Origin of the sequence: Streptomyces johnsoniae, from assembly GCF_031845565.1 — a bacterium.
In the GTDB taxonomy this organism is placed as follows: Bacteria; Actinomycetota; Actinomycetes; order Streptomycetales; family Streptomycetaceae; genus Streptomyces; species Streptomyces johnsoniae.
The window spans coordinates 1-55,634 of record NZ_JAVREV010000006.1; the positions used below are offsets into that span (position 1 = coordinate 1).

Sequence of the window (55,634 nt, forward strand, 5' to 3'; positions counted from 1 at the left end):
TAAGTGTTCCGGTGGTCATGGCGGAGGGGAAACGCCCGGTTACATTCCGAACCCGGAAGCTAAGCCCTCCAGCGCCGATGGTACTGCATGGGGGACCGTGTGGGAGAGTAGGACACCGCCGGACAATATTCTGAAATACGGGTGAGGCCCGTTGCACTCAGTGCGACGGGCCTTATTCGTATGCCATCTCATCGTCTGCGGATGGTAAAGAACATTGCGGCACGCGAGGCGGGGTGCGACTATCGGCGCATGGCGTACAGCATCCGGCAGACGCGCCGCGAGGACTGGCAGCGGCTGCGTGAGCTGCGACTTGCCGCCCTCCAGGACCCTGTCGCACCGGTGGCCTTCTTCGAACCGTACGAAGAGGCCGTGCAGTTGACCCGGGGGGAGTGGGAAAGGCGGGCCTCCGGGCGGGAAAGCGTCACGTTCATCGGGGAGTCCGAGACCGGTGCGTGGGGCGGTATGGTCGGCGCGTTCATCCGTTCCGGCCGCGTGTACGTCGTCGGGGTCTACATGCTGCCCGATCATCGCGGCACGGGACTCGCCCGCGAGCTGATGCGTGCCGCGATCGACTGGGCCGACGGCTACGAAGTCCGGCTGCGCGTCCACGAGAACAATCCGCGGGCCGCCAAGTTCTACGCCTCGCTCGGATTCGAGCCGACCGGCGACACCGACAGCGACCCGCGCGATCCCTCGCTCCAGGCGTACGAGCTGTCCCTGAAGACCGGGCAGGGAGTGCAGGAGCGATGACCGCTCCGCAACGGCCACCCGACCTGCGCGCGGACTGCTCGAACTGCTTCGGGCTGTGCTGCGTCGCGCTGCCCTTCGCCGCGTCCACCGACTTCCCCGTCGACAAGGCCGCCGGCCGTCCGTGCGGCAACCTCAGGGACGACTTCCGCTGCGGTATCCACGCCGAGCTGCGCGACCGCGGCTGGGTCGGGTGCACCGTCTTCGACTGCTTCGGGGCGGGCCAGCAGGTCTCCGCGGTCACGTTCGGCGGGCTGGACTGGCGGCGGGCGCCGGAGACCGCCGGGCGGATGTTCCAGGTGTTCCCAGTGATGCGCGCCCTCCACGAGCTGTTGTGGTACGTCACCGAAGCACTGGCGCTGCCCGCGGCCGCGCCCGTGCACCCGCGGCTGCGGCGCGCGGCACGCGATCTCCGGCAACGCGCCGACGGCGACCCCGAGTCGCTCCTGGCGTTCGACATCGCCGCGCTCCGCGCCGACGTCAACGCGCTGCTGCTGCGCGCCGGCGAACTGGTGCGCGCGGGCGTGCCGGGACGGAAGAAGAACCACCGCGGCGCCGACCTCATCGGCGCCCGGCTCCGCGGCGCCGACCTGCGCGGCGCGAGCCTGCGCGGCGCCCGGCTCATCGCGGCCGACCTGACGCGGGCCGACCTCAGAACGGCGGACGTCATCGGCGCCGACTTCAGGGACGCCGACCTGAGCGGCGCCGACCTCACCGGCAGCATCTTCCTGACACAGGCCCAACTCGACGCGGCCAGGGGCGACGCCACCACACGCCTGCCCGCGACCCTGTCACGCCCCGCGCACTGGACAACGCCCACGCACGGCGCCGCACGGCGGCCCCGCGGGTAGGCCGCTTCGAAGTCGCCCGTGCGTACGGCAGCGGTGAACGGTGCACGGGGGCGGGCGTCCGAGGGCGCGGCTGGTCGGCCGTATCCTTCGGGACGCGCCTGCCCGCGGGTGGGCCGCGGCGAGGCCGTCCGTGCCCACAGCAACGATGGCCGGCGCATCGGGGTGTGCGTCAGCGGGCGTGTATGTCCACGATCTCAAGTCCCGGCTGGTCGGCGGTCATCGCCGCGACCAGCGCCCCGCGCAGACCGGCCGTCTCCTTGTGGTCGCCCACCACGTACAGCGTTCCGCCCTCGCCCGCCACGTTGTCCAGGGCCAGGGCGTCGACGCGACCGGGGCTGCACGCCTGCCTGATGTGCAGCTGGTCGAGGCCGCTGAGCGCCCGGCCGATGAGGCCGAGGGCCGCGTCCCGGCGCCCCGGGTGCCCGGTGAGGGTGCTCTCCAGCTCCATGGCCGCGCCGCCCGCGGCGCGGGCGTGGGTGCGCAGGATCTTGCCCGGCTCGCCTCCCGACCTGCCGTGCGCCCACCGGTGGATCTGCGTGATCGGCTCCCCGGCGAGTGCGGCGGCGTGCAGGTAGCAGCGCAGCAGGGTTTCCGCGGTCTCGGCGTCCAGCTGGAAGATCGGCTCGGTGGGGCGGACGGGCGCCAGCAGGGCGTTCGCGCGGGCCCTGGCCACCGCCATGTCCTCGCAGCCGCGCTGCGGCGCCCAGCGCAGCCGCACGGGGGCGTCGGTCACGTGGCCGGGATCGTAGACGTGCACCGGGCCGTGCCGGCCGCGCTGGCGCGCCGTCTTCGCCCACAGGCGGCCGTCCGGGTCCAGGACCACGAGCCCCGGCGGGGCGGCCTGGACGGCCGCGACCGGGTCGCGGGGCTCCGGGAGCGGGCCGGGCGGCTCCGGCTCGGCCGCCCGCTCCACCGGGACCTCCGCGGCCGGTGCCTCCCGCGGGGGCAGCTCCTGGGCCGGTACATAGGTGTCCGGAACGTAGGTGTCCGGAACGTTCCACGGGCCGACGGGCTCCGGCGGCGCCTCGGCTGCCGGGCCGACCTGCCCGGCCGGGTGCCGCCCCGCCCGCCACCGCGCGACGCGGATCGACACCCACAGCACGGCGGTGAACAGGAGCACCACCTGCGCCAGGAACACCAGCCACAGCATCGCCGCACCGGGCAGCTCCGCCGGGTCCGCCTCGGGCCAGGCGGCGGCCACGTCGCCCGGCGCGGTCAGGAACGAGCGCATCGCGTGCGCCGTCTCCAGGAAGGTGACGCCCGGCGGCCACGCGCCGTGCCGCAGCCAGCCGGCCAGGCCGGTCGCCGTCCACGTCAGTGCCGTGATGCCGACCAGGAACGCCAGCGTGCCGACCAGGAGGGCATCCGGCACCCCGCCGCCGCGCCGGGCCGGCGGCGGCCCGGCCGGTGCGCGCCGTGCGCGCTCGTCATACGCCATCAGCTGTCCCCTGTCCTAGCCGACGCCCTGCCGCTTCTCGAAGGACATCACCCGCGCCTCCGTCTCCGCCTCGAACGGGTCCTCGGCGGTGGGCAGCTGCTCCTCCGCCAGAACCATCGAGGAGGACTCCGTCATGGCGCGGTCGGTGAAGACCAGAGGCCGCTCCGTCTCGGTCACCAGATGCTTGACGACCTGCACGTTCCCGTTGACGTCCCACACCGCCATGCCCGGGGTCAGCGTCGGAATGATCTCCACCGCCCACCGGGGCAGGCCGAGGACCTGGCCGGTGGATCTCGCCTCATCCGACTTCTGGGCGTAGATCGTGCGCGTGGAGGCCATCTTGAGGATCGCCGCCGCCTCCCGGGCCGCCGCGCCGTCCACGACGTCGGACAGGTGGTGGACCACCGCGACGAAGGACAGGCCGAGCCGGCGGCCGAACTTCAGCAGCCGCTGGAACAGCTGTGCCACCGAAGGCGAGTTGATGATGTGCCAGGCCTCCTCGACCAGGAAGATCCGCTTCTTCCGGTCGGGCCTGATCCAGGTGTGCTCCAGCCACACGCCGACGATCGCCATGAGAATCGGCATCGCGATCGAATTGCGGTCGATGTGTGAGAGGTCGAACACGATCAGCGGGGCGTCGAGGTCGATGCCGACCGTCGTCGGGCCGTCGAACATGCCGCGCAGGTCGCCGTCGACGAGGCGGTCGAGGACCAGCGCGACGTCAAGGCCCCAGGCGCGCACGTCCTCAAGCGCCACGTTCATCGCGTCGGCCGCCTCGGGCAGCGGGTGGCGCAGCCGTTCGACGATATCGGTGAGGATCGGCTGCCGGTCGGTGGTCGTCTGGTTGACGTAGGCGTGGGCGACCTTCAGCGCGAAACCGGACCGCTCGTCCAGCAGTCGGCCGAGCGCGACCTCGATGATGGTGCGCAGCAGGGCGAGCTGGCCCGTCGTCGTGATCGCCGGATCGAGCGGATTGAGGCGGACGTTGCCGTCGAGGGTCGCCATCGGGTCGAGCCGGATCGGCGTGATGCCCAGCTCTTGCGCGATCAGATTCCACTCGCCGACGCCGTCCTCGCCCTGCGCGTCCAGCACGACGATCTGCCGGTCGCGGAACCGGAGCTGACGCAGCACGTACGTCTTCTCCAGCGCGGACTTGCCGTTCCCCGACTCGCCGAGCACCAGCCAGTGCGGGGCGGGCAGTTGCTGGCCGTACAGCTGGAACGGGTCGTAGATGTAGCCCTTGCCCGAGTAGACCTCGCGGCCGATGATCACGCCCGAGTCGCCCAGGCCGGGCGCGGCGGTGGGCAGGTAGACGGCCTGGGCCTGCCCGGTGGAGGTGCGCACGGGCAGCCGGGTGGTCTCGGTCCTGCCGAACAGCAGGCTGGTGAACGCCTCGGTGATGGCGCTCAGCGGATCGCGGGGCGGCATGGCGGCACCTCCTTCCCCGGGGGGCTCGTGCGCGCGTGGGTCCTCATCGCCTGATGCCCGTGGCGAACGGAAGCGTGTTGACGAACGCGCGGTGGTGCTCGCGGTCGCACCACTCGAGCTTCAAATATGACTTACCCGCGGACGCACGGATAGTGCGCTTGTCCCGGGCAAGTGCTTCCGGGTGCGGCGAGGAGACGGTGATGTAGCCCACCAGGTTGACCCCGGCGGCGCCGGAGGCCAGGTCGTCGCCGCGCTGGTCGACACGGCCGTGCGCGGCCACGTCGCGCGGGTCGACCGTCCGGTTCATCTTGGCGGCGCGCGAAGCCTCGGCCTCGTCGTTGGTCTTCTCGGTCAGCATGCGCTCGATGGCGATTTCCGTCGGCTCCAGGTCCATGCAGACGGCGACCGTGCGGATCACGTCCGGGGTGTGCACGAGGAGAGGCGCCAGGAAGTTGACCCCGATGGGCGTCATCGGCCACTCCTTGACCCAGGCCGTGGCGTGGCACCAGGGCTCACGGGTGTCCGACTCGCGGGTCTTGGCCTGGAGGTACGTCGCCTCCCTGGCGTCCAGCTCGGCCGGCCAGGCGTTGCGCTTCGACATGGCCTGGATGTGGTCGATGGGGTGGTCCGGGTCGTACATCGAGTGGATGAGGGAGGCGAGCCGCGCCTCGCCGAGCGGCTGCCGCACCCGGATGTCGGCCTCCGTGAGGCGCGCACAGATGTCGGTCAGCTCGCGCGCCATGACGATGGCCAGCGCCTCGTCGCGGGACATGCGGCGGCTGCGGCTCTCGCGCCCGCCCGTCCTTGCGGCGCGGGCGATGGTCTGCGCCTCGTTGCTCAGCTCGCGCGAGTGGTGCATGCAGGCCACGAGGTAGGCGCGGTGCTGCTCGCTCGACGTCGACACCATGGACGCCAGCTGCTCGTACGAATCCTGAATCCAGGGCGGGGAGCCGTCGTTGCCGCGCTCGCGGACGTCATTGGCGTGCGCGTCGGGGTCGGCGGGCAGCGTGCGCGCCAGCATCTGAAGGCGCGTGACGTGGCCGTCCCCGTTCGCCACATGCTTCAGCAGCGTGCCGAACCGCTCGACCAGCGCCTCCTGGTCCTCACTGTCGCGCAGCCCGACGCCCGGGCCCTCGATCTCGATGGCGGCCGTGATCGTCTTGCGGTCGGTGTGGAGCAGGACGGCCAGCTCGTCCGGGCCGAACGCGGCGGCCAGCCACCGCACCCGGCCGACGCCGTGCGGCGCCCCTACCTCGGCCTCGCGGCCGTCGAGCGTGATGCCGGCCTCGGGAGCGCCGGACCGGTACGTGGCGCCGTGCCGCTGGGTGCGGCGGAAGCTGCGGGTGATCTCGAACCACCTGTAGAACGTGCGGCCCCGGTACGGCATGTACACCGCGGAGAGAGCGAGCAACGGGAAGCCCGCAAGACCGACGATGCGCAGGGTCAGGTTGGGGATGACGAGACCGCTGATCATGCCCAGGAACGCGCCCACGACGATGAGCGCGATCTCGCCCGTCTCGCGGTTTCTGCCGACGATGGCCTGCGGCCGGCCCCGGCCGATGAGGTAGGTCCGGCGGCGGGTGAGAGTGTTGGGCGGCGCGGTCACCGGCTGCCTCCTCGATTGCCCTGATTACCGGTGCGGCTGCTGCCGCCCGAGCTGGACGCCGAGGACGCCGAAGACGAGGACGAACCCGACTGGCCGGCCCGGGAGCCGTGCGCCGCGACGCCGCCCGCCAGCGGGTTGGCCGGGCGGGCCGCGCCCTGCCCGCCCCCGCCCGCGGCGCCGCCACCGGCGCCCCCGTCCCGGCCGCCGTGGGTGCTCATGCCCTGGCGCAGCATCGAAGCCGGGGTGGACACGGCGGCCTTGGCGGCGCGGCTGGAGGTGTCCTGGCGCATCGCGCGGTGGTTGACGATCTCGTCGCCGAAGCCGGGAACGAAGCGGTAGATCATGGCCGAGGCGAAGATGGCCAGCAGGATGATCGAGAGACCGGAGATGATCGAGGAGACCGCGGTGGGCCCGCCGTCGTCGCTGGTGGTCAGCGCCCCGGCGAGACCGAGGACGATGACGATGACCGGCTTGATGAGGATGACCGCGATCATGATGCCCGCCCAGTTGCGGACGTGCCCCCACAGATTCTTGTCGACCAGCCCCGCGTAGACGGCCGTGCCCAGGAGCGCGCCGACGTACAGCATCGCGGCGCGGATCACCAGCTCGAGCGCGAGCACGCCGGCGGCCAGGATGGAGATGAGCGACACCAGGATCAGCACGATCGGACCGCCGCCGATGTCGTCGCCGGCTTCCAGCGCGGCGGCGAAGCCACCGAAGAATGCCTCGGAGTTGTCCCCTGTGCCCGCGACGATGGCATCGGTGACGCCGTCGGTGGCGGATACCACGACGTAGAGGACGAGGGGCGTGAACGCGGAGGCCATGACGGTCAGCCACAGGAAGCCGACGGCCTCGGTCAGCGCGGTGGTCAGCGGCACGCCGCGGATGGCGCGCTTGACGATGGCGAGCAGCCAGAGGATGAGCGTCAGCACCGTGGAGGCGGCGAAGACGACGGCGTACTGGCGGAGGAAGGAGGTGTTGGTGAAGTCGACGGCGGTCGTCGAATCGACCAGCTCGGACAGCTCGTTGACGACCCAGGCGGCGGCATCGGCACAGCCCCGGGCGAGCGACCACAGCGGGTCGAGCGAGACATCGAGCGCATCCAGGTCGCTCTCCCCGCCACCACCACCCCCGGACTCCTCATCCCCCTCGCAGTAGTCCCGCGCGGTGCCGTGGATCAGCTCGCACTCCTCGTCGGCCCTGGCGCGGGGCGCCAGGGCGAGGGCGAATGCGAGGAGGCCCGTGGATGCCGACGCCAGGGTGGCCAGGCGGAGGCGGAGGCTAACGCGCATAGGTGAACCCTCCGTACTCTTCGACCGCTTCAGCGATCTCGTCCGCTCCGGAGACACGGTTGTCGCCGTTCACGGGGGTGGGACCCTCGGACTGCTCGGTGCCCGTCATCTTCCAGTCCCCGTCCTCCCAGATCAGTGAGAAGTGCATGGTGAACCAGCTGGTGCGCACCGGATTCTGCGAGTCGGTGCCCGCGATGCCGAAGAGGCCGGAGCACCAGACGGACACCTCGGCCGTGGTGTCCTCGTAAGAGGTCACCGAACTCCCCACGGGCATGGTCCGGTTGACGAAGGTAGAGCCCTCGGGTACGCCGCCCTCGGCGTCGAGTCCGATGCTCTCGTTGAGGCCGGTGGTGTAGTCGGCGTCGAACGCGGACCGCAGCTCGCTTCTGGCAGCGGACGCGCTGATGGTCTCCACGATGGTCCGCCGCTGCTGCGCGTTGAACATCTCCACGCCGCCCAGGGCCACCGCGTAGTTGGCGGCTGCGCTCTGGGCGCCCTGCTCGGTCTGGGCGTGGCCGGTCGGGATGCCGTTGAAGGCGTCGTCCACGGGCTGTTCGCCGGTGGGGGCCGTGGCCTGGGCGCCGCCGTCGGGGGCGGAGTCGTCGGTGCCGCCGCCGGAGTTGCCGTCCCCGTCCGTCGACCGGTTGGCGAAGGCGATGGCCGCGAGGAGGACGACCACCACGCCGAGGATCGTGGCCACATTGCGGCGCGGGGAGCTCGGCGGGCGGCGGGAGGCGGATTCCTCCTGCTCGGGGAGCCGGGTGCGGGTCCGCGCGGGGATGCGGCGGGCGCTCGTGTCCTCGTAGTCGTCGCCGTAACTCATGTTCGCGCCCCCTCAACCGCAGCGAGTCTATTACCTCCTCACACGACGTTAGCGCCCTCCACTGACGTTCCGCTCGTCCGCGGCCCAGTTGATCTCTGCCGTCCCGCCGCACCCGTGGGACGGGTGTGGTGCTGGTGGGGCGGGGGTGTGTGCTGGGATGCCGGAATGGATGACGCAGATGTGAACGTGGTGGTGCGGGCGGCGACGGCCGGGGACGCGGGGGCGGTGCTCGCGCTCTGGCGGAAGGCCGCGGAGGGGGTGAGCGTCACCGACGACCTCGACGGGGTGGGGCGGTTGATCGCCCGCGATCCGCAGGCGCTGCTGCTGGCGGAGCGTCAGGGCGAGTTGGTGGGCACGGTCATCGCCGGGTTCGACGGGTGGCGGTGCCACCTCTACCGGCTGGCGGTGCTGCCGGCGCGGCGGCGGCAGGGCGTGGCGGCGGCGCTGCTGGCCGCGGCCGAACGGCGGTTCGCGCAACTCGGCGGGCGGCGGGCCGATGCCATGGTGCTGACCGGGAACGCGCTCGCGCACCGGGCCTGGCGGGCCGGCGGATACCGGCCGCAGGAGGAGTGGCAGCGGTGGGTCAAGCCGCTGCCGCGTCAGCTGCCCCGTTAAGTGCGGGGCGGCTCCGATGAGTTCCCCCGGGTGGGGAGGTCTCCTCTCCGAGTGGGGAAGGAGACGCCGGTGCGTACTGAGGTGTTCGTCGTGTGGGGGCCCGTCCTGCGTGCCGATGTGCCGGGGCTCTGCGAGCGGCTGGCGGCATTCGTGCGCGACAGCGGGGCCCGGGAGGTGATCGTGGACGTCGGGGCCGTCCGCGAAGCCGATCCCGTCGCGCTCGAAGTGGTCGCGCGGGTGCGGCTCACCGCGTCGCGCCTCGGCTGCCGGGTGCGGCTGGTGAACGTGGGCGGCGGACTACAGGCCCTCCTCCGCTGGCTGGGACTCGGGGAGGCGGTCGGGCAGGCCGAAGAGGGGGAAGAGGCGCGCCGTGTCGAGGAAGGAGTTGATCCCGGTGATCCGGCCGTCTGAGAACTCGATGATCTGGAGGGCCCAGGGCTCGTGGCCGCCGTCGGGCGCCGGGCGGTACTGGCCGAAGGCGGGGCTGCCGTTGGCCCAGGTGGCTATGAGGCGGGAGCCGCGGCAGTCCTTGCCCTCGCCGAGCATCCAGTCCCTGATGTCGGAGGCGCCGCGCATCCACAGCGCGTAGGGCGGCATGGACAGGGTGGCGTCCTCGGCGAGCAGCGAGGTCAGCGCCTCCATGTCGTAGCTCTCGAACGCCGCCAGGTAGCGGGACAGCAGCGTCTTGTGCTCGTCGGACAGGGGCGCGGTGGGGTCGGACTCGGTGACGCCGGTGGCAGCCAGGGTGGCGCGGGCGCGCTGGAGCGCACTGTTCACCGAGGCGACGGTGGTGCCGAGCAACTCGGCGACCTCGCTGGCCCGCCAGCTCAGCACCTCCCGCAGGATCAGCACCGCGCGCTGCTTGGGCGCCAGGTGCTGGAGCGCGGCGACGAACGCGAGCCGCACGGACTCGCGGGCCTCGGCCCGCTCCGCCGGGTCCTCCGGCATGGTGCGGCTGTCGGGCATGGGCTCGACCCACGCGGACTCGGCGAGCGGCGGGCCGAGCACCGCCTCGGAGGTCCTGGAGGAGGCCGTCATGTCCATCGGTCTGGCCCGCTTGCCGCTGCCGCTCAGCATGGTCAGACACACGTTGGTTGCGATGCGGTACAGCCAGGAGCGGATCGAGGAGCGGCCCTCGAAACGGTCCAGGCTGCGCCAGGCGCGCACCATCGTCTCCTGCACCGCGTCCTCGGCCTCGAACGCGGAGCCGAGCATCCGGTAGCAGTAGCCGGTCAGCTCCTTCCGGTACTGCTCAAGCTGGTCGGTCCGCGCGCGGTCCTGCGTGGCGGTTTCGCTGCTCATCGAGGGCTCCCCTGGCCGGTCACGATCGGGTCTGTCCTGGTGTCCGGTCACCCTAGCCAGCCCCACTGACAACGGTCCCTCAACGCGCTGCGCGCCGCCGTTCCGCGTCAGCCGGCCGCGGGCGGTGTCCGGCGGGGACCGGCCTCCTCGCCGTGGCGGTGTCCCCCGGGACGGTGGCGTGCCTGCCCGTGCCCTTCCCTGTCTTTCCGCGCCGCTTAAAGTATCGGTACCGCGGTGAGTGCGCAGGGGGTGCGAGTGATGCAGGACCGGATTCTCGACGGCCGGTACCGGTTGGGGCGGCAGTTGGGGGCGGGCGGCAGCGGCACCGTGTGGGAGGCGCTGGATCTGCGTCTCGAACGGCAGGTTGCCGTCAAGCTGGTGAGCACCGTCACCTTTGGGCGTGACCCGCGGGCCAGGGAGCGGTTCGAGCGGGAGGCGAAGCTGCTGGCGGGCCTGTCGAGTCCGTTCATCGTCACCGTGCACGACGTGGGGGAGGCCCGGTTCGACGGGGAGTCGGACTCGGTGCTGTACCTGGTGATGGAGCGGCTGCACGGGCGTTCGCTCGACCAGATGCTCGCGGAGGACCGGGCGCTGCCGCCGCTGGCCGAGGTGGCGCGCTGGGGGGAGCACGTCTGCCGGGCGCTGGCCGTCGCGCACGGCTCGGGCGTGGTGCACCGGGACCTCAAGCCCGCGAACGTGATGGTCGGCCCGGACGGGCTGGCGCGGGTGCTGGACTTCGGGATCGCCGCGGTGCTCGCGGAGTCCACCGACCATGCGCGGCTGACGTCGACCGGCGTCGTGGTGGGCACGCCCGCCTACATGTCGCCCGAGCAGATCGAGGGCACGGCCGTCGGTCTGGGCAGCGACCTGTACTCGGCCGGGTGCGTGCTGTATGCGCTGGCCACCGGCCGGCCGCCGTTCCACGGCGGCTCGCTGTACCAGCTGCTGCGGCAGCAGATGGAGAACGCGCCCGAGGTGCCGAGCGTGCTGCGGCCCGGGCTGCCGCCGGGGTGGGACGAGCTGATCCTGTCGATGCTGGCGAAGCGGCCGGGGGACCGGCCGGGCAGCGCCGCCGAGGTCGCCGACCGGCTGCGGCTGCTCGCGGCCCCCGTGGCGGGCGCGGCGGGCGGGGCGGCGGCGCCCGCCGTGGCGGCGCTGACGTACCAGCCGACGCGGGTGGAGTCGCGGCTCGACCCGCGGGTGGTGCTGCTGGCGAGCTGCCCGCGGCCGGGCGGCGGGGCGCTGCCGGTGGCGACGGGGCAGCGGATGCGGCTGACGGATGTACTGCCGGGGGCGTCGGCGTTCGAGGTGGGCCTGGACTGGCGGGCCCCGGAGGGCACGGAGGCGGACGCGAGCGCCCTGGTGGTGGGGGCGGACGGGCGGGTGCCGACGGACGAGCACTTCGTGTTCTACAACAATCCGGAGCCGGCCGGCGTGGGGCTGCGGCTGACGGACGACGGTCCGGAGGCGCGGTTCCGGGTGGAGCTGCCGTCGCTCGGCGCGGCGGCGGAGCGCATCGTGTTCGTGCTGTCGGTCCACGACGCGGAGGTGCGCGGCCAGGACCTGTCGGAGGTGAGTCTGCTGCACGTGCGGCTGATCGATCCCGGCAGTGGCGAGGAGCTGTTGTGTTTCGGGTTCCCCGCGGGGCCGGCCGGGGCGGTGGGGGTGACGTTCGGCGAGCTGGTGCGGGAGGACGACGGCTGGTGGTTCTCCGCGGTCAGCGAGGCGTACGCGGGGGGTCTGGCGGAGATCGTGGAGGCGCACGGGGTGGCCGTGGAGGCGGACGCGACGTGAGGCGCGCGGGGGCGGGCTACTTCAGGAGCCGGGACATGCGGCGGTCGGCGAGCGGTTTGCCGCCGGTCTGGCAGGTCGGGCAGTACTGGAGCGCGGAGTCCCGGTAGGACACTTCGCGGATGGTGTCGCCGCACACGGGGCATGGCTCGCCGGTGCGGCCGTGGACGCGCAGGCCGGTCTTCTTCTCCGTCTTCAGCTGCCTGGCGGCCAGGCCGCGGGACCGTTCGACGGCGGCTCGCAGGGTGGCGGTCATCGCGGCGTGCAGGGCGGCGGTCTCCTCGCCGGTGAGGCGTGCGGCCTGTTTGAACGGGGACATGCGGGCGGCGTGCAGGATCTCGTCGGAGTAGGCGTTGCCGATTCCGGCGAGCACGCTCTGGTCCCGCAGCACGCCCTTGATCTGCCGGCTCTCGCCGCCCAGCAGCGTGGCGAACGCGGCCTCGTCGAGCGCGGGGTCGAGCGGGTCGGGGCCGAGGCGGGCGATGCCGGGCACTTCGGCGGCGGGGTCGCGCACGCAGTACACGGCGAGCCGTTTCTGGGTGCCCGCCTCGGTGAGGTCGAAGCCGGCGCCCTGCGGCCCGGCGAGGGCCACGCGCAGTGCGAGGGGGCCCTTGCCGGGGCGCGGCGGCGCGGCGGGGAGGCTGTCGTGCCACCGCAGCCACCCGGCGCGGGCGAGGTGGACGACGAGGTGGAGATCGCCGACGGCCAGGTCGAGGAACTTGCCGTGCCTGCCGACGGCGGTGACCTGGTGGCCCTCGACGGCGGACAGCGGCGGGTCGTAGGTCTTCAGGACGTGGAACGCGACCGGCAGCGCGCGGGCCACCTCGTGGCCCACGAGGTGGCCGGTGAGGAATTCGCGCAGTGCCTCGACTTCCGGCAGCTCGGGCATGTGTTCCAGCTTATGCCCGTATGGCGTGATTCCGGACGGCCCGCTCGGCGGCGGCTCAGCGTTTGCGGGCGACGGTGACGCCGTCCCTGAGCGGCAGCAGGACGGAGTCCACGCGCGGATCGGCGGTGACGGTGTCGTTGATCTCGCGGATCGCCTTGTCGGCCGGCTCCTGGGCGGCGGGGTCGATGACGCGGCCCTCGCGCAGCACGTTGTCCAGCACGATCACGCCGCCGGGGCGCAGCCGGGTGACCAGTTCCTCGTAGTAGACGGGGTAGCCGGCCTTGTCGGCGTCTATGAAGGCGAAGTCGACGGTCTCCTCCCGCGGCAGCGCGCGCAGCGTGTCGGCGGCGGGGGCGATGCGCAGGTCGATGCGGTCGGCGACCCCGGCGCGCGTCCAGTACCTGCGCGCCACCTGGGTCCACTCGTCGCTGACGTCGCAGGCGATGAGTCGGCCGTCGGCCGGCAGGGCGCGGGCGATGCACAGGGCCGAGTAGCCGGTGAACGTGCCGACCTCGACGGCGAGCCTGGCGCCGGTGAGGCGGACGAGGAGGGCGAGGAACGCGCCCTCGTCCTGGGTGATCTGCATGCTCAGGTGCCGCGGGAGGGACTGCCGGGTCTCGGCGGCGAGATCGCGCAGCACGTCGTCGGCGGCGGGGCTGGCGTGGGCGAGGAGGTAGTCGTTCAGGGCGGGGTTGACGATGTCCATGGGGGAAGTATGCCGCCGGGCCCGGCGGCGCCCCCCCGCCGCGGTCAGGGCTGCATCGGGCCCGGAACGTCGGCGCGGTCCTCGTCCTGCTCGCGGCGTTCCTGGAGGTCGGCCAGGAACAGGAGCGCGACGGACAGCTCCTCCGCGGTCAGCGGTCCGGCGGCGCCCTCCGGCGGGTTCAGGTTGAGTGCGGAGCCGCCGGCCAGGAACAGGTCGAGGGGCAGCGAGCCGCCGCCGGGACCCGCGAACTGGCCGAGGTCGAACGTCGCGTGCGTCAGCACGCCGTTGCGGATGGCCAGCTCGGCGGACACGGTGGCGTCCGGGTCGGCCGGCTCGGCGACCAGCGGCGGCAGGCCGAAGCGTTCGCCCTGCTCGGCGAGCAGGCCGAGCAGCGGCTCGACGGCGTGGTGGGCGTCGCCCGCGGGCAGCCGGACGCCGACCAGCTCGGCGCCGCGTTCCTCGCCCGCGGGCCGGACGGACGCGCCGGAGCGCAGCGTGCTCTCGAACCGGCCGACGGCGTCCCAGAGCGACTCAGGCCGCAGCAGCTGCCCGGCGTCGACGAGGGCGTCGGCGGTGTTGTGCGCGACGTCGGCGGGGACGTCCGCGTGCTCGGTGAGCGCGTCGGCGTAGGCGTCGTGCTCGAACGGCTCGATCTCGACCCAGTCGCCGCGGAGCGCGGAGGCGGCGCCGCTCAGCTCGTCGGGCAGGTCGGCCGCGTCCCGTTCGAAGCGTTCTGCGCGGGCGACGGCGGCCTCACCGGAGCCGTACACGTCCTCGATGACGGCCTCCGCGCCGACGCGGACGTAGGTGCGCCCTTCGAGCTGCTTGACGCCGGTGATGTCCCGGCCGCCGAAGTTGACCGTCATGCCGCCGTCGAGCGGGTCGCCCTCGGACAGGTCGGTGAGGCGGGTGTCCTGCTCCGGGTCACCGACCGCCACGGTCAGCTCCAGATCGGCGAGCAGCCGCGCCTGCGCCATGGTGGGCTCGTCGGCGCCGGAACGGACCAGGTAGTCGTGAACCTCTTCTGGGGTGGCGTCGACCGAGGCCACCAAGGTCAGGCCCTCCCAGGACAGCAGCTCGTCGACGGCGTCCGAGACCTCAAGGCCGGCCTCGGCGTTCTGCAACACCTGGCAGGCCCCGGTCGCGGTCGCGAGGAGCACGGCGCCGCCGAGGGCGCTCAGCCGCATGAGGATGGGGCGGGTACTGATGTCTTCACTCCTGTCCGTGGGGTGACGGGGAGACACGCGGCGTCCCGCGGTGGCTCTGCCGTCCAGTGTCCACGTGCGCGGGGTGGCGGATTCGCGCGGGGCGCCGTCTGTGGCCGAGGTGTCACCGTCCGGTAAGCGGCTTGTTAGCCTCGGGACATGCGCAGGCCGTGGATCGTGGGGGTGTCGGGGGCCTCGGGGACGCCGTACGCCGCGGCCGTGCTGCGGGCGCTGCTCGCCGCGGGCGAGGCGGTGGACCTGGTGGTGAGCCGGGCCGCGCGGCTGACGCTGCTCGACGAGACGGGCCTCGCGTTCCGGGACGGGCACTGGGCCGCCGACCTGCGCGGCTGGCTGGCGCTCGGCGCGGACGGCAAGCCGGGCACGTTCGAGGCGGACGTCTCGGGCGTGCGGTATTGGGCGGCGGGCGATCTGGCGGCCGGGCCCTCCTCCGGCTCCTACCCGGCGAAGGGCATGCTGATCGTGCCCGCGTCCACGGCGGCGGTGGCCGGGGTGGCGCTCGGCCTGTCGAAGGATCTGCTCCAGCGGGCGGCGGCGGTGACGCTGAAGGAGCGGCGCCCGCTGGTCGTCGCGGTGCGCGAGACGCCGCTGAACGGGCAGACGCTGCGGCACCTGGTGGCGCTCGACGACGCGGGGGCGGTGGTCCTGCCGGCCACGCCGGCGTTCTACGCGGGGGCCACGCACATCCAGGATCTGGTGGATTTCGTCGCCGGGCGGGTGCTCGACGCGGCCGGTGTGGAGCATGCGCTGTACCGCAGGTGGCGCGGGGAGCTGGGCGGTGGCGGCCGTTCGGCCCAGCAGTCTTAGGTCACCGGGTGCGTATGCCTTAGATTCTTTTGTGCACTTGACCACGGGGACGAGGAAGGCGCTGCGACCATGGACGCGGTGGACAGGCAGCTGATTCAGGCGCTGCGCGAGAACGGCCGGGCGTCGTACGCCGAGTTGGGCCGTCTCGTCGGCCTCTCGGGTCCCAGCGTCACCGACCGCATCAACCGCCTGGAGGCGGCCGGGGTGATCACCGGTTACCGGGCGACGGTCGACGCGCGTTCCCTCGGGCTCGGGGTGACGGCGCTGATCGGCGTGCAGTTGTCGGACGCGGTGGATCACGAGGACGTCGCGACGCGGCTGCGTGGCCTGCCGGAGATCGAGGACTGCTGGTTCATCGCCGGTGACGACTCGTACATGCTGAAGGTGCGGGCGAGCGATGTGGACGGCCTGGAGCGCACGATCCGCCGCCTGTCGGGCACCAAGGGCGTGTCCAGGACCCGCAGCACCATCGTGCTGTCGACCAAGTGGGAGAACCGGGTCGGCGAGCTGCCCGACGGCACGCAGGCGTAGTCTCGAAGGGCGAGCGGAGCGGGCGGGACGCTCGGCACGACACGAACGAGGAGGCGCGACCGATGGACGCGGGGCTCAAGCGGGAGCTGGAGGAGAAGGTCCGTGCCGGGGAGCGGCTGACCCGCGAGGACGGCATCGCGCTCTACGAGTCCGACGACCTGGCGTGGCTCGGCGGCCTCGCCCACGAGGTCAGGACCCGGAAGAACGGCGACGTCGTCTACTTCAACGTCAACCGCCACCTCAACATGACGAACGTGTGCACCGCGTCGTGCGCCTACTGCTCGTTCCAGCGCAAGCCGGGCGAGAAAGACGCGTACACCATGCGCATCGAGGAGGCCGTGCGGCTGGCCAAGGCGATGGAGGGCGACCAGCTCACCGAGCTGCACATCGTCAACGGACTGCACCCGACGCTGCCGTGGCGGTACTACCCGCGGTCGCTGCGCGCGCTGAAGGAAGCGCTGCCCGCGTCGGTGTCCTTGAAGGCGTTCACGGCGACGGAGATTCACCACTTCGAGTCCATCTCGGGGCTGCCGGCCACCGAAATCCTGGACGAGCTGATCGACGCCGGGCTCGAATCGCTGACCGGCGGCGGCGCCGAGATCTTCGACTGGGAGGTCAGGCAGCACATCGTCGACCACAGGACGCACTGGGAGGACTGGTCGCGCATTCACCGGCTGGCGCACTCCAAGGGCCTGAAGACGCCGTGCACCATGCTGTACGGGCACATCGAGGAGCCGCGCCACCGGGTCGACCACGTGCTGCGGCTGCGGGAGTTGCAGGACGAGACCGGCGGGTTCCAGGTGTTCATCCCGCTGCGGTACCAGCACGACTTCGTGGACATGAAGGACGGCAAGATCCGCAACCGCCTCCAGGCGCGCACCACGATGGCGACCGGCGCCGAGGCGCTGCGCACGTTCGCGGTGTCCCGGCTGCTGTTCGACAACGTGCCGCATGTGAAGGTCTTCTGGGTGATGCACGGCGTGCAGACGGCGCAGCTCGCGCTCCAGCACGGCGCGGACGACATGGACGGCTCGGTCGTCGAGTACAAGATCACGCATGACGCGGACGCCTTCGGCACCCCGGACAAGCTGACCAGGGAAGACCTGCTCGACCTGATCCGCGACGCCGGGTTCCGCCCCATCGAGCGGAACACGCGGTACGAGATCGTGCGCGAGTACGAGGGCCCCGACCCCGGCCGGCGCGAGTCGCCGCAGCCGATGCGGGTGTGAGGCTGCGCGATGAACGACGTGCACACCGCGGAGCCGCGCGGCTCGGTGCGGCTGGCCTACGTGCTCGACCCGCCGGTCACCACGGAGCTGCGGGAAGGGATCGCCGAGCTGTGGGCCGACGTGGTCAACGCGGGCGGCGCGGTCGGCTTCGTCCCGCCGGTGACGCCCGAGGACACCAGGCCCCAGCTGCGCAAGCACCTCATCGGCATGGCCGAGGGCACGACCCGGCTGCTGGTCGGCACGGCCGAGCGCGGCCGGCCGGTGGCCACCGCGTTCTTCGCGCTCAACACGCACCGCCTGATGCGGCACTGGGTGTGGCTCCAGACGGTGATGGTGCACCCGGACCGGCAGGGCGGCGGCGCGGGGCGTGAGCTGATGGCGGCGGCCGAGGCCGCGGCGACCGCGATCGACCCCGATATCACCGGCATACGCCTGACCTGCCGCGGCGGTCTCGGTCTCGAACGGTTCTACGCCGCCTGCGGCTACCGCGAGGTCGGGCGGGTACCGGCGGCGATCAAGCTGGGCGACGGCGAGCTGCGCGACGACGTCACCATGTGGCTGCCGCTCGGCTGAGGCCCGCGGGGCGCGGCGCGAAGGCGCCGTGCTTCACTGGGATGGCGTGTGAAGGAAGGATTCGCTGTGAGCACAAGCCCCACCGCTGCGACCCTGCGCTACACAGGACTGCGGCTCGGCGTCTTCGCCGGGTGTTTCGTCGTTCTCGCGGTGCTCGCGTACATCGGCGTCATCCCCGAGTCCTTCGGCACGGCCAATCCGCTGTGGCTGGCGGTGCTGGCCATCGTGGTGTCCGCGCCGATCAGCCTCGTTCTGCTGCGCGGGCAGCGCGAGGCCATGTCCCGGCAGATCGTGCCGCGCGTCGAGCGCGCCAAGGGCCGGCTGAACGCCAACCAGAGCATGGAGGACGACGCCGCCTGACCCCTCCCCGCACCGGCCGGACGTGATTCGCCTCACGTTCGCCGCGGGCCGCCCCCGCAGGGAATCGTGTTCCCCGCGGGGGCGTTGTGCTGCCACGGTAATCCGTTTTCGGCCCATGACGTGCGTTTCCGGGGGTGCTACCGTGCTCGGCATGAACACACCAGTCGCGCGCCTCCGCCTCACGAGCGTGTCGCTCGTCGCGCGTCTGCACATCGACCTCTGCCGCTGTCTGACCGCGGCCTGTCGCTGACTTCTCCCCTCCCGACTGTTCAGCGCCTTCCCCTGTGCGCTATCCGCACCTTTTGATCATCTGTACCCCATATCACCCCTGACCGGAGTGTGCCTGTGTCCTCCCCGTCCCCCACCCAGGACGCGCGAACGCCCGCGCCGCGCCGCCGTGCCCTGCCGCCGTTCTGGGCGCAGATCCTCCTCGGCCTCGTGTTCGGCGTGCTGTTCGGCTGGATAGCCCGCAACTGGAACGTCGACTGGCTCGGCAGAACCCTCGACGAGATCGGCGGCACGTTCGTCCAGCTCCTCCAGCTGGCCGTCGGCCCGCTGGTCTTCTTCGCGATCGCCGTCTCCATCACCAACCTCCGCAACGTCTCGAACGCCGCCCGTCTGGCCGGCCGCACGCTGCTGTGGTTCCTGATCACGTCCCTGATCGCGGTCGCCATCGGCCTCACGCTCGGACTGCTGACCAACCCGGGCGACGGCACCGGCCTCACGCCCGCCGACGGCGAACTGCCCGAGTCCGAGGGCTCCTGGCTGGACTTCCTCACCGGAATGATCCCCACCAACGTGGTCACGCCCTTCGCCGACCTGGAAGTGCTCCAGATCGTCTTCCTCGCCGCGGTCACCGGCATCGCCGCGCTCCGCCTGGGCGAGCGGGCCGCGCCGCTGATCTCGTTCGGCGAGACCGTGCTTGCCCTGCTCCAGAAGGTCCTGTGGTGGATCATCCGCCTCGCGCCGCTCGGCACCCTCGGCCTGATCGGCCGCGCGATCAACGAGTACGGCTGGGACCTGCTCGGCGACTACGCGACCTTCACCGCCGACGTGTACATCGGCTGCGCGCTCGTGCTGTTCGGGGTCTACCCGCTGCTGCTGCGCTTCGTGGCGGGCGTCGACCCGCTGCGCTTCTTCCGCGCGGCCTGGCCCGCCATCCAGCTGGCGTTCGTCTCCCGCTCCTCGGTCGGCACCCTGCCGGTCACCCAGAAGGTCACCGAACGCCTCGGCGTCCAGCGCGACTACGCCTCGTTCGCCGTCCCGTTCGGCGCGACGACCAAGATGGACGGCTGCGCCGCCATCTACCCGTCGCTCGCCGCGATCTTCGTGGCCGAGATCTTCGACGTCAGCCTGGGCATCCAGGACTACATCCTGATCGTCTTCGTCTCCGTGATCGGCTCGGCCGCCACCGCGGGCCTGACGGGCGCGACCGTGATGACCACCCTGACCCTCTCCACCCTCGGCCTGCCCCTGGAGGGCGTCGGCCTGCTGCTGGCGATCGACCCGGTCCTGGACATGATGAGGACCGCGACGAACGTGGCCGGCCAGGCGGCCGTCCCGGTGATCGTGGCGGCCCGCGAACGCATCCTCGACCACGACACCTACAACAGCGCGACGAGCTTCGAGATCAACGAGGCCGAAACGGACGACCACCACGAGCCGAAGGTGAAGACCCCCGCATAGCATTCCCGTTCCCCCGGCCCGCTGCCCGCCATGGGCCGGGGGGAGCGCACTTTCCCCGAGGCGCGGGCTGAGTTGAGCGCTACTGGGCTTCCCGCGCTCGTTTCAGCGCCTCCCGGTGCTCGTTGGTCCACAGTGCGCCTTGCAGTTCCGCAGGAAGCCCGGCAAGTCCCGTCGTCAAGTGGTCCACGGCTTCGTCGTAGCGTCGCAGGGCGAGCGTGCTCAGCCCCAGGTTTATCCTGTTGAATTCAGGGGTGAGCCAGTACGCGGTTCCCGGCGGCGGGACAGCGGCGGCCTTGCCCGTGAGACGCTCGGCTTCCTCCACCATGTGCAGGGCTCGACTGAGTTCACCGAGAGCAGCGAATCCTGCGGCTGCTTGCAGGGTGTCGCCGATACGCTGAGCAGGATGGGCTCCGGGCGTGAGAGCTGCCGCCGAGAACCAACGGGCGATTCCCTGGTGGTTTCCCTGCTGGCGGGTGATGTACCCGCGAAAGTTCAGGGCCTGAGCTGCGAGCGTGCCGTTTCCGATATCGTCGGCGATTCCTAAAGCTTGGCCGAGCAGGGCCTCGGCTTCTTTGTCGCGGCGCACCTGGGCGAGCATCCATCCGCCGAATTGAGCGAACTCCGATGCGACTTCTGCAAGTGCGTCTCTGTGTTCGCCTCTCGCTCTCTTGAGAAGCCCCGTGATTTCCTTCATCTGCGCGAGTGTGGCGGGGATGATGGTTCGTGGATTGGCGGTGTCGTCCAGGCGTCGGTAGGCCGACAGGACGGATGCCAGTGCTTCGACGGTCGCAGCGTCCACGCGTGAGGGATGCTGCGTGCTGCGTGCAACCCTGCCTCGGTCGTCCGGGTTCAGCACCAGGCCGGCGAGAGCCCCTTGGGCCCCCACCAGGTCGTCCATTGCCTTCGCCAGGTTGGGAGACGGGCTCTGCTTCCCGCTGAGCACGCGAGACAGGTAACCCATGTCGTAGTTGATGGCCTTGGACGCCGCTCTTATCGAGTATCCATGTTCTGTCAGCGCGCGGCGCGCCACATCTCCGAAGTCGTCGTTCACAGCGGCACCTCACCGGGGGTTGACTGCTGATCACCAGCATAAGCAACGCTGGTCAACTACTGCGTGACCGGAACGAGTAGCAGGATCGCTTACGCAGGTGCCCCCGCAACCGTGGCGACGGTCCGGGAGCGTGGTCAACGCTTCAGAGGAGCGTCAACATGCCGAAGAGTATCGCTCAAATCGTGGAACGGCTGCTCCAACAGCTATTCCCCGCACCTGGTCGTCATCGTGCCTCGGGTTCCCCTGCTCTGCCGGACAGGGAGGGCGTACGGACTATGCCGCTGCCGCACTGTGCCCCTGCCACTTCGAGGCAGCAAAACGTCTCCGACGCCGGGCCCCGCTGGATTCACGGGGTGGAGGTCGTGTCGTGAGCGACGAAAAGACTTTCGATGTCGGCTCGGTGGCGCGTGACACCTCGCGGAACACCGTGGGACGCGCGATGGCCTATCCGTCCGGCCGCGCTTGGCTGCGGCCCCTGCCCGGCGGCGGACGTGAGTGGCACGTCCGGCCGGAGGACATGGAAGCGGTCGCCGTCCGAGGCACGGCCAAGGAGGCGAGGTGAGTTCTCGCGCGATCAACAAGGCTGCTGAGCCCGGTGGAGGGGCCTGTCCCACCAGGACCGTATCGCCGGTGAACCCTGACATGACCGGCCAGCAGGAAGCTCCGCCCGACGACAGCGGTCAAAGCGACGGGCAGGAAGGCGAGCGCGGCGGATGGGCGGACCTGGGCGCTGAACTCGCCGACCTGAGCAGGCGCGTTGACGAACACCTCAAGAGGCTGGAAGGCGAATGAACACATACTCCCCCGGAGCAGCAGGCGGCCGGCGCGGCGGCTCGCACATAGGCGGACCCCCGGTCGGTGTCGTGGTCTCCGTGGAGATCGACGTGGCGACCGTCCGGCGTGGGGATCAGGTCATGGTGGGCGGTCAGGCGTTCGTCGTGAGTGACATGGTGAACGTCGCGGCGGGTGGTAAGCGCCTGTGCTTCCGGGGTGGGGAGAGCTTCACCATGTGCCGCACCACGGTCCTGTGGGCCGCCCGCCGTGTGAACCCCCGGCGGCTGCCCAGTCGGTAGGGTGTTCTCGCAGGTCCGGTGGGGGGCGTATTGCCGTCATCCTGCGTGCGCCCCGTGAACCCCCCGTGTGTCCGCGTGAACCCCCTCATGAACGTTTCCAAAGTGGCCCCGGTGGCACTTGACTGGAATTCTCACCAGGGGGAGGAAAGTCGATGACATCGCCGGACATGAGAGTCGAACCAGCGGCAGGCCGTGTCCGCACCGTCTCTCTTCTCGCGGACCACCCCGGCGCGCCGTCCGCCGCGCGGCGGACGGCGCGCCTTGCGCTGCACGAGTGGGGGCTCGGCCACCTGGCCGACGATGTGGAGCTGTGTGTCTCGGAGTTGGTGGGGAACGCGGTGCTGCACGCCAAGGGGGTGCGCGGCGAGCGGGCGGTCGTGCTGGGGCTGCGCTGCTCGGTGCGCTGGCTGATCGTCGAGGTGTCCGACCAGGACCCCACCCCGCCCACGCTGCCCGCCGCGCAACTGCCGCTGTCCGACAGCGGACGCGGCCTGTTCATCGTGCGGGCCCTCGCCGACGCGACCTGGTGGGCGCCGCGGGACCAGGGCGGCAAGAGCGTCCTGTGCCGCTTCGACTTCGACCCGCTCGACGTGTCCTGAGGCGATCCTGAGGTGTGTGCTGAGGGGCGGGCGGCAGCGGAGCTTTTCGGTCACCGGGTGCTGGCGGGAAGTCACTCCTGGGCGTTGTGGTCGCCGTGGGGCGCAGGGTGCGTGACGGTCCGGTGAAACTGCCGGTCAAGCCCGCCTGGGCGGTGCAGAATCCGAAGGGCCCCGCATGGGGCAGCACCCGGAGGCCGCCATCATGTCATCAGGGAACGTGCACGCCGCGCCAACGGCGCCGCGGCTGGTCCGCCCCGAGTTGCGTCGCGAGAACGGCGTTGTCACCAGCGCGTTCGTGCCGACGCTCGCACCCGCAGTCGAGCAAGGGAGCCTCGCCGACGTACCGTTCGTCAACGCCTACGAGGCGCCCGATGCGGTGACTCTCAGCCGCCGTCACCGCGACGGAACCTGGCGCGATGTCACCTGTAGGGAGTTCGCCGCCGAAGTGGTCGCGGTCGCCAAGGGGTTGATCGCCCATGGGCTGCGCCCGGGTGACCGGCTGGCCATCATGTCCCGCACCCGCTACGAGTGGACGCTGCTGGATTTCGCCGCCTGGGCGGCGGGGCTCATCACCGTTCCCGTCTACCCGACCTCGTCGCCGGTCCAGGTCGGCTGGATTCTGCACGACTCGGGGGCGCGCGCGTGCGCGGTGGAGGGCGTGCAGGAGGCGCGCACGCTCACCGCGGTCCGGCACGAGCTGCCAGGGCTCGAACACGTGTGGCAGCTCACCGCGATGTCGGGGAACGAGACCAGCGCCATCGGCCAGATCTCCGCCGCGGGGCACGACGTTCCGGACACGGCGGTCGCGGAGCGCCGCGCGCTGCTCTCGCCCTGGCTGGCCGCCACCCTCATCTACACCTCGGGCACCACCGGGGAGCCGAAGGGCTGCGTGCTCACCCACGCCAACCTCTTCGCCGAGGTGGACAACGCCATCGAGCTGCTCTACCCCGTGTTCAGGTCGCTGACCGACGAGCCCGCCTCGACGCTGCTGTTCCTGCCGCTGGCCCATGTGCTGGGCCGCACGGTCGCCCTCGGCTGCGTCAGGGCCCGCGTCCGGCTCGGTCACGCGCCCAGTGTGCGGACCGAGGACCTGCTGGCCGACCTGGCGAGCTTCCGGCCGACGTTCCTCTTCGCCATTCCCCACCTGCTGGAAAAGGTCTTCAATACCGGTCGCGCCACCGCGGAGAAGTCGGGCCGCGCCGGAGCCTTCGACCGGGCGGCCCGGGTCGCGCAAAAGTACGGCGCCGCCGCCGAGGCCATGCAGCACGGTGGGACCGCGAGGCCGGGGCTCGGGCTGCGCGCGGCCCGCAGCCTGTACGACCCGCTGGTGTACCGCCGGATCAGGACCGCGCTCGGCGGCAGGCTGCGGCACGTCGTCTGCGGCGGCTCGCCGCTCGGCCGCCGCCTGAGCACGTTCTTCGAGGGCGCGGGCGTGTCCATCTACGAGGGGTACGGGCTGACCGAGACCGCCGCGGCCGCCACCGTCACGCCGCCGAACGCGCCGCGCATCGGCACCGTCGGCTGGCCGATGCCGGGGACCGCCGTCGGCATCGCCCCGGACGGGGAGGTCCTGGTGCGCGGCCCGCAGGTGTTCGGCGGTTACTGGAACGCGGAGCGCGGCGAGGTGACGCCGGCCACCGACGCCGGCGGCTGGCTCGCCACCGGCGACCTCGGCTCCCTCGACGAGGACGGGTACCTGACCATCACCGGCCGCAAGAAGGACCTCATCGTCACCTCGGGCGGCAAGAACGTGGCCCCGGGGCCGCTGGAAGACACCTTGCGGGCGCACCCGCTGATCAGCCAGTGCCTGGTGGTCGGCGACGACCGCCCGCACCTGACGGCGCTGCTCACGCTCGACGCGGAGGGCCTGGCGCACTGGCAGCAGGTCACCGGCCGGCGGCGCGCCCCCGCGGACGAGCTGGCGCGCGACCCCGAGCTGCACCAGCATCTCCAGCGCGCGGTGGACGAGGCGAACGCCCTGGTCTCCGCCGCCGAGTCGATCCGCGGATTCCACGTGCTGGCCCGCGACTTCACGGTCGAATCCGGGCATCTGACACCCTCGATGAAGCTGCGCAGGGCCGCGGTGCTGCGCGATTTCGCGGACGAGGTGGACGGGCTCTACCGGGCAGGGGAGACGGCGTGACGCGGGAGTTCGCGCATGTGCGGTGGATCGGCGGTGGCACCGGCGCGGGGAAGAGCACCGTGACCGGGCTGCTGGCGCGCGGCCGGGAGGTGACGGTCTACGACGGCGACGCGGGCGAGGCCGGGTACCTGGCGCGCTGCACCCCGCGGGGGCAGCCCCGGCTGCACGCGCTGGCGCGGCAGTCCCCGGTCGAGAAGTGGGTCGCGCCGACGCCCGAGGAGGTGTTCGCGGCCATGCCGAGCCTGCACGGTGAGACGTTCCCGCTGGTGCTCGAGGACCTGCGGGCCCTGCCCGCCGGCCGGCCGCTGCTCGTGGACGACTTCCTCCCCCCGGACGGAGTCTGGGGGAGGGACTTGGCCGGGAGGCTGGCCGACGCGTTCTTCTGACGGCTGGTAGGGCCCGGCGCGCACGCCGAAGCCCCCGCCCGGCGGGGCGGGGGCTTCGGCGCTTACGTGGTCCGTCCTGCGGCCGGGTGGCTGCTGGCCTCAGACGACGGTGACATTCTCCGCCTGCGGGCCCTTCGGGCCCTGGGTGACGTCGAAGGTCACGGCCTGGCTCTCCTCAAGAGAGCGGAAACCGTTGGCATTGATTGCGGAGTAGTGAACGAAGACATCGGGGCCGCCGCCATCCTGGGCGATGAATCCAAAGCCCTTCTCGGCGTTGAACCACTTGACGGTTCCGGTAGCCATAAGCCCTCCTTGGGCCTAAAAAGGGTCGCCCTGCTCCAGAACCCACATGAAGCCTGAAAACGACGAAAGCCCGCGGTCACATGCTCCGCAGGCTCGTACTGCAAGGGAAACCAAACTGCAACTCGCTGTGAGCCTAGCACGCGCTGTGCACGGCCGGAAGAGGAAAGATCACCCCCGGAGGGGGTCCTTCCCTGGCCGCTGGCTCGCATGCCCTGAGGCGTACCCTCCGAAGGGTGACTACACACCACCGGTTCCGCCCCCGTGTCGGCCACATCCAGTTCCTCAACTGCCTCCCCCTCTACTGGGGCCTCGCCAGGAGCGGCAGTCTGCTGGACCTGGAGCTGACGAAGGACACCCCGGAGAAGCTGGGGGAACGTCTGGTGAACGGCGAGCTGGACATCGGCCCGGTGTCCCTCGTGGACTTCCTGGACCATGCGGACGAGCTGGTCGCGCTCCCGGACATCGCCGTCGGCTGCGACGGCCCCGTCATGTCGTGCGTGATCGTTTCTCAGGTTCCGCTGGACCGCCTCGACGGGGCGCGCGTGGCTCTGGGCTCCACCTCCCGCACCTCCGTACGCCTGGCGCGGCTGCTGCTGGCCGAGCGGCACGGCGTCGCCCCCGACTACTACACCTGCCCGCCCGACCTCGGGCTGATGATGCAGGAGGCGGAGGCCGCCGTTCTCATCGGTGACGCGGCGCTGCGCGCCTCGCTGCACGACGCCCCACGGCTCGGCCTTGAGGTGCACGACCTGGGGCGGATGTGGCATGAGTGGACGGGGCTGCCGTTCGTCTTCGCCGCCTGGGGCGTGCGCCGCGACTACCTCGCGCGCGAGGAGGAGACGGTGCATCAGGTCCACCGGGCGTTCCTCGACTCGCGCGACCTGTCCCTCGCCGAGGTCGGCAAGGTCGCCGAGCAGGCCGCCCGCTGGGAGGACTTCGACGCCGAGGTGCTCGAACGGTACTTCACGACGCTCGACTACCGGCTCGGCCGGCGGCAGCTCGAAGGCGTCGCCGAGTTCGCCCGCCGCGTCGGCCGGGCGGAGGACGCCGGGCGCGTCGCCCTCCTCGAATCCTCACCGGGGACGCGCCCATGGAGCCGCTGAGCGCGGACGATCCGCGGCGCATCGGCACCTACCAGGTGATCGGGCGGCTGGGCAAAGGCGGCATGGGCCGGGTGTACCTGGGCCGCAGCGCCGGGGGCCGGACGGTCGCGATCAAGGTGGTGCACCCGCACTTCGCGGCGGACGAGGCCTTCCGGGCCAGGTTCGCCAGGGAGGTGGCCGCGGCCCGGCTGGTCGGCGGGGACTGGACGGCGCCGGTGCTCGACGCCGATCCGGCGGCCGACGTGCCGTGGGTGGCGACCGGCTACGTGGCGGGCCCGGACCTGCACGGCGCGGTCCAGGCGCACGGGCCGCTGCCGCGGCGCGGCGTCATGGCCCTGGGCGCGGGCCTCGCCGAGGCGCTGGCCGCCGTGCACGCGCGGGGCCTGGTGCACCGGGACGTCAAACCGTCGAACGTGCTGCTGTCCCTGGAGGGGCCGCGGCTGATCGACTTCGGGATCGCGCGGGCCAGCGAGGCCACGGCCCAGCTGACGGCGACCGGGGTGACGGTCGGCTCGCCCGGCTACATGGCGCCCGAGCAGGTGGTGGGCGGGCAGGTGGGCCCGGCGTCCGACGTGTTCTCCTTCGGCGCGGTGCTGGCGTACGCGGCGGGCGGGCGCGCGCCGTTCCCCGGGGACACCCCGGCGCAGCTGCTGTACCAGGTGGTGCACGAGGAGCCGCGGCTGGACGGGGTGCCGGAGTGGCTGCGCGGTCTGGTCACGGCCTGCCTGGCGAAGGACGCCGCGGCGCGGCCCGCGCCGCGGGAGGTGGCGGTGGCGTGCGCGGGCGAGGGAGGCGCGGCGGCCCTGGTGGCGCCGGGCTGGCTGCCGCAGCCGGTGGTGGAGGATGTCAGCCGCCGCGCGGTCGCGTTGCTGAACCTGGAGGCCACGGCGCCCCCGCCCGCGCCGGGCCAGTACCCGACGCCGCCTCCCACACCCACACCCACACCCACACCCACGTCCGCCCCGACGCCGCCGCCGGTGACGCAGCCGTCGACGCCGTACGGGCCGCCGGTGCCCGCCGCGGGACCGTACGCGACGCAACCGGGGGACGGTCCGCCGCCGTGGCCCACCCCGCCGTACGTGACGCGGTCCGCGACGCCGTCGCCCGCGCCCCCGCGGCGGTCCCGGCGGTGGCTGATCGTGCCGGCCGCGGCGGTCGCCGTGGCCGCGCTGGTGGCCGCCGCGTTCCTGACGGGGCTGGTGGGCGGCTCCGACGAGGAGGGCGGCAGCGGTGGCACCGGGGGGAGCGGCGGGAACGGGGGCGACGGCGAGGGAACGGTGCCCGAGGAGTTCATCGGCTCCTGGTCGGGGGACATCCGTATCGGCGGAATGGCCATGGGGCCCCTGGACGTCACGCTGGAGCAGGGCGCGGTCGGCGAGGAGGTCGGGACCGTGCAGTCCTCGGACGTCATGGGCCTCTCGCAGTGCGTGGACCGGCTGACGCTCACCGAGGCCGGCGCGGACGAGCTGACGTTCGACTCGCTGATCGACCAGGAGGAGTCGCGGGGCGGCGACGGGGTGTGCAACCAGGAGCCGGGGCGGGTCACGCTGACGATCGACGAGCAGGGCGTGATGCACTACCGCAGCGACGAGCTGGAGGGGGATCTGCACCAGTTGCGGTGAACCGGGGTGACGTACGCTGGTCCGGCCGCTGTCGTGAGGAAGGGATCGCATCCATGGGGCAGAGCGCCGAGCTTCGACACGTGCTCGACCGCGCCGCGGAGGGCGGGCGGATCAGTCCCGAGGAGGCGCTGGACCTGTACCGTTCCGCGCCCCTGCACGCCCTGGGGCGGGCGGCGGACGCCGTGCGTCGGCGGCGCTACGCGGGCACGGAGCACATCGCCACGTACATCATCGAGCGCAACATCAACTACACCAACGCCTGCGTGACGGCCTGCAAGTTCTGCGCGTTCTACGCCGCGCCCAAGAGCGACGGCGTGTGGACCCGGGACCTGGACGACATCCTGCGGCGCTGCGCGGAGACGGTGGCGCTCGGCGGCACCCAGATCATGTTCCAGGGCGGTCACCACCCGGACTACGGAGTCGAGTACTACGAGCGGCACTTCGCGGCGATCAAGAAGGAGTTCCCCCAGCTGGTGATCCACTCACTCGGCGCCTCCGAGGTGGAGCACATGGCGCGGATCTCCGGGGTGACGGCCGAGGAGGCGATCCGCCGCATCCACGCCGCCGGGCTCGACTCGTTCGCCGGCGCGGGCGCCGAGCTGCTGCCCGCCCGCCCGCGGAAGGCCATCGCGCCGCTGAAGGAGTCGGGCGAGCGCTGGCTTGAGATCATGGAGTCGGCGCACCGGCTGGGCGTCGAGTCCACCTCGACGATGCTGATGGGCACCGGGGAGACCAACGCGGAACGGATCGAGCACCTGCGGATGATCCGCGACGTGCAGGACCGCACCGGCGGCTTCCGCGCGTTCATCCCGTACACCTACCAGCCGGAGAACAACCACCTGAAGGGCCGCACGCAGGCCACCCTCTTCGAGTACCTGCGGATCATCGCGATCGCGCGGATCTTCCTCGACAACGTGGCGCACATCCAGGGCTCGTGGCTGACCACGGGCAAGGAGGTCGGCCAGCTGTCGCTGCACTACGGCGCCGACGACCTGGGCTCGGTGATGCTGGAGGAGAACGTGGTCTCCTCGGCCGGGGCGAAGCACCGGTCGAACCGGCTGGAGCTGCTGCACCTGATCCGCGCGGCCGGCCGCGTTCCGGCGCAGCGCGCCACCACCTACGAGCACCTGGTGGTGCACGAGGACCCGGCGCAGGACCCGGTGGACGACCGGGTGGTGTCGCACCTGTCCTCGACGGCGATCGAGGGCGGCACGGCCCACCCGGAGCTGAAGGTCGTCGCGGCCAACTGAGGCCGCCGCACCGGGAGTCTCACCGGGAGTCTCACCGGAACAGGTCGTTGATCTCCTCGTTCACCCCCGTCAGCGAGTCGACGGGGGCCCGGCCCGACATCACCGCCTCCAGGGCGGGCACCATGAGGGCCCCGATGTCACCGGCGTTGCCGGTGATGGGGAAGAGGAACGTGGTGCCGTCCTCGACGTGGTCGGTGAACGGGGACACGTCGATGCCGTCCTCGGCGAACTCCTCCTGCGCCGTCTCCCACGCCTCGGTGATGGCGGGGAAGACCACCTGGTGCTCCCCGACGACCCGCTGGCACGCGGGCGACGCCAGGTAGCTGACCCACTGCCAGGACGCCTCGGGGCTGTCCGTGCCGGCCCAGATGGAGTCGGCGAGTCCGTTGAACATGCTGGCGCGGCTGCCGGTGGGGCCCACCGGGGTGGGGGCGATGCCCGCGTTCAGGCCCTCGTAGCCGAAGATCGAGCTGGTCATCCAGCTGCCGTGGGTGATCATGGCGGCGTTGCCCGCGGCGAGCTGGTCGGGGGACTCCAGGCCGGTCTGGGCGGCGAGGCTCGGCATGTAGCCCTTGTCGACCAGGCCCTTCCACCAGGCGATGGTCTCCTGGAACGCCGGGTCGTCGTAGTTGAACGCGGTGCCCCACGGGTTGCGGTCGGTGGCCTGCCAGCCGTTGGCGACGGCGTACATGGACCACTGCGTCTGGCCGTGGTTGTAGTCGACGGGCATCTCCAGCCACAGCCCGTAGGTGCGCACGTTGTTCTTGTCGAATCCGGGCTCGTCGCCGCGCACGCCGTTGTCGTCCACGGTGAGGCGGGCGATGACGTCCTCGTAGGTGCCGCCGTCCCGCGGGTTCCAGGTGAGGCCGTTCAGCTGTTCCTCGGCGAGGCCGGCCGCCTCGGCCATGTCCTTGTTGTAGAAGAGGCCGACGGCGTCCCAGTCCTTGGGCAGGCCGTAGCGGTGGCCGTCCTCGCCGACCCACAGGTCGGCCAGGCCCTCCTCGTAGATGTCGAGCGGCAGTTCGTCCCGTTCGACGTAAGTGTCGAGCGGGAGCAGCAGGTCGCGCGTGACGTACTCGGGGTAGCGCGAGAGGTGGTCGGTGAAGACGTCGGGGGCGGATTCGGAGACGAAGCCGAGCGTCAGGCCGGTCCAGTAGTTGTCCCAGCCGCGCTGCTCGATCTCGATGTCGATGTCCGGGTGGGCGGCCTCGAAGTCGTCGGCGCACCGCTGGTAGGCGGGCTGCTGGTTGGCGTCCCACAGCCAGTACGTGACCGTTTCCGAGCCGCCGTCCGCGCCGGCGCCGCCGCCGCAGGCGGACAGGACGAGGGCGCCGGCCGCCGCGCCGGCCGTCCATGCGCGGGTCTGATGCATCGCTGCCGCACCTCCTACTTCATGCCGGTGAACTGGATGGAGTTGACGATCTTCCGGCCGAAGGCGAGGAAGAGGAGCATGGTCGGCACCGCGGCCACCAGGCTGGCCGCCATCAGCCCGGCCCAGTCGGGCCCGGTCTGGGGCGTCGCGGTGCGGAACGCGGCGAGCGCGACGGTGAGCGGCCGGACGCTCTCGTCCTGGCCGACGAGCTGCGGCCAGAAGTACTCGTTCCACGCGTTGATGAACGTGAGGATGGCGAGCGTGACCATCGGCGCGGCACTCATCGGCAGGATGATGCGGAAGAAGATCCGGAAGTAGCCGGCGCCGTCGATCATGGCGGCCTCCTCCATCTCGCGGCTGATGCCGAGGAAGAACTGCCGCAGGAAGAACACCGCGAACGGCGTCATGAAGAAGAACGGCGCGACGATGCCGGGGTAGGTGTTGAGCAGGCCGAGGTCCTTGATCAGCACGAAGTTCGGCAGCATCGAGAAGACCGGCGGCACCATCAGCGCGGTGATGAACGCGAAGAACACCTTGTCGCGGCCCGGCCAGCGAAGGCGCGCGAACGCGTAGGCCGCCAGCGCGCTGAAGAAGACCTGGCCCACGGTGATGGCCGTGGAGATGATCACCGAGTTGCGCAGGTAGGTCCAGAACGCGAGGGACGCGCCGGAGCCGCCCTCCGCCTGCGCCTCCTCGGTGGTCGCCGTGCCGAGCACGCGCTCCAGCGGCCCCCAGGTGAAGTCGATGGGCAGCGGCGAGTCCGGATCGGTGAACAGCGTGCGGTTGTTGGACAGCGCGGTGCGCAGCATCCACAGGAACGGCGCCAGGCTGATGACAATGAAGAGGAACAGGACGAGCCAGGCCACCAGACGGCCGGCACTCGGGCGCGGCCGCCCGCCCGGGCTGTCCGCGGGCGCGCCGGAACCGGCCGGGTCGCCGGTGGCCGGCTGCACGACAGCGGTCATCGTGGCCTCCTTCAGGACTGGTCGGACTCGCCCGCGCGCAGCAGCTTCAGCTGCGCGAAGGCGACGCCGGCGAGGATGAGGAACAGGACGACCGAGATGGCCGAGGCGTAGCCGAAGTCGAAGCGGGTGAACGCCTGGTCGAAGATGTAGTACTGGATCACGCGGGTGGCGTCGACGGGACCGCCCTGGGTGGTGACGGCGACGGTGTCGAAGATCTGCCAGGAGCCGATGACGGTCAGCACCAGCACCAGCGCGAGCACCGGCCGCAGCAGCGGCAGCGTGATGCGGAAGAAGATGCGGAACTCGCCGGCGCCGTCCACGGCCGCCGCCTCGTACACGTCGCGGTTGATGGTCTGGAGCCCGGCGAAGATCAGCAGGGCCGTGTAGCCCATGTGACGCCAGACGTTGATGCCCGCGATGGTGGGGATGGCCCACGCCTCGTCACCGAAGAAGCCGATGGCGTCGATGCCGATCCAGCCGAGCATCTGGTTGATGATCCCCAGGTTGTAGTCGGCCATCCAGTACCAGACCAGGGCGACGACGACGTTGGAGATGAGGTAGGGCAGCAGAATGAGGCCGCGGATCACGGTGGAACGGGTCAGCCGGTGGAGGAGCACGGCGAGCGCGAGTGCGACGACGGTCTGCACCCCGATGTTGAGGACGACGTATTTCAGGGTGACCCACAGGGAGTTCCAGAAGACGTCGTCCGTCAGCAGCCTGCGGTAGTTGTCGAGGCCCGAGAAGTCCGGCGCGGTGAGCAGGTCGTAGTCGGTGAAGCTGAGGTACACGCCGCGGACGGTCGGCCAGGCGTAGAAGGCGATGAAGCCGAGCAGGGCGGGCGCCAGGAAGATGAGCGCGACGCCGGCCTCCCTGCTGCGCCATCGGGGGGCGGACTCGCGTTCGCGGACACCTTGGGCGACGGCCACGGCACGCACCTCCTTGTGCTCACGGGAACTCAGGCCGTGGTCAGCGGCTTGTTGAGTCGTGAGCGGAAATGTTGTCGCCGGGCCTCTGCGCGGTCAAGGCCGCGTGCCTTCGGCTTTACCGCAGCGTTATGTGCGTGCCGGGGGTGCGGGGCGTGCGAGGGAGTCGAGAAACTCCTCCGTCCCGTTGTCCGCGGCCGACTCCGTGGTGAACGACAGCGGCAGGCCGAGCCCGGCCACGCGGGCCAGGATCTCCGCGGGCACCGTCAGCCGGCGGCCGCGGTCGACGCCGCCCGCCACGTTGATCTGCACCCGGTGCCCCTCGGCGCGCAGCGCCGCCAACTCCCCGGTGAGCGGCGCGACTCGGGGCAGCAGCGCGCCCAGCGCCCCGGGGACGTCGTCCCCCGCGGTGCGCAGTGCCCAGCAGCCGACGCCGCCGCGGAACCGCGCTCCCGCGTCGGCGTCCGCGGAGCGGCTGAAGTCGGGGGGCGTGCCGAGCCGTTGCGTGAGGTCGTCCGGATTCAGGTCGCTTTTCGTGATCAGAAGGGTCGCGGTGAGCGATTCCCAATGGTCCGCACCGTGCGCGGTGCTGCCTGCCATGACCCTTCCCCTATCGTTCGCTGCCGCTCACGCGCAGCTCCAGCGGAATACCGAGCGACGCAATGCGCAATGCGGTTTGCGGCATGATTTCGAGAACTGACCCGTTGCCCACGAATCCGAAGGCCGTGAGCGTCACCTCGTGCCCCTCCGCGGCCAGTTCGTGCAGGACCCCGGCCCGCTCCTCGACGGCGTCCACCACGCGGTCGATCTGCTCGGGCAGCCCCAGGGCCGCGGTCGAGCACTGGTAGAGCCACAGGCCGGACGGGTCCCCCGCGGGGCGCAGGCGGGCGGGCCCTGGCAGCCGGGTGGCCGTCGGGTCGAGGCCGAGCCGCGCCGTGACCGCCTGCGGGTCGAGATCGTCCTTGCGCACGACGAGCGTCGCGTCGGTGCCCGCCCATTTCCGTTCGGAATAGGTGTAACTCGCAGTAGTCACCGTGAAATCCTATCGCGCGTTTCCGGCAGGGAATCGCGCCGTTCTCCGCCACCGTGACGCATTTTCGGAGGCACCCCTACCGCCCTCGTGTACCGCCCTCGTGGCGACCCGCATAAAGTGCGGACCCTCGCCCCCGCTCCCCCGGGCGGGACGAAGAGTCACCACCTCCCCAGTAAGTCATACGCCGCGCGACCGCTCCATGCGGATTTCGTCACAGGGCTGTCGCAATCGCGCACGCGGCCCGGCCGAGGTGCGGAAGGCCGGGGCCTGCGGTCACATGGCCCCATGGACGACTTCATCGACGCCTGGACGAGACGGCTCCTCGCGAGCGCGGGCGGCGCCCTCGACGAGCGGACCGCGCGGGGCCTGGTCGCGGAGATCTACCATGCGGCGGCGCTGCGCGAGGTAGACGCCTACGAGGAGGGCGTGGCGCGCTTGGAGGCGGAACGCGAGGAGTGACCGGCGCGCGGCAACCGCGGGGCGCCGCGGCCCTCAGGCGGGGAACGTCACCGGCAGGCCGCCGAGCAGGCCCCCGATCACCTCGCCAGGCAGCTCGCGCGCCGAGGCGCCGCGGGTCAGCGGGCCGGTGACGACATCGGTGCCGAGCGCGGGGAAGTCGGCCACCTGCGTGCGCACCCCGTTCGCCAGCGGGTCGCTGCCCGTTCCGGCGAGGGGGTCGAGCTGGAGGTCGAGGGCCGGGTCGAGGGCCGCCTCCGTCGAGCCGACCACGATCGGGACGATCTGGGGAACGGGCGAGGCCGCCGCGCTGCCCGCGGACGCCAGCACGGCACCAGCCGACACGCCGGCCAGGCCGAGGGCACGGGAAAGCTGAGTCATGGCACGCACGGTAGTTGACCAGGTGCGCAGGGTTCGCCCCGGGATTCGGCAAGTCGCCCGATCGGCGTAATCGGGCATCGGGGAGAATGGGCACCGTGACTCGTGCCTCACTGGACAAGCAGCCCCGCGAAGTCGCCGCCATGTTCGACGCCGTGGCGGCGCGTTACGACCTCACCAACGACGTGCTGGCGCTCGGGCAGAACCGCCGCTGGCGCAAGGAGGTGGCGCGGGCCGTGGGGGCGCGGCCGGGGGAGACCGTGCTCGACCTGGCGGCCGGAACGGGCACCTCCGCCGAGCCGTTCGCCGCCCGCGGGGCGTTCACCGTGCCGTGTGACTTCTCCCTGGGGATGCTGACGGAGGGCAAGCGGCGCAAGCCGTGGATGCCGTTCGTCGCCGGGGACGGGACGCGGCTGCCGTTCCGGGACGGCGCCTTCGACGCGGTGACGGTCTCCTTCGGCCTGCGGAACGTGCAGGACACCGAGGCCGCGCTGCGCGAGCTGCTGCGGGTGACCGCACCCGGCGGGCGGCTCGTGGTCTGCGAGTTCAGCCACCCCACCTGGGCGCCCTTCCGCACCGTGTACACCGAGTACCTGATGCGGGCGCTGCCGCCGGTCGCCACGCGGGTGTCGAGCAGCCCCGACGCGTACGTCTACCTCGCCGAGTCCATCCGCTCCTGGCCCGACCAGGCCGGTCTCGCCGGGCGGTTGACGCGGGCCGGCTGGTCCCGCGTGGCCTGGCGCAATCTGACGGGCGGCATCGTCGCCCTGCACCGGGGCGTCAAGCCCCGCGGTGCATAGACTTCCCGCAACCCCTGACACGCCCCTTCGAATGGGAGAGCCAACGTGGCCGAGACCGCTGATGTGATCGTCGTCGGGGCCGGACCGGCCGGTTCGGCGACCGCGTTCCACCTCGCGCAGGCCGGACTTGAGGTGGCGCTGCTGGAGAAGACCGCGTTCCCGCGCGAGAAGGTCTGCGGCGACGGCCTGACGCCGCGGGCGGTGAAGCAGCTGGTGGCCATGGGCATCGACGTGTCCGAGGAGGCCGGCTGGCTGCACAACAAGGGCCTGCGCGTCATCGGCGGCGGGCAGCGGCTCCAGCTGGACTGGCCCGAGCTGGCCTCGTACCCGGACTACGGACTGGTGCGCAGGCGCGAGGACTTCGACGAGCAGCTGGCGCGCGCCGCCCAGAAGGCGGGCGCGCGGCTGTACGAGCGGTGCAACGTGTCGGGTCCGGTCCGCGACGAGCTGACCGGCCGCATCACGGGCGTCGAGGCGAAGCTCGGCGACGAGAAGAAGCGCGTCACGTTCACGGCGCCCGTCGTCGTTGCCGCCGACGGCAACTCCTCGCGGCTCTCGCTCGCGATGGGGCTGCACCGCAACGACAAGCGGCCCATGGGCGTGGCCGTGCGCACCTACTTCACCTCGCCGCGGCACGACGACGACTACCTGGAGTCCTGGTTCGAGCTGTGGGACCGCAGGGCGGACAAGGACCGGCTGCTGCCCGGCTACGGCTGGATCTTCGGCCAGGGCGACGGCACGTCGAACGTCGGCCTCGGAGTGCTGAACAGCTCCCGTTCGTTCAAGGAGCTGGACTGGCGCGAGGTGCTGCGCACCTGGTGCGAAACGCTGCCCGCCGAGTGGCAGTTCACCCCGGAGTACATGACGGGGCCGATCCGCGGGGCGGCGCTGCCGATGGCGTTCAACCGCAAGCCGCACTACGCGCGCGGGCTGATGCTGGTGGGCGACTCCGGCGGCCTGGTGAACCCGTTCAACGGCGAGGGCATCGCCTACGCCATGGAGTCCGGGCGGATCGCGGCCGAGGTCGTCAGCCAGGCGCTGGCGCGGCAGACGCCCGCGCAGCGGGAGCTGGCGCTGCGGGGCTACCCGAAGGTGCTGCGCGACACCTACGGCGGGTACTACTCGCTCGGCCGGGCGTTCGTGCAGCTGATCAGCAACCCGACGATCATGCGGGTGGCGGCGGACCGGGGGCTGAGCCACCCGGTGCTGATGCGCTTCCTGCTGAAGCTGCTGGCCAACCTGACGGACCCGACGGGCGGCGACGCGATGGACCGCGTGATCAACGGCCTGACGAAGGTGGCGCCGCGGGCATAGCCGCGAAGGTGGCGCCGCGGGCCTGGCCGCGCACGAGCGGCCCGCGGCGCCACCGGTCGTGGGCTCTACAGGACGCGGACGGCTCCGGTCGGGGCGTCCCAGCCGAGGTCGTGCTCGGCCACGCCGGTCGAGGGGTTCTGGGCGCCGATGAACGTGCCGTTCCCCGTGTACACGGCCACGTGGTAGGCGCTGCCCGCGCCGCCCCAGTAGAGGATGTCGCCGGCCTGGAGCGCGTCGAGCGACACCTGGGTGCCTTGCACCGACTGTTCGGCGGCGGTGCGCGGCAGCGAGACGCCGACCTGCGCGTAGGCGGCCTGGACCAGGCCGGAGCAGTCCCAGGAGCCGGGTCCCGAGGCGCCCATCACGTAGCCGTCGCCGAGCTGCGCGCGGACGAAGTCGACGATGGCGCTCCCGCTCCCGCCGCCGCCCGAGGCGGCGGGGGCCTCGTCGGCCGCGGCGAACGTCGTGGCCTCTGCCGCGGCCTCCGCGGCCGCCGCCTCCTGCGCCGCGGCTTCCTCGGCCGCGGCGGCCTCCTGGGCGCGGCGCTCGGCCTCGGCGCGGCGCTCCGCCTCCTCGGCGGCCGCGCGGCGCTCGGCGGCGGCTTCCTGGGCGCGGGAGACGACGCGGTCCTGCGCGCGCTGCCAGTTGTCCTGGGTGACGGCTTCGCTCGCGTACGCCTGCGTCGCGCGGGCCGCGCGGTCGGCGTGGGCGAGTGCCGTGTCGAACACCGGGAGTTCGCCGGTGGACTCGGCGGGCTTCTCGTCGGCGGAGGCAGGGGTCGTGGCACCGGTGACGGCGACCGTGCCCACGACGCCGGAGAGGACGCCGCCGCGTATGAGGCTGCTGGTGCGGGAGGCCCGGGGTTTTCGGTGCCGCCCTTGATAACGGATTGGGGACATGGAGATAACGGCTATCAGTACCTGGTGGTTGATCTCAATCAACGTGTGATGCGCCACATTCGGCGTGTACGCGGCGAGTTGCTGAGGCATATGCCCGAAGTGCCGTTTGTTACGGGCGTGGTCGCCTTCCGCGGAGACGTCCCCGTGCCCAGCGCGTTGTCCGGATTGTCCGGGCGTCGGGCGGTACCTATCACGCGGTGGGCGGCCCCATCAATGTCCGGCCCCGGCCACCGCTCCCGCCGTGGCGCACGTCACGTCCCCCACTGGTCCCAGGCGAGCCGGGCCACCAGGCCCGCGACGACCACGAGCAGGACGACGCGGACGAAGCCGCTGCCCCGCCGCAGCGCCATGTGGGCGCCCACCCAGCCGCCCGCCATGTTGAACAGCGCCATCCCCGCGGCGAGTCGCCACAGCACCGTTCCCCCGGCGGCGAAGACGGCCAGGGCGCCGAGGTTTGTGCCGACGTTCACGACCTTCGCGGTGGCGGAGGCCGTCAGCAGGTTCATGTGCAGCAGCGCCACGAGCGCGATCACGAGGAAGGTGCCGGTGCCGGGCCCCAGGATGCCGTCGTAGAAGCCGATGCCGACCCCCACCACGAGGAGCGCCGCGGCGGCCCTGCGGCGCGAGGGGGCGCCCCCGGGGGAGGTCGTGCCGAACCGCGGGCGCAGGAAGACGAATGCGGCCACCGCGAGCAGGGCGACCATGATCAACGGTTGCAGGACACGCTTGTCCACCGCTGATGCAAACAGTGCGCCGCCGCCCGCGGCGGCAAGCGCCACGGCGCCGAGACGCAGCGCGAGCCGCACATCGACCGGCGCCCTGCGGGCATAGGTGACCGCGGCGATGGACGTACCGGTGACCGCAACGGCCTTGTTGGTGCCGAGCGCGTAGGTCGGCGAGACGTCCGGCAGGCCGATGAGCAGGGCCGGAAGCTGGAGCAGGCCGCCGCCGCCGACGACCGCGTCGATCCAGCCGGCGAGCCCGGCGGCGACGCAGAGCAGGACGGCCGTCGTGAACGTTATGTCTGACACCGGCCCGACCTCTATCACCGGGTGGTCCCGGATGCGAATTTGCTCGTCCATGTTGCGTGGTGGTACAGAACGCGGTCGTCCGGCCGCGCGGATCATGCCCGAATCGGCACTTCGTACGTGATCGGCCACCATGAGTGAAACGTCCGGCCTCAAGGCGGCTTGAACGACTTGGTCGGGTGGGAGAGATCACAAGATTGTTAGGCGACCCCGTGTCGAAGGTCACAGGCATCGCAGCATAGGATGCGGGAAGCTTTGTGAACTGACTCACATAGCGATGATCACAGTGATAAGCAGTCGCCGTCGACTGGAAGGAGCGAGCTGCGGTGAACGCGTACGTTCCCATCCTCGTGCTGGGTGCCCTCGGGGCCGCCTTTGCCGTCTTCTCCGTGGTCGTGGGGGCGGTGACCGGTCCCAAGCGCTACAACCGGGCCAAGCTTGCGGCCTACGAATGCGGAGTCGAGCCGACCCCGCAGCCGGCCGGCGGCGGGCGGTTCCCCGTCAAGTACTACCTGACGGCCATGCTGTTCATCATCTTCGACATCGAGATCGTCTTTCTCTATCCCTGGGCCGTGCAGTTCGACTCGCTGGGGATGTTCGGTCTGGTGCAGATGCTGATTTTTGTCGCCCTCATCGGCGTCGCCTACGCCTACGACTGGCGTCGAGGAGGACTCGAATGGGACTGAGAGAGAGGCTTCCCTGATGGGTCTCGAAGAGAAGCTGCCCAGCGGTTTTCTGCTGAACACCGTCGAGAACCTGGCGTCGCTGGCCAGGAAGTCGTCCGTCTTCCCCGCGACGTTCGGTCTCGCCTGCTGCGCCATCGAGATGATGACCACCGGCGCCGGCCGCTACGACCTGGCGCGCTTCGGCATGGAGGTCTTCCGCGGTTCGCCGCGGCAGGCCGACCTCATGATCGTGGCCGGCCGCGTCAGCCAGAAGATGGCCCCGGTGCTGCGCCAGGTCTACGACCAGATGCCGAACCCGAAGTGGGTCATCTCCATGGGCGTCTGCGCCTCCTCGGGCGGCATGTTCAACAACTACGCGATCGTGCAGGGCGTCGACCACATCGTCCCCGTCGACATCTACCTGCCGGGCTGCCCGCCGCGTCCCGAGATGCTCATGGACGCGATCCTCAAGCTGCACGAGAAGATCCGCGGCGAGAAGCTCGGCGTCAACCGCGAGCAGGCGGCCCGCGAGGCGGAGGAGGCGGCCCTCAAGGCGCTGCCGACGATCGAGATGAAGGGGCTCCTGCGATGAGGTGCGCTCGGCGCGCGGCCGTGGGCGAAGCCGTGGAGGAAAGGGTGCTGCCGTGAGCGGCGACGAGCAGGTGAACGGGAACACAAGCACAAGCGGACCGCCGGCGCAGCGCGCGGACGCGGGCGAGCCCATCGCGCGGCGGCGCGGCATGTTCGGCGCCAACAACGGCGGCGACACCACCGGTTATGGCGGCCTGACGCGGACCGTGCACATGCCGGGCGCCTCCTCCCGGCCGTACGGCGGGTACTTCGACGAGGTCGCGGACGAGCTCGAAGGCGCGCTCGAGGAGCAGGGCACCGATCCGGCGGCCGCCATCGAGCGAACGGTGGTGGACCGCGGGGAGATCACCTTCCACATCGCCCGCGAGCACCTGCCGCAGGTCGCCCGCACGCTCCGCGACGACCCGGCGCTGCGCTTCGAGCTGTGCACCGGCGTCAGCGGCGTGCACAACCCGCACGACACGGGCCGCGAGCTGCACGCCGTCTACCACCTGCGGTCGCTGACCCACGGGCGCCTCATCCGCCTGGAGGTCAGCGCCCCGGACAGTGACCCGCACGTGCCCTCGGTCGTCGACATCTACCCGACGAACGACTGGCACGAGCGGGAGGCCTACGACTTCTTCGGCCTCATCTTCGACGGGCACCCCGCGCTGACGCGGATCATGATGCCCGACGACTGGCAGGGCCACCCGCAGCGCAAGGACTACCCGCTCGGCGGCGTACCCGTCGAGTACAAGGGCGCCCAGATCCCGGCACCCGACCAGCGGAGGTCGTACAGCTGATGACCACACACGCGACCCGGCCCGCGGGGGCCAGGGAGACGACGGAAGGCACGGTCTACACCGTCACCGGCGGCGACTGGGACGAGGTCGCCCGGGAGGTGGCCGACCGCGCCGACGACGAGAAGATCATCGTCAACATGGGGCCCCAGCACCCCTCCACCCACGGCGTGCTGCGGCTCATCCTGGAGATCGACGGCGAGACCGTCACCGAGGCCAGGGCCGGCATCGGCTACCTGCACACCGGCATCGAGAAGAACCTCGAGTACCGGACCTGGACGCAGGGGCCCACCTTCGTCACGCGCATGGACTACCTCACCCCGTTCTTCAACGAGGCGGCGTACTGCCTGGGCGTGGAGAAGCTGCTCGGCATCACCGACGACGTCCCCGACCGGGCGTCGATCATCCGCGTCCTGCTCATGGAGATCAACCGGCTGTCCTCCCACTTCGTGGCCTTCGCCACCGGCGGGATGGAGCTGGGCGCCTCCACGGTGATGATCTACGGCTTCCGCGACCGTGAAGTGTGCCTGGACATCTTCGAGCTGATCACCGGCCTGCGGATGAACCACGCGTTCATCAGGCCAGGCGGCCTCGCCCAGGACCTGCCGCCCGGCGGGATCGACGCGCTGCGCGAGTTCGTGAAGAAGATGCGCAAAAACCTGCCGGAGTACGACAAGCTCTGCACCGGCAACCCGGTCTTCAAGGCCCGGCTGAAGGACGTCGGTTACCTCGACCTGGCCGGCTGCCTCGCGCTCGGCGCCACAGGACCGGTCCTGCGCTCCGCGGGGCTGCCCCACGACCTGCGCAAGACCGACCCCTACTGCGGCTACGAGACCTACGACTTCGAGGTCCCGACGACCGACACCTGCGACTCCTTCGGCCGCTTCCTGCTGCGTCTTGAGGAGATGCACCAGTCGCTGCGGATCGTCGAGCAGTGCATCGACCGGCTCGCCGAGCCAGGACCCGTCATGGTCGCCGACAAGAAGATCGCCTGGCCCGCGCAACTCGCCCTCGGCCCCGACGGCCTGGGCAACTCGCTCGACCACATCAGGAACATCATGGGCACCTCCATGGAAGCCCTGATCCACCACTTCAAGTTGGTGACGGAGGGCTTCCGGGTCCCGCCGGGACAGGTGTACACGGCGGTGGAGTCGGCCAAGGGCGAGCTGGGGGTGCACCTGGTCAGCGACGGCGGCACGCGCCCCTACCGGGTCCACTTCCGCGATCCCTCCTTCACCAACCTCCAGTCCATGGCGGCGATGTGCGAGGGCGGCATGGTCGCCGACGTCATCGTCGCCGTGGCATCCCTCGACCCCGTGATGGGAGGCGTCGACAGGTGAGCGCCCACGAGACAGCGCGCGGGGACGTCCAGCTCGGAATCCCGCCGATGCCCGCGCCGGACTACCCGCCCGAGGTGCGGGCCCGGCTGGAGACGGACGCGGCGGAGGTGATCTCCCGCTACCCCGACAGCCGTTCCGCCCTGCTGCCGCTGCTGCACCTCGTGCAGTCGGAGGAGGGCCACGTCACCCGCACCGGCATGCAGTTCTGTGCCGACGTGCTCGGGCTGACGACCGCCGAGGTGACCGCCGTCGCCACGTTCTACTCGATGTACCGGCGCCGCCCCTCGGGGGACTACCAGGTCGGCGTCTGCACCAACACGCTGTGCGCGGTGATGGGCGGCGACGCCATCTTCGGCGCGCTGCGCGAGCACCTGGGCGTCGGCAACGGCGAGACCACCGCCGACGGCAAGGTCACCCTGGAGCACATCGAGTGCAACGCGGCCTGCGACTTCGCACCCGTCCTGATGGTCAACTGGGAGTTCTTCGACAACCAGACCATCGAGTCGGCCAAGCGCCTCGTCGACGACCTGCGCGCGGGCAACGAGGTGATCCCGACCCGCGGCGCCCCGCTGTGCGACTTCAAGCAGACCGCCCGCATCCTGGCCGGCTTCCCCGACCAGCGCCCCGGCTCGGTCGAGGCAGGCGGCAGCGCGGGGCCCGCCTCGCTCGTCGGCCTGAAGCTGGCCAAGGGCGAACGCGGCCCCGAGACCGTCGTCTCCCCGCGCCACCCCGAGGTGCCGCACGAGGAGCCGGTCACGACGCACGCCAGCCGCCACGACGCGCCGCAGCCGAGCTCGGCCTCCGACCCGCACCACCCCGCGGGGCCGGTGACCGAGGGGGATGAGTCATGACAGAAGCAGTTGACCGGACCAGCCCGGAGAAGCTCCTCACCCCGGTGCTCTCCGCGTTCTGGGACGAGGACGAATCCTGGACGCTGGACGTCTACCGGGCGCACGGCGGCTACCGCGGTCTCGCCAAGGCCCTGGCCATGCCGCCGGACGACGTGATCGCCTACGTCAAGGAATCCGGGCTGCGCGGACGCGGCGGCGCAGGCTTCCCCACGGGCATGAAGTGGCAGTTCATCCCGCAGGGCGACGACAAGCCGCACTACCTCGTCGTCAACGCCGACGAGTCGGAGCCCGGCACCTGCAAGGACATCCCGCTGCTCCTGGCGAACCCGCACTCCCTCGTCGAGGGCATCGTGATCGCCTGTCACGCCATCCGCTCCAACCACGCGTTCATCTACCTCCGCGGCGAGGTCGTCCCCGTGCTGCGCCGCCTGCACGCGGCGGTCGCCGAGGCGTACGCCGCGGGCTATCTCGGCAAGGGCGCCCTCGGCGACGGCGGCGACCTGGACATCACCGTCCACGCCGGCGCGGGCGCCTACATCTGCGGCGAGGAGACGGCGCTCCTCGACTCCCTGGAGGGCCGCCGCGGCCAGCCGCGCCTGCGGCCCCCCTTCCCCGCGGTCGCCGGCCTCTACGCCTGCCCCACCGTGGTGAACAACGTCGAGTCCATCGCGTCCGTTCCCGCCATCATGGAGCGCGGCAAGGAGTGGTTCCGCTCCATGGGCAGCGAGAAGTCGCCCGGCTTCACGCTCTACTCCCTCTCCGGCCACGTCGCCCGCCCCGGCCAGTACGAGGCGCCGCTCGGCGTCACCCTGCGGGAGCTGCTCCAGCTCGGCGGCGGGATGCGGCCGGGGCACCGGCTCAAGTTCTGGACACCGGGCGGGTCCTCGACCCCCATGTTCACCGAGGAGCACCTCGACGTCCCCCTCGACTACGAGGGCGTCATGGGCGCCGGGTCGATGCTGGGCACCAAGGCGCTCCAGTGCTTCGACGAAACGACGTGCGTGGTGCGGGCCGTGACCCGGTGGACCGAGTTCTACGCCCACGAGTCCTGCGGCAAGTGCACACCCTGCCGCGAGGGCACCTACTGGCTCGTGCAGCTGCTGCGCGACATCGAGGCCGGCAAGGGGCTGCTCAGCGACCTCGACAAGCTCGCCGACATCGCCGACAACATCAACGGCAAGTCCTTCTGTGCCCTCGGCGACGGTGCGGCCGCCCCGATCTTCTCGTCGCTGAAGTACTTCCGCGACGAGTACGAGCGCCACGTCACCGGCGGCGGCTGTCCGTTCGACCCGGCCAAGTCCACCGCCTGGGCGGACGAAGGCTCCACCGCTCACCAGGAGGTGAACGCATGACGGCGCAGCAGGATGCCGACCTGGTGACGCTGACCATCGACGGCATCGAACTCTCGGTGCCGAAGGGGACCCTGGTCATCCGCGCCGCCGAGCAGCTCGGCATCGAGATCCCGCGGTTCTGCGACCATCCGCTGCTCGACCCGGCCGGCGCCTGCCGGCAGTGCATCGTGGAGGTCGAGGGCCAGCGCAAGCCGATGGCCTCCTGCACCATCACGTGCACCGACGGCATGGTCGTCAAAACCCACCTCAGCTCGCCCGTCGCCGAGAAGGCGCAGCGCGGGGTGATGGAGCTGCTGCTCATCAACCACCCGCTGGACTGCCCGGTCTGCGACAAGGGCGGCGAGTGCCCCCTGCAGAACCAGGCGATGTCCACCGGCGACCCGGAGACCCGGTTCGACGGCGTCAAGCGGACGTTCGACAAGCCGGTGCCCATCTCCACGCAGGTGCTGCTCGACCGCGAACGGTGCGTGCTGTGCGCCCGGTGCACCCGCTTCTCGCAGCAGATCGCCGGCGACCCGATGATCGAGCTGCTGGAACGCGGCGCGCTCCAGCAGGTCGGCACCGGCGAGGGCGACCCGTTCGAGTCGTACTTCTCCGGCAACACCATTCAGATCTGCCCGGTCGGCGCGTTGACCTCGGCCGCCTACCGGTTCCGCTCCCGCCCGTTCGACCTGGTCTCCTCGCCGAGCGTGTGCGAGCACTGTGCGGGCGGCTGCGCCACCCGCACCGACCACCGCCGCGGCAAGGTGATGCGGCGCATGGCGGCCGAGGACCACGAGGTCAACGAGGAGTGGATCTGCGACAAGGGCCGCTTCGCGTTCCGCTACGCGCAGCAGCCCGACCGGCTCACCTCCCCGCTGGTGCGGGACCAGGACACCGGTGAACTCGTCCCGGCCAGCTGGCCGGAGGCCCTGCGGGTGGCCGCCGAGGGCCTCGCCGCGGCCAGGTCCGGCGGCGCCGCGGTGCTGACCGGCGGCCGGCTGACCGTCGAGGACTCCTACGCGTACGCCAAGTTCGCGCGGGTCGCCCTGGGCACCAACGACATCGACTTCAGGGCCCGCGTGCACAGCGCCGAGGAGGCCGCGTTCCTGGCCTCCCGGGTCGCGGGGCACGGCGTCGACCTGGACGGCGGCGGCATCACCAACCGCGCGCTCGAGGCCGCGCCCGCCGTGCTGCTGGCCGGCTTCGAGTCGGAGGAGGAAGCCCCCGGCGTCTTCCTGCGGCTGCGCAAGGCCAACCGCAAGCACGGCATGCGGATCTTCTCCCTCGCCACCCACATCACCCGCGGCCTCGCCAAGACGAACGGCACCCTGCTGCCGGCCGCGCCCGGCACCGAGCCGGCCTGGCTGAACGCCCTGGCGGACGGCGAGGGCCTGACCGGGGCCGGGCAGCGCGCCGCCGCCGCGCTGCGCGAGCCGGGCGCGGTCATCGTCGTCGGCGAACGGCTCGCCGCAGCCCCCGGCGCCTACACCGCGGCCGTCGCCGTGGCGGCGGCCACCGGGGCCGCGCTGGTGTGGATTCCGCGCCGCGCGGGCGAGCGCGGCGCCATCGAGGCCGGCGCGCTGCCCGGGCTGCTGCCCGGCGGCAGGCCGGAGGGCTCCCGGCGGGCGCGCGAGGAGGTCGCCGCCGCCTGGGGCATCGGCGCCCTGCCGGAGCGCCCGGGCCGCGACACCGCGCAGATCGTCGAGGCCGCCGCGGCCGGCGATCTCGGCGCGCTGGTCGTGGCGGGCGTCGAGGTGGCCGACCTGCCGGACCCGGCGCGGGCCCGCGCCGCGCTCGACCGGGTCGCCGCGGACGGCTTCCTGCTCAGCCTGGAGTTGCGGCCCTCGGAGGTCACGGCCCGCGCCCACGTGGTGCTGCCGGTGGCCGCGGCCGTCGAGAAGTCCGGCACGTTCCTCAACTGGGAAGGCCGCGCACGGCAGTTCGCCGCCGCGATCAAGCCGGACCAGATGACGCGCCGCCTGGTGCAGACCGACGCCCGCGCGCTCCACATGCTGGCCGACGCCCTCGACGTGCACCTCGGCCTGCCCGACCTGCCGGCGATCCGCCGCGAGCTGGACGGGCTCGCCGACTGGCGCGGCGAGCTGCCGCTCGGCCCGACCGCGACGCCCACCGAGCCGGCCAGTCCCGGGGAGGGCAGCGCCGTGCTCGCCGGGCACCGGCTGCTGCTCGACCAGGGCGCCCTCCAGATCGGCGACGAGGCGCTGGCCGGTACGCGGCACGCCGCCGTGGCCCGGCTGTCCGCCGCCACCGCCCGCGAGACCGGCGTCAAGGACGGCGACGCGCTGTCCGTCACCGGCCCGGCCGGTTCCGTGACGCTGCCGCTCGCGGTGACGGAGGAGATGCCGGACCGGGTGGTCTGGCTTCCCCTCAACTCGACCGGCGGCGGCGCCCTCGACGACCTGGGCACCGGCCCGGGGAACGTCGTCCGCATCTCTGCCCAGGCTGAGGAGGTGAACGCGTGATGCCGCTCGCGCAGGAGCCCGACCTGTCGGTATTCGGCGACGACCCGCTGTGGCTCGTGCTGCTGAAGGTGGTCTTCGTCTTCGCGTTCGTGCTGGTCACGGTGGTCATCTGCATCGTGATGGAGCGCAAGGTCCTGGGCTGGATGCAGTTGCGCATCGGGCCGAACCGGCACGGCCCCTGGGGCATGCTCCAGTCCCTCGGCGACGCCATCAAGCTGATGCTGAAGGAAGACATCATCCCCAAGGGCTCCGACAAGGCCCTGTTCATGCTGGCGCCGATCCTCGCGGTCATCCCGGCGTTCATGGCGTTCGCCGTGATCCCCTTCGGCCCCAAGGACGACCCGGTCAGCATCTTCGGCACCGAGACCGTCCTCCAGGTGACGGACCTGCCGGTCGCGATCCTGTACGTGCTGGCCACCTCGGCCATCGCGGTGTACGGCACGGTGCTGGCGGGCTGGTCCTCCGGCTCCACGTACCCGCTGCTCGGCGGCGTCCGCGCCACCGCGCAGATCATCAGCTACGAGGTCGCGATGGGTCTGTCCTTCGCGGCCGTCTTCCTCTACTCCGGCTCGATGTCCACCTCGGCCATCGTGGACGCGCAGGACGACCGCTGGTTCATGATCCTGCTGCCGGTGTCGTTCCTGATCTACATGGTGGCGATGATCGGCGAGGCCCACCGGCCGCCGTTCGACATGCCGGAGTCCGAGGGCGACCTCGTCGGCGGGTACCTCACCGAGTACTCGTCGATCAAGTTCGCGTTCTTCATGATGTCCGAGTACGTCCACGTCGTCACCGTCTCAGGACTGATGGTCACCCTCTTCCTCGGCGGCTGGCGCGCACCCGTGCCGCTCAGCCTTTGGGAGGGCGCCAACTCCGGCTGGTGGCCGATGCTCTGGTTCACCATCAAGCTGACCATGGTGATCTTCCTGTTCGTCTGGGTCCGCGCCTCCCTGCCCCGCGTGCGCTACGACCAGTTCATGGTCCTCGGCTGGAAGATCCTCATTCCGATCGCGCTGGTCTGGCTGATGCTGGTGGCCACCGTCCGCGCCATGCAGAACGAGGACTACGCGTTCTCGGACATCCTGATGTGGGTGCTCGGCGGGGTGCTCACGCTGTTGCTGATCTCCTTCGTCGTGGACTTCTTCCGCGACCGTGCCGAGCAGCGCGAGGAGGACGAGCGGGGCGAGGCACCAGAGCCGGAGTTCGATCCGATGGCGGGCGGCTACCCCGTGCCGCCCCTGCCAGGACAGACCCTGCCGCCCGTGCCGCGCCGCCCGTCCAGGGCGGAGCGGACGACGGCCGGAGTCGCCGCCGACACCGAAGGAAGCCCCGAAGGAAGGGAGGGCGACGATGGCTGAGTTCCGCAATCCCGTGGGCGGCTTCGGCGTGACCTTCAAGGCCATGTTCAAGAAGCGGCTCACGGAGCAGTACCCGGAGGAGAAGAAGCCGACGGCGCCGCGCTTCCACGGCCGCCACCAGCTCAACCGCCACCCGGACGGCCTGGAGAAGTGCATCGGCTGCGAGCTGTGCGCCTGGGCCTGCCCGGCCGACGCGATCTACGTGGAGGGCGCGGACAACACCGAGGAGGAGCGCTACTCCCCGGGCGAACGTTACGGCCGCGTCTACCAGATCAACTACCTGCGCTGCATCCTGTGCGGTCTCTGCGTCGAGGCGTGTCCGACGCGGGCGCTGACCATGACGAACGAGTACGAGCTGGCCGACCGCAGCCGCGCCTCCCTCATCTACACCAAGGAGGAGCTGCTGGCGGGGCTCCAGGACGGCATGGTCGACTCGCCGCACGCGATGTACCCGGGTACCGACGAGCAGTCGTACTACCGCGGCGAGGTGCGCGGCGCGGCGCCCGGCACGGTGCGGCAGCGGGTCACCGGCGAGCAGCTGGCCGAGGACGACGCGGTCGCCGCCGCGACCCGCCTGCACGACCCGTCCGGGGGGCAGGCATGAGCGGGCTCGCCGCGCTCGCCGCGGAGACCTCCACATCGACCGGCGAGGCTGTGCAGTTCTGGCTGCTCGGCCCGCTGGCCGTCGCCGGCGGCATCGGCACGATCATGATGCGGCGCGCGGTGTACTCCGCGCTCTGCCTGGCCGGGACCATGGTGATCCTGGCGCTGTTCTACCTCGCCAACGGCGCGTACTTCCTCGGCATGGTGCAGATCGTCGTCTACACCGGTGCCGTGATGATGCTGTTCCTGTTCGTGCTCATGCTGATCGGCGTGAGCGCGGCCGACTCGCTGAAGGAGACGCTCCTCGGGCAGCGCTGGCTGGCCGCGGCCTGCGGGCTCGGGCTCGGCATTCTGCTGATCGCCGGTATCGGCCAGGCGTCCGTCGGCTCCTTCACCGGCCTGTCCGAGGCCAACTCGGGCGGCAATGTGCAGGGTCTCGCCTCGCTGCTGTTCACCCGCTACGTGGTGGCCTTCGAGGTGACCGGCATCCTGCTGACGATCGCCGCGGTCGGCGCCACGCTGCTGACGCACCGCGAGCGGATCGATCGCATCAAGTCGCAGCGCGAGCAGGCCGAGGAGCGGGTGCGCTCGGGCAAGCAGCTGCCGCCGCTGCCCGCGCCCGGCGTCTACGCCCGGCACAACGCGGTGGACCTGCCCGGGCTGCTGCCCGACGGCACTCCCTCCGAGCTGACCGTCAACAGCACCCTGCGCAGCCGCGGCCAGGTCCGCGAGGTGCACGGGCAGGCGGTGCGGGACGTGGCCGCGCTCGAAGGCCGCACCGCGCGGTACCACGGCCAGCGTTACGTGAACGAGAAGGCGGCGCCCGGCGTCAACGGCTCGGCCGTGGACGAGGCCGAGGCGCCGGCCGAGGAGGACCCCAAGTGAGCCCGGAGAACTACCTCTACCTGGCCGCCCTGCTGTTCACGCTGGGCGCCTGCGGGGTGCTGCTGCGGCGGAACGCCATCGTGGTGTTCATGTCCATCGAGCTGATGCTGAACGCGGCGAACCTGGCGCTGGTCGCCTTCTCCCGCATGCACGGCAATCTCGACGGACAGATCATGGCGTTCTTCGTGATGGTCGTGGCCGCCGCGGAGGTCGTGGTCGGGCTGGCCATCATCGTCATGGTCTATCGCGCCCGTCACTCGGCCTCGGTCGACGACGCCAGCCTGATGAAGCTGTAAGGGGACACATCCAGTGGAGTCATTGATCGGACTGCTCGTCGGGGCGCCCTTGTTCGGCGCCGCCGTGCTGCTGTTGGGCGGGCGGCGCCTGGACCGGGTGGGGCACTGGCTGGCCACCGGGCTCGCCGCCGTGTCCTTCGTCCTGGCCGTGGTGCTCTTCTTCGACCTGCTGGAGAAGGAGGGCGAGGACCGCGCGCTGCACCAGCATCTGTTCAGCTGGGTGCCGGTCGCCGACTTCCAGGCGGACGTGGCGTTCCAGCTCGACCAGCTCTCGATGACCTTCGTGCTGCTGATCACGAGCGTGGGCACCCTGATCCACCTTTACTCGGTCGGCTACATGGAGCACGACGAGCGGCGGCGGCGCTTCTTCGCCTATCTGAATCTTTTCCTCGGGGCGATGCTGCTGCTCGTCCTCGCGGACAACTACCTGCTGCTGTACGTCGGCTGGGAGGGCGTGGGCCTCGCCTCGTTCCTGCTCATCGGCTTCTGGCAGCACAAGCCGACCGCGGCGACGGCGGCGAAGAAGGCGTTCGTCGTCAACCGCGTCGGTGACGTGGGCCTGTCCATCGCGATCCTGCTGATGTTCACCACGTTCGGCTCCTTCGCGTTCGAGCCGGTGCTCGGCAGCGCGACGGAGGCGAGCGAGGCGACGCTGACCGGCATCGGGCTGATGCTGCTGCTCGCCGCCTGCGGCAAGTCGGCGCAGGTGCCGCTCCAGTCCTGGCTGGGCGACGCGATGGAGGGCCCCACCCCGGTCTCGGCGCTGATCCACGCGGCCACGATGGTGACCGCGGGCGTGTACCTGATCACGCGCTCGGGGGCGATCTTCAACGCGGCGCCCGACGCGCAGACCGTCGTGGTCGTCGTCGGCGCGGTGACGCTGCTCTTCGGTGCGATCGTCGGTTGCGCGAAGGACGACATCAAGAAGGCCCTGGCCGGCTCGACGATGTCGCAGATCGGCTACATGATGCTGGCCACGGGCCTCGGCCCGATCGGCTACGTCTTCGCGATCATGCACCTGGTGACGCACGGCTTCTTCAAGGCGGGCCTCTTCCTCGGCGCCGGGTCGGTCATGCACGGCATGAACGACGAGGTCGACATGCGGCGTTACGGCGGCCTGCGGAAGCACATGCCGATCACGTTCGTCACGTTCGGCCTGGCCTATCTGGCCATCATCGGCTTCCCCTACCTCTCCGGCTTCTTCTCCAAGGACGAGATCATCTACGCCGGGTTCAGCAAGGGCGGGACCGAGGGCTGGATTCTCGGCGGCGTGATGCTGGTCGGCGCGGCGCTCACCGCGTATTACATGACGCGCATCATGCTGATGACGTTCTTCGGCGAGAAGCGCTGGCAGCCCGACGCGAACGGGCACGAGCCGCACCCGCACGAGTCGCCGCTCAGCATGACGATCCCGATGATCGTGCTGGCCTTCGGCTCGGTCTTCGCCGGCTTCCTGTTCGACTCGGGCGAGGCGTTCGTGCACTGGCTTGAGCCGGTCACCGGCCTTGAGCACGGCGATTCGCCGGTCAGCCACGGCACGGTCGGCCTGGCGGCCACCGGCGTGATGCTGCTCGGCGTCGCGGGCGCGTGGTGGCAGTACGGCCGCCGCCCGGTGCCCGCGGTGGCGCCGACCGGCGGGCTGCTGACCCGGGCCGCGCGGCGGGACCTGCTCCAGGACGACTTCAACCACGCGGCGTTCGTCACGCCGGGCAATTACCTCACCCGCGGCCTGGTCTACCTCGACCACAAGCTGGTGGACGGCGTGGTCAACGGCACGGCCGCCTCCTTCGGCGGGCTGTCCGGGCGGCTGCGGCGCATCCAGAACGGGTTCGCCCGCTCGTACGCGGTCTCCATGTTCGGCGGTGCCGCCCTGCTCGTCGCCGCGACCCTGCTGATGAGGGCGGTCTGAGGAGTCTGATATGTCTTTTCCCCTGCTGACGGCCACGGCCCTCACTCCAGCCATCGGCGCGATCGTCACCGCCGCGGTCCCCGCCGCGCGGCGGACCGCCGCCAAGTGGCTCGCGCTGCTGTTCTCCCTGGCCACGGCCGGGTTCGCGGCGGCGGTGCTGCTGCGGTTCGACACCGGTGACGGCGCCGACCGCTTCCAGCTGACCGAATCCCGTTCCTGGATCGAGGACTTCGGCGTCCGGTACGAACTGGGCGTCGACGGCATCGGCGTCGCGATGATCGCGCTGACGGCCGTGCTGATCCCGTTCCTCATCGGCGCCGGCTGGAACGACGCGGACCCCAAGGAGGGCCAGGCCCCCGCGACGCGGTGGCGGCCCACCCAGGGCTTCTTCGCGCTGATCCTCGCGGTCGAGGCGATGGTCATTCTGTCCTTCGCCGCCACCGACGTGTTCCTCTTCTACATCTTCTTCGAAGCCATGCTGATCCCGATGTACTTCCTCATCGGCGGCTTCGGCGACCGGGCGGGGGAGCAGGGCGAGGAGGGGCAGGCCAGGCAGCGTTCCTACGCCGCGGTCAAGTTTCTCCTCTACAACCTGGCCGGCGGTCTGATCATGCTGGCGGCCGTCATCGGCCTGTACATCGCCACCGCGGACCAGCTCGACGCCGGAACGTTCTCGCTCCAGGCCATCCTGGACGCGCGGGCCTCCGGCGATCTGGAGCTGGCGACCGGCACCGAACGCTGGCTGTTCCTCGGCTTCTTCATCGCCTTCGCGATCAAGGCGCCGCTGTGGCCGGTGCACACCTGGCTGCCCAACGCCATGGGCGAGTCGACGGCGCCGGTGGCCGTGCTGATCACCGCCGTGGTCGACAAGGTCGGCACGTTCGCGATGCTCCGCTTCTGCCTCGGCCTGTTCCCCGAGGCCAGCGAGTGGGCGACGCCCGTGGTGATCACCCTGGCGCTGGTCAGCATCATCTACGGGGCGCTGCTCGCGCTCGGCCAGCGGGACATGAAGCGGCTGATCGCGTACGCGTCGGTCAGCCACTTCGGGTTCATCGTGCTGGGCATCTTCGCGATGACCAGCCAGGGCCAGGGCGGCGCGACGCTCTACATGATCAACCACGGCATCGCGACGGCGGCGCTGATGCTGGTGGCCGGCTTCCTCATCTCGCGCCGCGGCTCGCGCCTCATCGCCGACTACGGCGGCGTGCAGAAGACGGCGCCCATGCTCGCCGGCACGTTCCTCATCGGCGGCCTCGCGACTCTGTCGCTCCCGGGCACCGGGCCGTTCGTCAGCGAATTCCTGGTGCTGGTCGGCACGTTCAGCCGCTACGAGGTGGCCGGCATCATCGCCTGCAGCGGCATAGTGCTGGCGGCGCTGTACGTGCTGGTGCTCTACCAGCGGACCATGACGGGGCCGCTGAAGGAAGGGCTGGAAAAGCTGCCGGACCTCAAGGTGCGGGAGCTGGCCGTGGTCGGGCCGCTGATCGGGCTGCTGCTGTTCCTCGGCGTCTACCCCAAGCCGCTCACCGACATCGTCAACCCGGCGGTGGAGCACACGCTCTCCGACGTCGAGCAGACCGATCCACAACCGCATGTTCCCGAAGTGGAGGCCACTCGTGAGTGACCGGGCGAGGGCCAACGGCCCGATCCGGCAACGACGCGGCGGGGCGAACGAAGGAAACGAAGGAGTCGCAGCATGAACCCGGGGGAGCTCCAGGCTCCGGACATCGAGTGGGCTGCGCTCTCGCCGAGCCTGATCGTGTTCGGCGCGGCCATCATCGGCGTGCTGATCGAGGCGTTCGCGCCGCGCCGCTCCCGCTACCCGGCGGAGGTGTTCGTCGGGATCGCCGGCCTCGCCGGTGCGTTCGCCGCCGTCGTCGCGCTCGCCGCGGGCGGGCACGCCACGTCGGAGGCGCAGGTCGCGGGCATGGGCTCGCTGGCCGTCGACGGTCCCGCGCTGTTCCTCCAGGGCCTCATCGTCCTGGTCGGTCTGGTGTCGGTGTTCCTGTTCGCCGAGCGCCGTCTCGAACCGGCCCTGCACGGCCAGGCGGTGGACTCCTTCGCCGCCCAGCCGGCGGCGGTGCCGGGCGGCAAGGCCGAGGCGGCGGCGGAGCGGGCCGGGCACACCACCACGGAGATCTTCCCGCTGCTGCTGTTCGCGATCGGCGGCATGCTGCTGTTCCCGATGGCCAACGACCTGCTGGTGCTGTTCATCGCCCTTGAGGTCCTGTCGCTGCCGCTGTACCTGCTGTGCGCGCTGGCGCGCCGCAAGCGGCTGCTGTCGCAGGAGGCGGCGCTCAAGTACTTCCTGCTGGGCGCGTTCGCCTCGGCGTTCCTCCTGTTCGGCATCGCGATGCTGTACGGGTACGCGGGCACGGTGTCCTACGCGGGCATCGCCGATGTCGTCAGCGGCGAGCCCGCGGCGGTGGACGCGGGGCTCGCCTCCACCATGGGGAACGACGCGCTGCTGCTGATCGGCGGCGCCATGGTGACGATGGGCCTGCTGTTCAAGGTCGGCGCCGTGCCGTTCCACATGTGGACGCCCGACGTCTACCAGGGCGCCCCGACGCCGGTGACCGGCTTCATGGCCGCGGCCACCAAGGTGGCCGCGTTCGGCGCGCTGCTGCGGCTGCTGTACGTGGTGCTGCCGGGGCTGCGGTGGGACTGGGAGCCGGTGCTGTGGGGCGTGGCCATCGCCTCCATGGTGGCGGGCGCGGTGGTCGCGATCACGCAGACCGACGTGAAGCGGCTGCTGGCCTACTCGTCGATCGCGCACGCCGGGTTCATCCTGTCCGGCGTGGTCGCGGTCAGCGAGGACGGGGTGTCGTCCGTGCTGTTCTACCTGTCGGCCTACTCGTTCGTGACGCTCGGCGCGTTCGCCGTGGTGACGCTGGTGCGGGATGGCGACGGCGAGGCGACGCACCTGTCCAAGTGGGCGGGGCTCGGGCGGCGTTCGCCGCTGCTCGCGGCGGTCTTCGCGCTGTTCCTGCTGGCCTTCGCGGGGATTCCGCTGACGTCGGGCTTCGCCGGCAAGTTCGCGGTGTTCCGGGCGGCGGCGGACGCCGGGGCGATGGGCCTGGTGATCGTCGGTGTGCTCGCCTCGGCGATCGCGGCGTTCTTCTACGTGCGGGTGATCGTGCTGATGTTCTTCAGCGAGCCGAAGGCGGACGGTCCTTCCGTGGTCATTCCCAGCCCGCTGACGATGTCGGTGGTGGGACTCGCCGCGGCCGTGACGGTGGTGCTCGGCGTCGCGCCGCAGTTCTTCCTCGACCTGGCGAGCGACGCGGGCGTGTTCGTGCGCTGAGGTTGGCCGGAACGACCGAAGGCCCGGCCCCCGTTCGGGGGCCGGGCCTTCCGGTGTGCCTCCTGCTGATGTGGTGCGCGGCTCAGAGGCCGAAGTCCCCCAAGTCGGAGTCTTCCAGCGGCGGCATGGAGGGCATGTCCTCCATGTCTGGCATCTCCGGCATCTCAGGCATCTCGCCCATGTCACCCATCGACTCGTAGGTCTGGGTGTTGCCCGAGGCCCAGCCGACGTTGAGCGTGCTGCCGTCCAGGCTGAGCATCGCTTCGGTGTCCGGGAACAGTTCGGACCCGAACTGCGAGCACTCGACGGTCATCCGGCCGCCGGACACCTCGCCGTAGCAGACGTCGCCCTCGGCGTCGGTGCTTTCGACGAACACCACGTCGCCGTCCGTGATGGTCAGCGAGCTCTCCATGGTGTCGCTGAGCATCCAGGTGCCGTTGAAGTCGGCGTCGCTGGCGGCCCCGCCACCACCACCGCCGGTGTCCCCGCCCTCCTCGGCCGGGGGCTGATCACCGCCGCCGCTCTCCCCGCCTTCTTCTCCCTGCTCCGGCTGGTTTTCCCCGGGGTTGCCGCCGGGGCTGAACGGGCTGCCGCTGTCGTCGTCGTCTCCGCAGCCGCTCAGCAGCAGCGCGGCCGCCGCA

57 protein-coding genes and 1 rRNA gene (1 of these 58 running past the window's edge) are annotated in these 55,634 nt (G+C 71.3%); 38 read left to right on the forward strand and 20 right to left on the reverse strand.

Features of this window, described 5'->3' with window-relative positions:
- Positions 1-7: 7 nt before the first annotated feature.
- From rrf to RM779_RS12105, 3 genes are all read left to right on the forward strand, one after another.
- A 5S ribosomal RNA gene (gene rrf / locus RM779_RS12095) occupies positions 8-124 on the forward strand.
- Between the two features lie 125 nt (positions 125-249).
- Entirely contained in the window at positions 250-750 is a 501-nt protein-coding gene (locus RM779_RS12100) for a GNAT family N-acetyltransferase (RefSeq protein ID WP_311617700.1), read from the forward strand.
- Entirely contained in the window at positions 747-1,598 is an 852-nt protein-coding gene (locus RM779_RS12105) for a pentapeptide repeat-containing protein (RefSeq protein WP_311617701.1), read from the forward strand. Before RM779_RS12100 ends, RM779_RS12105 begins: the two co-directional genes overlap by 4 nt.
- A gap of 169 nt (positions 1,599-1,767) precedes the next feature.
- Here the strand turns inward: RM779_RS12105 and RM779_RS12110 are convergent, their stop codons facing one another.
- Genes RM779_RS12110 through RM779_RS12130 form a run of 5 tightly spaced genes read right to left on the reverse strand, consistent with a single transcriptional unit; the run spans position 1,768 to position 8,185 of the window.
- Positions 1,768-3,036 (reverse strand): type IV secretory system conjugative DNA transfer family protein, encoded by a 1,269-nt coding sequence (locus tag RM779_RS12110; protein WP_311617702.1) that lies wholly within the window; start codon positions 3,034-3,036, stop codon positions 1,768-1,770.
- 15 nt (positions 3,037-3,051) lie between these two features.
- Entirely contained in the window at positions 3,052-4,464 is a 1,413-nt protein-coding gene (locus RM779_RS12115) for an ATP-binding protein (RefSeq protein ID WP_311617703.1), read from the reverse strand.
- Positions 4,465-4,507: 43 nt separating this feature from the next.
- Positions 4,508-6,070, reverse strand: a complete 1,563-nt coding sequence (locus RM779_RS12120; RefSeq protein WP_311617704.1) for an SCO6880 family protein — start codon at positions 6,068-6,070, stop codon at positions 4,508-4,510.
- Positions 6,067-7,362: a hypothetical protein gene (locus tag RM779_RS12125; RefSeq protein WP_311617705.1), complete on the reverse strand. Its 1,296-nt coding sequence runs from the start codon at positions 7,360-7,362 to the stop codon at positions 6,067-6,069. The genes RM779_RS12120 and RM779_RS12125 overlap by 4 nt, the downstream gene beginning before the upstream one ends.
- Positions 7,352-8,185, reverse strand: coding sequence for a hypothetical protein (locus RM779_RS12130; protein ID WP_311617706.1), 834 nt, complete (start codon positions 8,183-8,185; stop codon positions 7,352-7,354). The genes RM779_RS12125 and RM779_RS12130 overlap by 11 nt, the downstream gene beginning before the upstream one ends.
- Before the next feature lie 165 nt (positions 8,186-8,350).
- Between RM779_RS12130 and RM779_RS12135 the strand changes: the two genes are divergently transcribed.
- Together RM779_RS12135 and RM779_RS12140 are read left to right on the forward strand one after the other, a co-directional pair.
- Complete coding sequence (locus RM779_RS12135) at positions 8,351-8,800, forward strand: GNAT family N-acetyltransferase (RefSeq protein WP_311617707.1); 450 nt, start codon at positions 8,351-8,353, stop codon at positions 8,798-8,800.
- 69 nt (positions 8,801-8,869) lie between these two features.
- The gene (locus RM779_RS12140) at positions 8,870-9,211 is read left to right on the forward strand and encodes an STAS domain-containing protein (RefSeq protein ID WP_311617708.1); all 342 of its coding nucleotides are present in this window, start codon (positions 8,870-8,872) and stop codon (positions 9,209-9,211) included.
- On the opposite strand, the gene RM779_RS12145 is transcribed toward RM779_RS12140, so the two are convergent.
- Positions 9,098-10,102 carry a sigma-70 family RNA polymerase sigma factor gene (locus RM779_RS12145; protein ID WP_311617709.1) on the reverse strand — a complete coding sequence of 335 codons (1,005 nt, stop codon included), beginning with the start codon at positions 10,100-10,102 and terminating at the stop codon, positions 9,098-9,100. The genes RM779_RS12140 and RM779_RS12145 overlap by 114 nt on opposite strands.
- Before the next feature lie 258 nt (positions 10,103-10,360).
- On the opposite strand from RM779_RS12145, the gene RM779_RS12150 reads away from it, so the two are divergent.
- On the forward strand, positions 10,361-11,896 hold the full coding sequence (locus RM779_RS12150) for a protein kinase domain-containing protein (RefSeq protein WP_311617710.1): 1,536 nt from the start codon (positions 10,361-10,363) through the stop codon (positions 11,894-11,896).
- A 16-nt stretch (positions 11,897-11,912) separates the two neighbouring features.
- Here RM779_RS12150 and RM779_RS12155 read toward each other — a convergent pair whose 3' ends face one another.
- From RM779_RS12155 to RM779_RS12165, 3 genes are read right to left on the reverse strand one after another with little or no spacing between them, the layout of a single operon-like run.
- Positions 11,913-12,782 carry an Fpg/Nei family DNA glycosylase gene (locus tag RM779_RS12155; RefSeq protein WP_311617711.1) on the reverse strand — a complete coding sequence of 290 codons (870 nt, stop codon included), beginning with the start codon at positions 12,780-12,782 and terminating at the stop codon, positions 11,913-11,915.
- A gap of 55 nt (positions 12,783-12,837) precedes the next feature.
- Positions 12,838-13,488 (reverse strand): O-methyltransferase, encoded by a 651-nt coding sequence (locus tag RM779_RS12160; protein ID WP_311617712.1) that lies wholly within the window; start codon positions 13,486-13,488, stop codon positions 12,838-12,840.
- A gap of 44 nt (positions 13,489-13,532) precedes the next feature.
- The gene (locus tag RM779_RS12165) at positions 13,533-14,675 is read right to left on the reverse strand and encodes a hypothetical protein (RefSeq protein WP_311617713.1); all 1,143 of its coding nucleotides are present in this window, start codon (positions 14,673-14,675) and stop codon (positions 13,533-13,535) included.
- 177 nt (positions 14,676-14,852) lie between these two features.
- On the opposite strand from RM779_RS12165, the gene RM779_RS12170 reads away from it, so the two are divergent.
- The 6 genes from RM779_RS12170 (at position 14,853) to RM779_RS12195 (ending at position 19,897) form a co-directional block, all read left to right on the forward strand.
- The gene (locus RM779_RS12170; protein ID WP_311617714.1) at positions 14,853-15,518 is read left to right on the forward strand and encodes a UbiX family flavin prenyltransferase; all 666 of its coding nucleotides are present in this window, start codon (positions 14,853-14,855) and stop codon (positions 15,516-15,518) included.
- Between the two features lie 69 nt (positions 15,519-15,587).
- Complete coding sequence (locus RM779_RS12175; RefSeq protein ID WP_311617715.1) at positions 15,588-16,049, forward strand: Lrp/AsnC family transcriptional regulator; 462 nt, start codon at positions 15,588-15,590, stop codon at positions 16,047-16,049.
- A gap of 62 nt (positions 16,050-16,111) precedes the next feature.
- Positions 16,112-17,278, forward strand: a complete 1,167-nt coding sequence (gene mqnE / locus RM779_RS12180) for an aminofutalosine synthase MqnE (RefSeq protein ID WP_311617716.1) — start codon at positions 16,112-16,114, stop codon at positions 17,276-17,278.
- A 9-nt stretch (positions 17,279-17,287) separates the two neighbouring features.
- Complete coding sequence (locus RM779_RS12185; RefSeq protein WP_311617717.1) at positions 17,288-17,851, forward strand: GNAT family N-acetyltransferase; 564 nt, start codon at positions 17,288-17,290, stop codon at positions 17,849-17,851.
- 66 nt (positions 17,852-17,917) lie between these two features.
- Entirely contained in the window at positions 17,918-18,211 is a 294-nt protein-coding gene (locus RM779_RS12190) for a DUF4229 domain-containing protein (protein ID WP_311617718.1), read from the forward strand.
- Positions 18,212-18,556: 345 nt separating this feature from the next.
- The gene (locus RM779_RS12195; RefSeq protein WP_311617719.1) at positions 18,557-19,897 is read left to right on the forward strand and encodes a dicarboxylate/amino acid:cation symporter; all 1,341 of its coding nucleotides are present in this window, start codon (positions 18,557-18,559) and stop codon (positions 19,895-19,897) included.
- A gap of 79 nt (positions 19,898-19,976) precedes the next feature.
- On the opposite strand, the gene RM779_RS12200 is transcribed toward RM779_RS12195, so the two are convergent.
- A complete protein-coding gene (locus tag RM779_RS12200; RefSeq protein WP_311617720.1) occupies positions 19,977-20,948 on the reverse strand; it encodes a helix-turn-helix domain-containing protein in 972 nt (323 codons plus the stop codon).
- 367 nt (positions 20,949-21,315) lie between these two features.
- Here RM779_RS12200 and RM779_RS12205 point away from each other — a divergent pair, with 367 nt between their 5' ends.
- The 6 genes from RM779_RS12205 to RM779_RS12230 all read left to right on the forward strand — a co-directional run bounded on the left by RM779_RS12205 (position 21,316) and on the right by RM779_RS12230 (position 25,149).
- Complete coding sequence (locus tag RM779_RS12205) at positions 21,316-21,510, forward strand: hypothetical protein (protein WP_311617721.1); 195 nt, start codon at positions 21,316-21,318, stop codon at positions 21,508-21,510.
- 68 nt (positions 21,511-21,578) lie between these two features.
- Positions 21,579-21,740, forward strand: coding sequence for a hypothetical protein (locus RM779_RS12210; protein WP_311617722.1), 162 nt, complete (start codon positions 21,579-21,581; stop codon positions 21,738-21,740).
- Positions 21,737-22,021, forward strand: coding sequence for a hypothetical protein (locus RM779_RS12215; RefSeq protein WP_311617723.1), 285 nt, complete (start codon positions 21,737-21,739; stop codon positions 22,019-22,021). Before RM779_RS12210 ends, RM779_RS12215 begins: the two co-directional genes overlap by 4 nt.
- Before the next feature lie 167 nt (positions 22,022-22,188).
- Entirely contained in the window at positions 22,189-22,620 is a 432-nt protein-coding gene (locus RM779_RS12220; protein WP_311617724.1) for an ATP-binding protein, read from the forward strand.
- A gap of 175 nt (positions 22,621-22,795) precedes the next feature.
- Positions 22,796-24,763, forward strand: a complete 1,968-nt coding sequence (locus RM779_RS12225) for an AMP-dependent synthetase/ligase (RefSeq protein WP_394813283.1) — start codon at positions 22,796-22,798, stop codon at positions 24,761-24,763.
- Complete coding sequence (locus tag RM779_RS12230) at positions 24,760-25,149, forward strand: hypothetical protein (RefSeq protein ID WP_311617725.1); 390 nt, start codon at positions 24,760-24,762, stop codon at positions 25,147-25,149. The genes RM779_RS12225 and RM779_RS12230 overlap by 4 nt, the downstream gene beginning before the upstream one ends.
- A 99-nt stretch (positions 25,150-25,248) precedes the next feature.
- Here RM779_RS12230 and RM779_RS12235 read toward each other — a convergent pair whose 3' ends face one another.
- On the reverse strand, positions 25,249-25,452 hold the full coding sequence (locus RM779_RS12235; RefSeq protein ID WP_077059682.1) for a cold-shock protein: 204 nt from the start codon (positions 25,450-25,452) through the stop codon (positions 25,249-25,251).
- Between the two features lie 233 nt (positions 25,453-25,685).
- Between RM779_RS12235 and RM779_RS12240 the strand changes: the two genes are divergently transcribed.
- From RM779_RS12240 to mqnC, 3 genes are read left to right on the forward strand one after another with little or no spacing between them, the layout of a single operon-like run.
- Positions 25,686-26,555 carry a menaquinone biosynthetic enzyme MqnA/MqnD family protein gene (locus RM779_RS12240; protein ID WP_311617726.1) on the forward strand — a complete coding sequence of 290 codons (870 nt, stop codon included), beginning with the start codon at positions 25,686-25,688 and terminating at the stop codon, positions 26,553-26,555.
- Positions 26,543-28,177, forward strand: coding sequence for a serine/threonine-protein kinase (locus tag RM779_RS12245; protein ID WP_311617727.1), 1,635 nt, complete (start codon positions 26,543-26,545; stop codon positions 28,175-28,177). The genes RM779_RS12240 and RM779_RS12245 overlap by 13 nt, the downstream gene beginning before the upstream one ends.
- A 53-nt stretch (positions 28,178-28,230) precedes the next feature.
- Entirely contained in the window at positions 28,231-29,427 is a 1,197-nt protein-coding gene (mqnC, locus tag RM779_RS12250) for a cyclic dehypoxanthinyl futalosine synthase (protein ID WP_311617728.1), read from the forward strand.
- Between the two features lie 31 nt (positions 29,428-29,458).
- Here the strand turns inward: mqnC and RM779_RS12255 are convergent, their stop codons facing one another.
- From RM779_RS12255 to RM779_RS12275, 5 genes are all read right to left on the reverse strand, one after another.
- Positions 29,459-30,799 (reverse strand): ABC transporter substrate-binding protein, encoded by a 1,341-nt coding sequence (locus RM779_RS12255; RefSeq protein ID WP_311617729.1) that lies wholly within the window; start codon positions 30,797-30,799, stop codon positions 29,459-29,461.
- 14 nt (positions 30,800-30,813) lie between these two features.
- The gene (locus RM779_RS12260; protein WP_311617730.1) at positions 30,814-31,764 is read right to left on the reverse strand and encodes a carbohydrate ABC transporter permease; all 951 of its coding nucleotides are present in this window, start codon (positions 31,762-31,764) and stop codon (positions 30,814-30,816) included.
- A gap of 11 nt (positions 31,765-31,775) precedes the next feature.
- Positions 31,776-32,690 (reverse strand): carbohydrate ABC transporter permease, encoded by a 915-nt coding sequence (locus RM779_RS12265; RefSeq protein ID WP_311617731.1) that lies wholly within the window; start codon positions 32,688-32,690, stop codon positions 31,776-31,778.
- A 126-nt stretch (positions 32,691-32,816) separates the two neighbouring features.
- The gene (locus RM779_RS12270) at positions 32,817-33,287 is read right to left on the reverse strand and encodes a hypothetical protein (protein ID WP_311617732.1); all 471 of its coding nucleotides are present in this window, start codon (positions 33,285-33,287) and stop codon (positions 32,817-32,819) included.
- Positions 33,288-33,297: 10 nt separating this feature from the next.
- Positions 33,298-33,720 (reverse strand): DUF4279 domain-containing protein, encoded by a 423-nt coding sequence (locus RM779_RS12275; RefSeq protein WP_311617733.1) that lies wholly within the window; start codon positions 33,718-33,720, stop codon positions 33,298-33,300.
- 285 nt (positions 33,721-34,005) lie between these two features.
- Between RM779_RS12275 and RM779_RS12280 the strand changes: the two genes are divergently transcribed.
- Entirely contained in the window at positions 34,006-34,179 is a 174-nt protein-coding gene (locus RM779_RS12280; protein WP_171987711.1) for a hypothetical protein, read from the forward strand.
- Positions 34,180-34,212: 33 nt separating this feature from the next.
- Here the strand turns inward: RM779_RS12280 and RM779_RS12285 are convergent, their stop codons facing one another.
- Complete coding sequence (locus RM779_RS12285) at positions 34,213-34,557, reverse strand: hypothetical protein (RefSeq protein WP_311617734.1); 345 nt, start codon at positions 34,555-34,557, stop codon at positions 34,213-34,215.
- A gap of 95 nt (positions 34,558-34,652) precedes the next feature.
- On the opposite strand from RM779_RS12285, the gene RM779_RS12290 reads away from it, so the two are divergent.
- Complete coding sequence (locus RM779_RS12290) at positions 34,653-35,354, forward strand: demethylmenaquinone methyltransferase (protein ID WP_311617735.1); 702 nt, start codon at positions 34,653-34,655, stop codon at positions 35,352-35,354.
- Positions 35,355-35,399: 45 nt separating this feature from the next.
- Positions 35,400-36,668: a geranylgeranyl reductase family protein gene (locus tag RM779_RS12295; protein WP_311617736.1), complete on the forward strand. Its 1,269-nt coding sequence runs from the start codon at positions 35,400-35,402 to the stop codon at positions 36,666-36,668.
- A gap of 65 nt (positions 36,669-36,733) precedes the next feature.
- On the opposite strand, the gene RM779_RS12300 is transcribed toward RM779_RS12295, so the two are convergent.
- Positions 36,734-37,567, reverse strand: a complete 834-nt coding sequence (locus RM779_RS12300; RefSeq protein WP_311617737.1) for a C40 family peptidase — start codon at positions 37,565-37,567, stop codon at positions 36,734-36,736.
- A gap of 251 nt (positions 37,568-37,818) precedes the next feature.
- Positions 37,819-38,598, reverse strand: coding sequence for a sulfite exporter TauE/SafE family protein (locus RM779_RS12305; RefSeq protein ID WP_311618006.1), 780 nt, complete (start codon positions 38,596-38,598; stop codon positions 37,819-37,821).
- Positions 38,599-38,921: 323 nt separating this feature from the next.
- Between RM779_RS12305 and RM779_RS12310 the strand changes: the two genes are divergently transcribed.
- The 14 genes from RM779_RS12310 to nuoN all read left to right on the forward strand — a co-directional run bounded on the left by RM779_RS12310 (position 38,922) and on the right by nuoN (position 54,993).
- Entirely contained in the window at positions 38,922-39,281 is a 360-nt protein-coding gene (locus RM779_RS12310; protein ID WP_311617738.1) for an NADH-quinone oxidoreductase subunit A, read from the forward strand.
- 16 nt (positions 39,282-39,297) lie between these two features.
- On the forward strand, positions 39,298-39,852 hold the full coding sequence (locus RM779_RS12315; protein WP_077059671.1) for a NuoB/complex I 20 kDa subunit family protein: 555 nt from the start codon (positions 39,298-39,300) through the stop codon (positions 39,850-39,852).
- 52 nt (positions 39,853-39,904) lie between these two features.
- Positions 39,905-40,633: an NADH-quinone oxidoreductase subunit C gene (locus RM779_RS12320; RefSeq protein ID WP_311617739.1), complete on the forward strand. Its 729-nt coding sequence runs from the start codon at positions 39,905-39,907 to the stop codon at positions 40,631-40,633.
- On the forward strand, positions 40,630-41,970 hold the full coding sequence (locus tag RM779_RS12325; protein WP_394813289.1) for an NADH-quinone oxidoreductase subunit D: 1,341 nt from the start codon (positions 40,630-40,632) through the stop codon (positions 41,968-41,970). The genes RM779_RS12320 and RM779_RS12325 overlap by 4 nt, the downstream gene beginning before the upstream one ends.
- Before the next feature lie 47 nt (positions 41,971-42,017).
- The gene (gene nuoE, locus RM779_RS12330; RefSeq protein ID WP_394813290.1) at positions 42,018-42,821 is read left to right on the forward strand and encodes an NADH-quinone oxidoreductase subunit NuoE; all 804 of its coding nucleotides are present in this window, start codon (positions 42,018-42,020) and stop codon (positions 42,819-42,821) included.
- Entirely contained in the window at positions 42,818-44,173 is a 1,356-nt protein-coding gene (gene nuoF, locus RM779_RS12335; RefSeq protein ID WP_311617742.1) for an NADH-quinone oxidoreductase subunit NuoF, read from the forward strand. Before nuoE ends, nuoF begins: the two co-directional genes overlap by 4 nt.
- Positions 44,170-46,638, forward strand: coding sequence for an NADH-quinone oxidoreductase subunit G (locus RM779_RS12340; RefSeq protein WP_311617743.1), 2,469 nt, complete (start codon positions 44,170-44,172; stop codon positions 46,636-46,638). Before nuoF ends, RM779_RS12340 begins: the two co-directional genes overlap by 4 nt.
- Complete coding sequence (gene nuoH, locus RM779_RS12345; protein WP_077059666.1) at positions 46,638-47,996, forward strand: NADH-quinone oxidoreductase subunit NuoH; 1,359 nt, start codon at positions 46,638-46,640, stop codon at positions 47,994-47,996. The genes RM779_RS12340 and nuoH overlap by 1 nt, the downstream gene beginning before the upstream one ends.
- A complete protein-coding gene (nuoI, locus tag RM779_RS12350) occupies positions 47,989-48,600 on the forward strand; it encodes an NADH-quinone oxidoreductase subunit NuoI (protein WP_311617744.1) in 612 nt (203 codons plus the stop codon). Before nuoH ends, nuoI begins: the two co-directional genes overlap by 8 nt.
- Positions 48,597-49,484 (forward strand): NADH-quinone oxidoreductase subunit J, encoded by an 888-nt coding sequence (locus RM779_RS12355; protein ID WP_311617745.1) that lies wholly within the window; start codon positions 48,597-48,599, stop codon positions 49,482-49,484. Before nuoI ends, RM779_RS12355 begins: the two co-directional genes overlap by 4 nt.
- A complete protein-coding gene (gene nuoK, locus RM779_RS12360) occupies positions 49,481-49,780 on the forward strand; it encodes an NADH-quinone oxidoreductase subunit NuoK (RefSeq protein WP_077059663.1) in 300 nt (99 codons plus the stop codon). Before RM779_RS12355 ends, nuoK begins: the two co-directional genes overlap by 4 nt.
- Positions 49,781-49,793: 13 nt before the next feature.
- A complete protein-coding gene (gene nuoL, locus RM779_RS12365) occupies positions 49,794-51,689 on the forward strand; it encodes an NADH-quinone oxidoreductase subunit L (RefSeq protein ID WP_311617746.1) in 1,896 nt (631 codons plus the stop codon).
- A 10-nt stretch (positions 51,690-51,699) separates the two neighbouring features.
- Positions 51,700-53,313, forward strand: coding sequence for an NADH-quinone oxidoreductase subunit M (locus tag RM779_RS12370; protein WP_311617747.1), 1,614 nt, complete (start codon positions 51,700-51,702; stop codon positions 53,311-53,313).
- Positions 53,314-53,385: 72 nt separating this feature from the next.
- On the forward strand, positions 53,386-54,993 hold the full coding sequence (gene nuoN / locus RM779_RS12375; protein WP_311617748.1) for an NADH-quinone oxidoreductase subunit NuoN: 1,608 nt from the start codon (positions 53,386-53,388) through the stop codon (positions 54,991-54,993).
- 82 nt (positions 54,994-55,075) lie between these two features.
- Here nuoN and RM779_RS12380 read toward each other — a convergent pair whose 3' ends face one another.
- Positions 55,076-55,634, reverse strand: the 3' portion of a protein-coding gene (locus tag RM779_RS12380) for a hypothetical protein (RefSeq protein WP_311617749.1). 35 nt of this gene lie beyond the right edge of the window; 559 of the gene's 594 nt are visible here — the last part of the coding sequence; its start codon lies off the right edge, out of view; it ends in the stop codon at positions 55,076-55,078.

Excerpts from the sequence above, each read along its gene's own strand:
- RM779_RS12100 (WP_311617700.1), top strand. The coding sequence starts at position 250 with ATGGCGTACAGCATCCGGCAGACGCGCCGCGAGGACTGGCAGCGGCTG.
- RM779_RS12105 (WP_311617701.1), top strand. The coding sequence starts at position 747 with ATGACCGCTCCGCAACGGCCACCCGACCTGCGCGCGGACTGCTCGAAC.
- RM779_RS12110 (WP_311617702.1), bottom strand. The coding sequence starts at position 3,036 with ATGGCGTATGACGAGCGCGCACGGCGCGCACCGGCCGGGCCGCCGCCG.
- RM779_RS12115 (WP_311617703.1), bottom strand. The coding sequence starts at position 4,464 with ATGCCGCCCCGCGATCCGCTGAGCGCCATCACCGAGGCGTTCACCAGC.
- RM779_RS12125 (WP_311617705.1), bottom strand. The coding sequence starts at position 7,362 with ATGCGCGTTAGCCTCCGCCTCCGCCTGGCCACCCTGGCGTCGGCATCC.
- RM779_RS12130 (WP_311617706.1), bottom strand. The coding sequence starts at position 8,185 with ATGAGTTACGGCGACGACTACGAGGACACGAGCGCCCGCCGCATCCCC.
- RM779_RS12135 (WP_311617707.1), top strand. The coding sequence starts at position 8,351 with ATGGATGACGCAGATGTGAACGTGGTGGTGCGGGCGGCGACGGCCGGG.
- RM779_RS12145 (WP_311617709.1), bottom strand. The coding sequence starts at position 10,102 with ATGAGCAGCGAAACCGCCACGCAGGACCGCGCGCGGACCGACCAGCTT.
- RM779_RS12150 (WP_311617710.1), top strand. The coding sequence starts at position 10,361 with ATGCAGGACCGGATTCTCGACGGCCGGTACCGGTTGGGGCGGCAGTTG.
- RM779_RS12155 (WP_311617711.1), bottom strand. The coding sequence starts at position 12,782 with ATGCCCGAGCTGCCGGAAGTCGAGGCACTGCGCGAATTCCTCACCGGC.
- RM779_RS12160 (WP_311617712.1), bottom strand. The coding sequence starts at position 13,488 with ATGGACATCGTCAACCCCGCCCTGAACGACTACCTCCTCGCCCACGCC.
- RM779_RS12165 (WP_311617713.1), bottom strand. The coding sequence starts at position 14,675 with ATGCGGCTGAGCGCCCTCGGCGGCGCCGTGCTCCTCGCGACCGCGACC.
- RM779_RS12170 (WP_311617714.1), top strand. The coding sequence starts at position 14,853 with ATGCGCAGGCCGTGGATCGTGGGGGTGTCGGGGGCCTCGGGGACGCCG.
- RM779_RS12175 (WP_311617715.1), top strand. The coding sequence starts at position 15,588 with ATGGACGCGGTGGACAGGCAGCTGATTCAGGCGCTGCGCGAGAACGGC.
- mqnE (WP_311617716.1), top strand. The coding sequence starts at position 16,112 with ATGGACGCGGGGCTCAAGCGGGAGCTGGAGGAGAAGGTCCGTGCCGGG.
- RM779_RS12185 (WP_311617717.1), top strand. The coding sequence starts at position 17,288 with ATGAACGACGTGCACACCGCGGAGCCGCGCGGCTCGGTGCGGCTGGCC.
- RM779_RS12215 (WP_311617723.1), top strand. The coding sequence starts at position 21,737 with ATGAACACATACTCCCCCGGAGCAGCAGGCGGCCGGCGCGGCGGCTCG.
- RM779_RS12220 (WP_311617724.1), top strand. The coding sequence starts at position 22,189 with ATGAGAGTCGAACCAGCGGCAGGCCGTGTCCGCACCGTCTCTCTTCTC.
- RM779_RS12225 (WP_394813283.1), top strand. The coding sequence starts at position 22,796 with ATGGGGCAGCACCCGGAGGCCGCCATCATGTCATCAGGGAACGTGCAC.
- RM779_RS12235 (WP_077059682.1), bottom strand. The coding sequence starts at position 25,452 with ATGGCTACCGGAACCGTCAAGTGGTTCAACGCCGAGAAGGGCTTTGGA.
- RM779_RS12245 (WP_311617727.1), top strand. The coding sequence starts at position 26,543 with ATGGAGCCGCTGAGCGCGGACGATCCGCGGCGCATCGGCACCTACCAG.
- mqnC (WP_311617728.1), top strand. The coding sequence starts at position 28,231 with ATGGGGCAGAGCGCCGAGCTTCGACACGTGCTCGACCGCGCCGCGGAG.
- RM779_RS12255 (WP_311617729.1), bottom strand. The coding sequence starts at position 30,799 with ATGCATCAGACCCGCGCATGGACGGCCGGCGCGGCGGCCGGCGCCCTC.
- RM779_RS12260 (WP_311617730.1), bottom strand. The coding sequence starts at position 31,764 with ATGACCGCTGTCGTGCAGCCGGCCACCGGCGACCCGGCCGGTTCCGGC.
- RM779_RS12270 (WP_311617732.1), bottom strand. The coding sequence starts at position 33,287 with ATGGCAGGCAGCACCGCGCACGGTGCGGACCATTGGGAATCGCTCACC.
- RM779_RS12280 (WP_171987711.1), top strand. The coding sequence starts at position 34,006 with ATGGACGACTTCATCGACGCCTGGACGAGACGGCTCCTCGCGAGCGCG.
- RM779_RS12285 (WP_311617734.1), bottom strand. The coding sequence starts at position 34,557 with ATGACTCAGCTTTCCCGTGCCCTCGGCCTGGCCGGCGTGTCGGCTGGT.
- RM779_RS12300 (WP_311617737.1), bottom strand. The coding sequence starts at position 37,567 with ATGTCCCCAATCCGTTATCAAGGGCGGCACCGAAAACCCCGGGCCTCC.
- RM779_RS12315 (WP_077059671.1), top strand. The coding sequence starts at position 39,298 with ATGGGTCTCGAAGAGAAGCTGCCCAGCGGTTTTCTGCTGAACACCGTC.
- nuoE (WP_394813290.1), top strand. The coding sequence starts at position 42,018 with ATGCCCGCGCCGGACTACCCGCCCGAGGTGCGGGCCCGGCTGGAGACG.
- nuoF (WP_311617742.1), top strand. The coding sequence starts at position 42,818 with ATGACAGAAGCAGTTGACCGGACCAGCCCGGAGAAGCTCCTCACCCCG.
- RM779_RS12340 (WP_311617743.1), top strand. The coding sequence starts at position 44,170 with ATGACGGCGCAGCAGGATGCCGACCTGGTGACGCTGACCATCGACGGC.
- nuoH (WP_077059666.1), top strand. The coding sequence starts at position 46,638 with ATGCCGCTCGCGCAGGAGCCCGACCTGTCGGTATTCGGCGACGACCCG.
- nuoI (WP_311617744.1), top strand. The coding sequence starts at position 47,989 with ATGGCTGAGTTCCGCAATCCCGTGGGCGGCTTCGGCGTGACCTTCAAG.
- RM779_RS12355 (WP_311617745.1), top strand. The coding sequence starts at position 48,597 with ATGAGCGGGCTCGCCGCGCTCGCCGCGGAGACCTCCACATCGACCGGC.
- RM779_RS12370 (WP_311617747.1), top strand. The coding sequence starts at position 51,700 with ATGTCTTTTCCCCTGCTGACGGCCACGGCCCTCACTCCAGCCATCGGC.
- nuoN (WP_311617748.1), top strand. The coding sequence starts at position 53,386 with ATGAACCCGGGGGAGCTCCAGGCTCCGGACATCGAGTGGGCTGCGCTC.